The organism is Streptomyces sp. NPDC033216, from assembly GCF_055577115.1.
Map to the genome: position 1 here is coordinate 57,672 of NZ_JBVIQK010000013.1, position 57,671 is coordinate 115,342.

Sequence of the window (57,671 nt, forward strand, 5' to 3'; positions counted from 1 at the left end):
GCAGCACGAGGTCGATGGCCTGGGTGCCGATCGATCCGGTGGACCCGAGGACCACCACGTCCTTGGGGCCGTCGCCCACCACGGGGTCGTACACGAGATGCGGGTCGGCCAGGGCGGGGGTCGGGAGCGCCGTCGTCCGCCCGGCGGGCGGGCCCTGCGGCGTCAGATGCGTGCTCTCGGCGTGCCGGGTGTCGGCCCTCGTACCGGGCGCACTCGGGCCGGCGCCCGGTGCGGCGAGAGTGCGTGCGTGGCGTCGCGGGGCGGACGGGGCTTCCGACCCGTGCCCTGAGGGGGTTGGACTGTCGCTCATCCCCCCATTGTTGCCGCAACGCACATGGGTGCGGACAGGGTGTCCCCCCGCGGCCCCCCTCACGGGGAACTCCTGGGGAGACAGCCCTGGCCAGGTGTCCACGGTGTCACCCGATCGGGCGGTGGACGTTCTCGTGTTCGGACGGCCCCGGAGTGGTGTCGGCGATCCAGGGACCCTCGCCCGAGGGGTCGACGATGCCCTGCTCCAGCCATTCGTAGGTGCCCGCGAGGACGCCCTTGACGACCTTGTGGTCGAGGTCGTCGGTGTTGGACCACAGGCGGTTGAAGAGTTCCTCGACCCGGATGCGGGACTGGCGGCAGAACACGTCGGCGAGCTGGTAGGCCTCGCGCCCGTGCTCGCCGCGGGAGCGCAGCAGCTCCGCGCGCACGCAGGCAGCGCTCATCGCGAACAGTTCGGCGCCGATGTCGACGATCCGGCCGAGGAAGTTCTGCTTGGTCTCCATGCGGCCCTGCCAGCGGGACATGGCGTAGAAGGTGGAGCGGGCCAACTTGCGGGCGTGCCGCTCGACGTGACGCAGGTGCGGGGAGAGGTCGACCTCGTGCTTGAACTCGCTGAAGGAGTTCGGGAGTTGACCGGGACCCGCGACGAGTTTCGGCAGCCACTTGGCGTAGAAGACGCCCGCGTTGGCGCCCGCCCTGGCCTTTTCCTGGAGGGACTTGTCGGGGTCGATGAGGTCGCCGGCGACCGAGAGGTGGGCGTCGACGGCCTCGCGGGCGATCAGCAGGTGCATGATCTCCGTCGAGCCCTCGAAGATGCGGTTGATGCGCAGGTCTCGCAGGACCTGTTCGGCGGGGACCGCCCGCTCGCCGCGGGCGGCGAGGGAGTCGGCGGTCTCGAAGCCGCGGCCGCCCCGGATCTGGACCAGTTCGTCGGCCATCCGCCAGCCCATCTCGGAGGCGAAGAGCTTGGCCAGGGCGCCCTCGATGCGGATGTCGTTGCGGTCCTCGTCGGCCATCTGCGAGGACAGGTCGAGCACGGCCTCCAGGGCGAAGGTCGTCGCCGCGATGAAGGAGATCTTCGCCCCGACCGCCTCGTGGCCGGCGATCGGCTTGCCCCACTGTTCACGGGCCGCCGACCACTCACGGGCGATCTTCAGACTCCACTTGCCTGCCGCCACGCAGGAGGCGGGCAGCGAGAGCCGGCCGGTGTTGAGGGTGGTCAGCGCGATCTTCAGGCCCGCGCCCTCGGGGCCGACGCGGTTCGCGGCGGGCACCCGGACCTGATGGAAGCGGGTGACGCCGTTCTCGATGCCGCGCAGACCCATGAAGGCGTTGCGGTTCTCCACGGTGATGCCGGGTGAGTCGGCCTCCACGACGAAGGCGGTGATGCCGCCCTTGTGGCCCTCGCTCCTCGGCACCCGGGCCATCACGACCAGCAGGTCGGCGACCACGCCGTTGGTGGTCCACAGCTTCACCCCGTCCAGGACGTAGTCGTCCCCGTCCGGTACGGCGCTGGTGGCGAGGCGGGCCGGGTCGGAGCCGACATCCGGCTCGGTGAGGAGGAAGGCGCTGATGTCGGTGCGGGCGCAGCGCGGCAGGAACCGCTGCTTCTGCTCGTCGGTGCCGAACAGCTTCAGCGGCTGCGGCACGCCGATCGACTGGTGTGCCGAGAGCAGGACGCCGACCGCCGGGCTGGCCGAGCCCACCAGGGCCAGCGCCTTGTTGTAGTACACCTGGGTGAGACCGAGACCGCCGTACTTGGGGTCGATCTTCATGCCGAGGGCGCCGAGTTCCTTGAGGCCGGCCACGACCTCGTCGGGGATGCGGGCCTCGCGCTCGATGAGGGCGCCGTCGATGCGGGTCTCGCAGAACTCACGGAGCTTGGCCAGGAACTGCTCGCCGCGCCGTACGGCCTCGTCGGTGGGCAGGGGGTGGGGGTGGATGAGGTCGAGGTCGAAACGGCCCAGGAACAGTTCCTTGGCGAAGCTGGGCTTCCGCCAGTCCTGTTCCCGGGCGGCCTCCGCCACCTGACGGGCCTCACGTTCGGTGACGACGGGCTTCTTGAGGGGTGGTGCGGACATGAGGCTCACCTCGCCGCGAATCGGGATCTCGGGCCACATTGGTTACCGATGGGTGCTACCCGATCGTTGGTACCCGATCCCGGGCGAGCCCACCACCCCTCGCGCGCCCGATCGGCCGACGGTGACCGAGGACGACCTGCCGTCCGGGTGGCCCGTTCCCTTGAGGACCTCGGTGCCGGACTCGATTCCGCAGACGGCTTGTCGTCGGTGAGGAGCTTGCGCCGGTCGAGTGTCAGGGTGAAGGCTCCGAGGTCGGGGGGAGCCTGGGTGGTGTCGGAGCGGCGGACGGACGAGCGGGCGTTCCGGCCGACGCCCCGGTGCAGGTCCCGCGGGCACCGTCCAGGCTGGCGCTGCCGCGCCTGGTGCCCGGCGGCCCGCGCCCTGACGGTCAGGCCGGATCACGGTCTCGTGGCTGGGCCGGCCCTGCCCAACGCGTCGGGGCTCCCTCCGACCGGTCCTGCCCAATGCGTCGGGGCTCCCTCCGACCGGCCCTGCCCGTTGCGTCGGGGCTCCTTCCGGGGGACCGTTCCGGTACACCCGTTCGGTTGCGGTCGCGGGCGCAAGAGGTCGCCAAGGTCGCGGAATCGGTCCGCGGAACCGTCCCGGCGCAACGCCCGAGAAACCGCGTCGAAGCGCTTCGACAACCTATGGACACCCACTCTCGCTAGAGCTACTGTCAAAGCACCCTCACCCGCCCCTGTTCCCCCCGCGCACTGTCGAAGCGCTTCACACATTTTGGAGAGCTGGATGGTCACCCTCGCCGAGGTCGCCCAGCACGCCGGAGTCTCGGCGAGCACGGTGAGCTATGTCCTCAGCGGCAAGCGGTCCATCTCCGCGACCACCCGGGAGCGGGTGGAACAGAGCATCCGCCAGCTCGGCTACCACCCGAACGCGGGCGCGCGAGCCCTGGCCAGCAGCCGGTCGAACATCATCGCGCTGATGATCCCGCTGCGCACCGACATGTACGTGCCGGTGATGATGGAGATCGCCATCGCGGTCGCCACCACGGCCCGTACGCACGGCTACGACGTCCTTCTCCTCACCGGCGAGGAGGGCCCCGACGCCGTGCGCCGCGTCACCGGCAGCGGACTCGCCGACGCGATGATCCTCATGGACGTCCAGCTCGACGACGAGCGGCTGCCGCTGCTGCGCGGTGGGGGCGCCCCCGGTCGGGCGAAGTCGAGAGTCGGGGACGACCAGCCGTCGGTTCTGATCGGGCTGCCCGCCGACACCACCGGGCTGACCTGTGTGGACCTGGACTGGAGCGCGACCGGCGCACTGTGCGTGGAGCACCTGGCGACGTTCGGCCACCGCGACATCGCTGTGATCGGCGAGGCACCCGCGGTGTACGAGCGGCACACCGGTTTCGCCGAGCGCACCCTCGACGGACTCCGGTCCCGGGCGAAGGAGCTGGGGCTGCGGGTACTGCACCGCCCCTGCGAGAACGGATACGACGCGATGGCGGTGACGCTGGCGCGGATCCTCGACGAGCGGCCCGGCACCACCGGCTTCGTCGTGCAGAACGAGTCGGCGGTCGAGCCGCTGCTCGCGCTGCTGAGGCAGCAGGGGCGGGCCGTCCCCGAGGACGTGTCGGTGGTCGCCATCTGTCCCGACCAGGTCGCCGTGCAGGCGTCGGTGCGGCTGACGTCGGTCGCCATCCCCGCGCAGGAGATGGGGCGGCGGGCGGTGGAGCACCTGGTCGCCAAGCTCGCTGGCCGGGGCGTCGACGACGTGGTGCTGCTCCCCCCCGAGCTGACGGTCCGCGCGAGTTCGGGCCCCGCTCCGGCCGCTTCCTGACGGTCCGGCCCGCGGGTTCCGCCCGACCCGCGGAATCCGCAGGACCGTACGTCGTCCACGTCCCCGAGCCTCGCCGGTGCCACGCCCGTGGCACCCCCTTGCCCGCACCGCCCCCTCCTCGCTTCCTCCCCTCCTCGCTTCCTCGCCCTCCTCTCCGCCTCCCCCTTGTCCCTTCCTCCTCCATGTCTCACTCCTCCAGGAGCACAGGAGCACGCCACGTGAATCAGCCTGCCGAAAACCAGCCTCAGGTCAGCCTGGCGCAGTCGTCTCCCACCGTCGGTACCTTCCGTGAGCGCGACGGTGCGCTGGAGTGGAGCGGCCGTCAGGAAACCGTCCGGCTCGAGCCATGGGGTCCGGACGGGGTCCGGGTCCGTGCGCGGTTGGGTGGTCCCGTCCTCGACGGCCTGCCCGGCGCGTTGCTCGCGGAGGCGCCGCCTGCCTCGTCCACGGTCAAGATCGAGCACGGTCGGGGGCGGCTGACCGTCGGCGCGCTGACCGTCGAGGTGGACGCGGAGGGCCTGATCCGGTTCCTGGACACCTCCGACGACCGGGAGCTGCTGGCCGAGGAGCGCGCCCACTTCTGGTGGCCCGGCTCACGGCTCTACACGGCCGTCGGCAACGGCCACCACCGCCTGGAGCAGCGGTTCGCCGCCTACGACGACGAGAAGCTGTACGGCCTGGGCCAGCACCAGCACGGGCGTCTCGACCAGAAGGGCCTGGTGCTCGACCTGGTCCAGCGCAACGCCGAGGTCGGCATCCCGGTGCTCACCTCCAGCCGCGGCTACACCCTGCTGTGGAACAACCCGGCGATCGGCCGCGTGGAGCTGGCGCACAACGGCACCCGCTGGGTGGCCGACTCGGCACGGCAGATCGACTACTGGGTCACCGCGGGCGGCCCCGCCGACGCCCAGCGACGCTACAGCGCGGTGACGGGCCGCACGCCGATGCTGCCGGAGTGGGCGGCGGGCTTCTGGCAGTGCAAGCTGCGCTACCGCACCCAGGACGAACTCCTCGCGGTGGCCCGGGAGTACGGACGGCGTGGGCTGCCCCTGGACGTCATCGTGTGCGACTTCTTCCACTGGACGCACCTGGGCGAGTGGAAGTTCGACCTGAAGGAGTGGCCGGACCCGGCCGCGATGGTCCGAGAACTGGACGAGCTGGGCGTCAAGCTGGTGGTGAGCGTCTGGCCGTCGGTGTCCCCGCTGTCGGAGAACCACCAGCTGATGGAGCAGCGCGGGTACTTCATCGGGACCCAGTACGGCCCGATGGCGCACGCCGACTGGCCGGACAAGGAGGTCGCCTCCACGGTCCAGGTCGCCTTCTACGACGCCACCAACCCCGATGCCCGTGAGTTCGTGTGGTCGCGGATCCGCGACAACTACCTGTCCCCGTACGGGATCACGGCGTTCTGGCTGGACGCCTGCGAGCCGGAACTGAAGCCGGGATTCCCGGAGAACCTGCGGTACTGGGCCGGTCCTGGCCTGGAGGTCGGCAACATGTACCCGGCCGAGAACGCCCGCACCTTCTACGAGGGCCTGCGCGCGTCCGGCTGCGGCGACGACGAGATCATCACCCTCAACCGCTCGGCGTGGGCGGGCAGTCAGCGCTATGGTGCCGCCCTGTGGTCGGGTGACATCGGCACCGACTTCGCGACCCTGCGCCGCCAGATCACGGCCGGTCTCAACACCTCCCTGTCGGGCATCCCCTGGTGGAACACCGACATCGGCGGCTTCCACGGCGGCGACCCGGACGACCCGGAGTACCGCGAGGTGATGGTCCGCTGGTTCCAGTTCGGCGCGCTGTCCCCGCTGATGCGCCTGCACGGCTTCCGCGACCCGGGCATGCCGCTGGGCCCGGAGATGACCGGCGGCCCCAACGAGGTGTGGTCGTACGGCGAGGAGGCCGGCGCGGTCCTGGAGAAGTACCTGCGGCTGCGCGAGCGGCTGAAGCCGTACGTGCTCCAGGTCATGCGGGAGGCGCACGAGGAGGGGCTGCCGGTGATGCGGCCGCTGTTCCTGGAGTTCCCGGAGGACCAGGCGGCCTGGTCCGTCGACGACTCCTATCTCTTCGGCCGGGATCTGCTGGTCGCCCCCGTCCTCACCGCGGGCGCGACGGCCCGTACGGCCTACCTCCCGGCGGGCGCGCGGTGGACGGACGCGTGGACGGGTGAGACGTACGAGGGCGGCAGAGCCGTGACGGTCGACGCCCCGCTGGACCGGATCCCGCTGTTCCTGCGGGACGGGGCGCGGCTGCCGGTGGCCGAGTAGCCACGACGGGCGCACGGACGCGGCCGGTCCCCCCCCCCAGGGGGAGGGACCGGCCGCGTCCTTTCGGTGTGTGCCGGCGGCACCGAGGGCCGGGAGCGGACGAGGGCGCGGGTGCGCAGGGCGCCGCGGTGCTGCTCGTGGCGGACCTGGCCGACACCAGGGCGAGCGCCGACACCGGGGCGAGCCGCGGGCCGTAGGCCGCGGTCGTGCGCTCGACGGTGGCGGGGCGCTCGGGGGGAGCCCGGCGACGGGGTGCCGTGCGGAGGAGGGGGCGCCGCGGGTGCCGCCGTCGCGGGGCCCGGTGTGGCGGGCGGCGCGGCGGCGGCGATCGGTGCCGTGCGGAGGGGGGTGGGGTGCGGATGGGATCCGCGGGACCCCACCCCGCTCGGTCAACTGCTGCTGACGGTGAGGCTGTTGGTCTGGAAGTTCAGGCCGCCGGAGGACGAGGTGATCTCGAAGCCGAACTGGACGTCGCCGATCGTCTCGTTGCCCATCCAGTGCTTGGTGTCCTTGATCCACTTGAGGATCGGGAGGATGCTCACGGTCCCCGACGAGGAGTTCGAGGTGCGGATGAAGGAGAACACCTCGTTGGCGCCGTTGTTGCCCTTGTAGACGGTCCAGGTGTGGCCGCCCAGCGTCACGTTGCCCTGCGAGGTGCCGAGGGGCCCGACGGCTCCGGTCTTGTTGACCCAGAGCATGATCTCGTAGTCGTAGTCGGTGTCCCAGATGTCGTACGAGGAGTTGTAGGCGCCGGACGACGGGACGGTGACGTTGTAGCTGCTGTTGAGGGAGCCCAGCGAGGTGATCGTCTTGTTGATCACCTTCTTGGCGTTCGGGTAGGACTTGATGCCGCCGGTGTTGGGGTGGTTGGCCCAGACGCCCCAGTTGGTACCGGAGTTGGCCCAGAAGCACTGGCTGCCGGCGCCGGAGCCCCAGATGTTGTTGTAGAGGGTGTAGCCGTTGAGGCTGGTGTTGCCCCACTGGTCGCAGGAGTTCCAGACGGCTGCCTGGGCGGGGGCCGCGGCGAGGCCGATGGTGGCGCCGAGCGCCAGGGCGGGGGCGAGCAGGGCCTTGGTGACCCTGCCGAAGGTGCGAGATGCCATGGTGTCCCTTCCATGGGTGGGGGGAAATGCTGGGATTGTGGGGATCTACCACGTCCCCAGGGTGAGGACGTGGTCTTCTCCGGCGACGAGGTCGAGTGGCTCCGTGCCGGAGGAAGTCCACACTTCGATGCGGTGCGTGCGGTGCGGCCTGAGGACGGCTCGGGCTCCGCTGGGGCCCCAGGCGAGGTCGAGTTCGGCGCCGAACCGAGTCCGTACGCCGCGGAGTTCGCCCGCCGGGAGGGCGGGGCCGAGGGCGGGCAGGAGGACCAGCCGGTCGGGAGTCGACTGGACGAGCGCCTCGATGAGCACGGCGGGCAGGGTGTGGGCGGCGTCCGCGTTGTAGACGTCGCGGTGGGGGTAGTGGGCGCTCATCAGGGAGGCGTGGAAGAAGTCGCCCTCCAGCACCCGGGCGAGGGCCTCGGTGACGCGCCGGCCGTCGCGCAACCGGGCCGCGACCAGCGCGTGGTGGAGGTGACCGTGCGCGGAGTCGTTCTCGGAGCCGCGCAGTTCGAGCGCGCGGTGGGCGGCGGCGGCGAGCCGGGGCGTGTCGTAGGGGTTGATCTCGTCGAGGGGCCAGACGGCGTAGAGGTGGCTGAGGTGGCGGTGGTCGTAGGTGTCGTCGAGGCCGGGCCAGGCCCATTCGGCGAGGGCGCCGTCGGCGTTGATCCGGTGCGGCGGGAGGCGGTCGGCGAGGGCCCGTCGGCGGGCCGCCTGGTCCGGGTGGTAGGTGGCGGCGGTGTGGAGCGCGTGCCGCGCGGCGGACAGGTCCATGGCCGCGTTGATCGCGCCCCAGCCGGCGCCTGCGGGTCGGTTCTCCGGTGAGTAGGACGGGACGACGACGAGGTGCCCTTCGGCGTCGGTACGGGTCAGGAAGTCCTCGTAGAAGTCCGCGACTTCGGCGAGCGTGGCGGCGGTGCGGGGATCGCGTCCGCCGCGGGTCTCGTCGTGATCGACGAGCGGCTTGAGCAGCCAGTCGGCGCCGGCCGTCCACAGCTGGTGCGGGTACTCCCGCTGGAAGTGGTACGTGTGGCCGGACTCGCCGTCGGTGTGCGTGGGGGCGACGACGCCCCGCGCGCCGAAGATCGCACGGGCGTTGTCTCGCCAGTGCGGCAGCTGCCCGTCGATCAGTGCGGCGAGGGCGCGGGTGACTTCGGGGAGGGCGGCTGCGGCGGCGGACGCCGTCTGGAGGTTGAGGTTGGCGTTGGTGGTGAACGCGCCGGCCCAGGCGGTGTCCCAGTCGCCGGTCCACAGGCCGGTGAGGCGGGGCGGGAAGAGGCCGCTGGCGCTGAGGAGGTGGTAGCGGCCGGCCGCGAAGAGTCGCTCCAGCAGTGCCGTGCCGCCGGGCCGCTCGAGCAGCCTCGAGCCGGGCAGGGCGCGTTCGCCGGGGTCGGCCCCGAGGTCGAGGCTGACGCGTTCGTAGGCGGTGCGGTGGAGTGCCGTGTGCCGGTCGAGGAGATCCTCGTACGACCGTCCGGCGAGGACGGCGCGCAGGGCGCGGGTCTCCTCGGTGACGTCGAGGTCGCCGGTGTGACGGCGGACGCGGGTGAGGAGCAGGACGGAGTCGGCTCCCTCGACGCGGGCGCCCGGAGCCGCGAGGGAGATTCGGCCGCCGGTCAGCGCGACCAGGGTGACGCCGGTGTACGCGCGGTCGCTGTCCGGGTAGCGGGCGCGGAGGCTGAGGACGGCGCCGTCCGGGGTGAGCAGCGCGCCGTTGCCCACGCGCAGGCGCGCGGGCACGTTGGGGAGCCGGTGGTCCAGGGTGATGTCGAGGGTGGGTCCCGGCGCGGTGACGTGCTGGACGATCACGTCGTCCGCGCGGGAGACGAACGCGCGGCTGGTCCAGCAGCCGGCGGCGGCGGTGATCTCACCGGTGGCGAAGTCGACCCCGCGGCGGTAGTCGCGGGCGGCGGCGTCCGTTCTCCGGAGTCGGACCTGGAAGGCGGGGTGGAAGGGCTGCACCCATTGCAGGGGCCGTCCGTCGGTGAAGTCCTCGGCCGCCGTGAGGTCTCCGGCGAGCAACCGGTCCTGGAGGGCCGGCAGTTCCTCGGCGAGCCGCGGGGGCTCGGCGTGCTCGGCGCCGTTGGGGCGGACGAGGGTGTGATGGGTCACGACGACACGGTCGTCGTCCGGGTCGCCGAACGCGAGGGCGCCGTGGTGGCCGTTGCCGCTGAGGAAGCCGTCCTCCCAGCGCGCGGCCGGGCGTGGCTCCCAGGTGCCGTGGACGGGACCGGCGGTCATGACGCCAGCACCGCGACGCCGTAACGGCCGAGGGTGATCCCGTCCGTGACGTCGGAGTCCGTCAGGAGGTCCCGGTGGGTCCCCGGCACCTCGACGGTCACGGACTCGCGCCCGTGGTTGAGCAGGAACAACAGGTCCGCGCGGCGGACGGCCTCGACCTGGGCGGGCAGGCCGTCGAGCACCGGGGGCGCTCCCGCGCCGGCCGCGATCCGGGCGAGCAGCTCGCGCAGGGACTCGGGTTCGGGGAGCGTGGAGACGTACCAGGCGCGGTCCTTGTGGAGCACGGCGGGCAGGCCGTCCAGTTCTCCGCCCTTGTACGAGACCTCCGCCACGGCGTCCTCGGTCTTCTCGATCTCCTCCGACCACAGGGTGCCGCGGAAGCCGTCGCACTCGGCGTGCTCCCCCGGGTCCAGCGGCCACCACTCGTGCAGGGTGCGGATGCCGAACAGCTCACGCAGCCGGGCGTCCATGCCGCCGGGGCGGACCCGGTCGTCCTCGTCTGCGACGCCGGTCAGGAAGCCGCTGACCAGGGTGCCGCCGCCGCGGACGTAGCCGAGGAGGTTGTCGATGGCGGCGTCGGTGAGGAGGTAGAGCTGCGGGACGACGACCAGCTTGTAGCCGCTGAGGTCGTGTTCGGGATGGGCGAAGTCGGTGGTGAGGTGGGACTCCCACAGGGCGCGGTGCCAGGCGTGCAGGACGGCTGGGTGGTCGACGTGCACGGAGGGCCGGCCCTCCTGCGAACCCGCCCACCAGGCGTGCCAGTCGTGCAGGACCGCGATGTCGTTCACGGTATGACGTCCCGTCACTCGGCGCGAGATGCGGGCCAGTTCGGCGCCCAGCTGTCTCACCTCCTGGTAGGTACGGCCCTCCTCCCCCGCATGGCTGACCATGCCCGAGTGGAACTTCTCCGCGCCCTGGCGGGACTGGCGCCACTGGAAGTAGCAGACGGCGTCGGCGCCGCGGGCCACGGCCTGGAGGGACCAGAGGCGGTTGAGGCCGCGGGGCTTGGGGTGGTTCACCCCGCGCCAGTTGACCGGGCCGGCCGCCTGCTCCATCAGCATCCAGGGGCCGCGGGCCTGCGAGCGGGTCATGTCCTGGACGAGGGCACCGTGCTGGGCACCCATCGGGTCGCGCGGGTCGGGGTAGAGGTCGACGGATACGACGTCCTCCTCACCGGCCCAGCGCCAGGCGTCCTGACCGGCCCACAGGGGCATGAAATTGCTGGTCACCGGGATGTGCGGGGTGGCCCGGCGGACGATGTCCCGCTCGGCGGTGCAGCACTCCAGGAGCATGTCGGAGGTGAACCGCTTGAAGTCCAGCACCTGGGTGGGGTTCTTCAGGTAGTGGGCGTGGCGGGGCGTGTGGATCTCGGCCCAGTCGCCGTAGCCCTGGCTCCAGAAGGCGGTGCCCCAGGCCTCGTTGAGGCCGTCCAGGGTGCCGTACCGGGCCTGGAGCCAGCGGCGGAAACGGGCGGCGGCCTCGTCGCTCCAGTCGTAGGTGCAGTACTCGTTGTTGATGTGCCACATCGTGAGGGCCGGGTGGCCGCCGTAGCGGGCGGCGAGGCTCTCGGTGATGGCGGCCGCGTAGCGGCGGTAGGTGGCGCTGGAGTGCGAGAAGTGCTGGCGTCCGCCCCACCACTCGGTGCGGCCGTCCTGGTCGACGGGCAGCGTGTCCGGGTGGAGGTGGCCCATCCAGGGCGGCGGTGAGGCGGTGGGGGTGGCCAGGACCACCCCGATGTCGTGGTCGCACATCAGGTCCATGAGCCGGTCCAGCCAGCCGAACTCCCGCGCCCCTGGGCGAGGTTCGATCTTCGCCCAGGAGAAGACGCCGAGGGTGACGGAGTTGACGCCGGCGGCCCTCATCAGCCGCACGTCCTCGTGCCAGGTCTCCTCGGGCCACTGCTCGGGGTTGTAGTCCCCGCCGTAGAGGATGCGGCCGTTCGTCACCGTGCTCAGGGCGGGCATCAGACGGGCTCCCCGTACTGGATGCCGCGCCCGTTGGTGGCGAGGTAGACGCGGCCGTGGATGCGCGGGTCGCCGGTGATGGCCTCCCCGGTCCAGCCCCACTGATGGCGGTCGTCATTGATCCGCACCCAGGTCTTCGCCCCGTCGTCCGAGCGGTGGACGGCGGTGCTGCTCCCGACGGAGCCGACCTGGTAGATCGCGGGATAGTCGGCCCCGGCGGCGGCCTTGCCGAAGCCGAGGACGTAGGAGGCGCGGCAACTGTCGACCTTCGCGAAGCCGGCGCCGCCGTCGGTCGACCGGTACAGGCCGTTCCACTTGGCGCTCAGCCACAGGTCACCGGCGCGTCCCGGTGCCGCCGCCACCTTGAACTGGATGTCCCCGGAGGGCAGTCCGGTGGCCCGCGCGGCGAAGGTCACGCCGCCGTCGGAGCTGGCGAGCAGCGTTCCGGAGTCGGTGTCGTAGGCGTAGAAGACCGCCGGGTCGACCGGGTCGGCGACCGGTGTGGCGCCCTTGGGGAAGGAGGGGACCTCGGTCCAGGTCGCGCCGTTGTCCGCCGAGCGGTGCGCCGAGTACCGGGTGCCGTCCCAGTGCGCGAAGGACCACAGCAGGACGCTGCCGTCGGCGTTGGCGGCGATCGGTCCCGGCGCGTCCTTGGCGATGGCGGGCTGGGCCGCGAAGGGCGCCCAGTTCCGGCCGCCGTCCCGCGAGAAGGCACCGTTGCCGTGGTCGCCCCAGCCCGCGCGGACCACGTACGACGGCCTGCGCGCGGCCTGAGCGAGTCCGGTCGCCGAGCCGAAGACGGGGTTGGTGGCCATGCCGCGTGAGGGGGAGGCGGTGAGCCGCTCGTGGTACATCACGCCGATGTCGCCGAGCCCGCTGATCAGGTGCGCCTCGCCGGTCGGCGGCGAGATCAGCTGACGCACGGCGGTCTCCTCGAGGCCGCGGATCTGGGGGGCCCAGTGCCTGAGGTCGCGCGTGCCGTAGAGGGTGGCGCCGGTGCCGTACACGACGTGTTCGGCGTCGTACGGGTCGACGGCCACCGCCTGGATCCACCAGCCGAACTTGGGGCGGTCCTCGCCCCACGTGAGGTAGGGCGTCTCACAGACGTCGAGGACCGCGGTGTCCTTGAGGGAGGTCCAGGTGCGGCCGCCGTCGGTGGTGCGGTACAGCGTGTCGACCGCCGCCCAGCGGTTGTTGGTGGAGACCACGACGGTGCCGGGGCGGCGGGCGTCGACGGCGGCCCCGCCGTAGCCGAAGGCGTCGGCCGAACCTTCGCCGCCGGGCTTGACCGGGGTGACCTCCGTCCAACCACCGGTCGCCGTCGCCAGCTTGTGCACACTGCCGTCGGACTGGCCGTTGGGGCCGGGGGTGTTGGCGTACGTCACGTACAGCTCACGTGCGTGCCGGTCGTACGCGGCGCGGATCGGGACCCTCGCGGCGGTGCCGGAGGGCTGTCCGGGGACGGGCTCCCAGGTGGTGCCGTCGGCCGTCCGGAAGAAGTTGGGCCCCGTGCCGTCCGAGTCGCCCCAGCCGGCGTAGAGGGTGCGGCCGGCCGCCACGAGGAGGGTGACGCCCTGGCCGGTGGGGCTCGGGGTGGCCGGGAAGGTGTCCGCGGCCTTCCACGTGGCGCCCCTGTCCGTGGAGGTGAGGAGTCCGTCGTGGCGGGTCCCCAGCCAGAGGGTGTCGCTGTCGCGCGGGTCCACGAGGAGGCGCTCGCCGGTGCCGCGGCCGTCCTCGTTGGCGCCGAGCCTCACGGTCAGGTCGGTGCGCGTCCAGGTGGCGCCGCGGTCCTCGGAGCGCAGGATCGCGCCGTTGCCGGCCCAGGACTGGGCGTAGGCGCCGAGGGCGAGGTAGACACGGTCGGGGTGCGCGGGGTCGACGGCGAGGGCCTCCACGCCGAGGAGGTTCCAGTCGTCCCAGCCGAGGTGGTCGGTGAGGGGGGTCCAGCGGGCGGTGCGGTCGTCCCATCGGTACGCGCCGCCGATGTCCGTGCGGGCGTAGGCGAGACCGCGGACGGTGGGGTGGAAGAGGACGCCGGTCACGAAGCCGGTGCCGCCGATGACGGCGGTGCGCCATCGGTAGGCGGGGGTGGCCGGTCGCTGCTCCGCGGCGTGCGTACGGGTCTGGAGGGCGGGGGTGCCGGAGAGGGCCGCGGCGGCTGCCGTCCCGGCGAGGACGGTGCGGCGGGAGAGGGGGGAGGTGGACATGGGTGACCTCGCAGGGGGCTTGGGGAGAGGGCCGGGGCGCGTGGTGCGGGTGGGCCGGGCCGGGAGGGGTGGGTCGTACGACCGGGCGTTGCGGGGGTGCCGCCCGCGCCCACCCGTGCCGTGCGGGCGACCGGGGTGCGTGGGACGTACCGCAGGAGCGCGGGCGAGCGCGCGGCCGGCCACCGACGGGCCGCGGCCGACGCGCCACCCGCGGTCCCGCCCGCACCGCCGGGGGCGGTTACCCCTTCACCGCCCCCGTCAGCATCCCCTTCTTGAAGTGTTTCTGGACGAACGGAGACAGCACCGCCACCGGCAGCAAGGCCATCACCATGACCGCCATCTGAACGGCCAGCGCCGACAGTTGACCCGTCTTGATGGCCTGCCCCATGCCCACCGGCGCCTCCTGCTTCTGCACCAGTTGGATCATGACGTTCTGTAGCGGCATCATGTCCTGGTCGTTGAGGTACAGCGAGGCGTTGAACCAGGCGCTCCAGTAGCCGACGGCGTAGAACAGCGTGATCACCGCGAGGACGGCGCGCGACAGCGGCATCACGATCTGCCACAGGATGCGGAAGTCGCCCGCCCCGTCGATCCGCGCGCTGTCGATGAGTTCCTGTGAGATCCCCATGAAGAAGCCGCGCAGAACCAGGATGTTGAAGACACTGATCGCGCTCGGGAGGATCAGCGCGAGGTAGGTGTCCGTCAGGCCGAGGGACTGCACGAGCAGGTAGGTCGGGATCAGTCCCGCGCTGAAGAACATCGTCGCCAGCAGGGTCATGAGGATCCAGCGGTGCGCGAGCGATCCCGAGCGGGAGAGCCCGTAGGCGCACAGCACGGACACCGTCATCGAGAACGCCGTACCGACGACGGTGATCAGGACGCTGATGACCGCGGCCCGGGTGACCTGGCCACCGCTGAGCAGTTCCCGGTAGGCGATGAAGTTGATCTCTTCGGGGATCATCACCAGGCCGCCGGCCTCGTCGATGGTCTTCCGCGAGGAGAGGCTGGTGACGAGGACGATCCACAACGGGAAGACGATCGCGAGGCAGGCGAAGCCCAGGGCGATGCCCTTGCCGGCGAGGCCCGCCCTGCTGGGCTCCTCTTCCCACACGGGCCGCGGCGGAGCGGCCCACCGGCCCGGCGTGCGCACGGGTTCGTCGGTCACGGTGCTCACTTCTTGTACACCCCCTGCTCGCCCATGAGATGGGCCACCTTGTTCGCGATGAGCACGAGGCCGAGGCTGATCACGCCCTTGATCAGACCCGCGGCGGCCGCGTAGCCGAAGTCCTGGTTGCGGACGCCGTTCCACCACACGAAGGTGTCGAGGACCTCCGACGCCCCTGGTCCCACCGCGTCGCGTTGCAACAGGATCTGTTCGAACCCGACGGTGAGGGCGTCGCCGACGCGGAGCACCAGCAGCAGGGCGATGACCGGCCGCAGGGCGGGGAGGGTGACGTGCCACATACGGCGCCACCGGTTGGCGCCGTCCATCGCTGCCGCCTCGTACAGGTCCGGGTTCACCGAGGCCAGGGCGGCGAGGAAGACGATGATGCCCCAGCCGGCGTCCTTCCAGACGCTCTGCGCGGTGATGAGGAACTTGAAGGTCTCCGGGTCGGTCATGATGTCGATGCCGTCGTACCCGTGTTGTCGCAGCACTTGCGAGAGGATTCCCGCGCCGCCGAACAGCTGCTGGAACACGGCGATGACCAGCACCCAGGAGAAGAAGTGCGGCAGGTAGAGGATCGCCTGGGACACCGCCCGCACCCGTGGCCTGACGACGCTGTTGATGAGCAGCGCCAGCATGATCGGGATCGGGAAGTAGAGCACCAGCTGGAGGAAGAACAGCACGAGGGTGTTTCGGACCGCCTCCCAGAACGCCGAGTCCTCGAACAGCCGCCGGAAGTTCTCCAGACCCACCCACGGGCTGTTCAGGATGGAGACGACCCCGTTGTCACTGACGTAGGGGTCGTAGTCCTGGAAGGCGACCACGTTGCCGAGGATCGGCACGTAGTTGAAGAGCAGGATCAGCGCCACCGCGGGCAGCGTCATCAACAGCAGGACGCGGTCGCGCCGGAACCTGGTCCGCAGGCTCAGTCTGCCCGAGGGCCGTCTCCCCCCGGAACCGGTGGCTCCGCCGGGCGTCGCCGGAGTCTTGTCCGTCTCGTCGGCCTCGGGCCTGCTCCGAGGCACCGTGCTGTGGGCCACGGCCGTTCTCCTTGCCTCGGTTCCGGGTCAGCCCGCCGCCGTACCGTTCTCGTCGAGCAGCTTCTGGTACCAGTCGCGGAGCTGGTCGCCGCCCTTCTTCTTCCAGTCGGAGACAGCCGCCTGCATGTCGCTGATCTTCTTGCGGCCGCGGACGATGTCGTCCTCCAGCTGCTCGAAGTCGTTGGACAGGTTGGTCCAGCGGCTGGGCTCGGTGATCTGCATGCCGTAGAAGGCCGGCTTCTTGGTGAAGGCGCCCATCCGCTGCTGCCACTCGACCTGGCCCTTGGCGATGTCCGGGAAGTCGGGGTGGGCGATGGTCGACGCCGGGCTCGCGATCATCACGAAGGCGTTGCTGACCTCCTGGTTGCCCTTGTCGTTCTTGACGGGCACCCCGTCCTTGACGGCGTAGTGCGTGCCCTCCACGCCGTAGTTGGTGAGCATGTACTCCTTGGTGCCGTACGGGGCGGCGGTGACGTTGGCGACGGCCAGCACGTCACGGATGACCGACTCGGAGGCCTTCCTGTTGACGAAGGAGAAGATGTTGGCCGGCTGGGTGGCGTAGATGACCGGGTCGCCGCCGCCGTGGCCGAAGATGTCCATGCCCCATATCCGGAAGTCGGGGTTCTGGGTGGCCTGCGAGGCCTGCTGCCCGTACCAGCTGGAGATGTCGTTGTTGTAGATGAGGAACTCACCGGCGGCGAACTTGGTGCTCGGGTCGACGGCCTGGCTCTTGCCCAGCTTGAAGTCGGGGTGGACGTACCCGGCGGCGAACAGCTTGCGGGACCACTCCAGCGCCTCGAGGTAGGAGTCCAGCTCGATGCGGTTGACCAGCTTGCCGTCCTGGACGATCCAGCCGAGCGGCTTCTCCGCGCCGGACGGCACGCCGAAGCTGTTGAACGCCGTCCACTTCATGTCGCCGCAGGCCCACACCCTGGCCTTGGCGTTGGTGATCTCCTTGGCCAGGGCCACGAACTCGTCCGTCGTCCTCGGGACCTCGTAGCCCTCCTTGTCGAAGAGGTCCTTGCGGTAGAAGGGGACGATGTTCGCCACGTACGACGACGGCATCGGCAGGCCGCGCAGCTTGCCGCCGAAGATGGACCGCTGCCACGCGTCGGTCGGGATGGCCGCGAGGTTCGGGTACTCCTTGATCGCGTCCCCGGACAGGTACGGGCCCAGGTCGGCGAACTTGCTGAGGATGGCGCTGGGTATCTTGCCGCCCATGTTCCAGCCGGGGACGACCACCACATCGGGCACGTCGCTGGAGGCCAGCACGGCTCCGAGCTTCTGGTCGTAGGTGTTGCCGTCCTGGTTCTGCCAGACGACGTCCACGCCGGTGAGGGCGTTCATCGCCGTGTAATAGGGGTTGCCGCCCTTCGGCGGCGACCCCCAGAACGGCGACATCACGGTCACCTTGCCGCCCTTGCCGAGCTTCTCCGGTACCGACGTCTTCAGGCCATCGAGGTCGAGCTTGCCGGTGAAGCCGACTGAGGAACCGTTCCTGGAGGGGATGTCGGGCGTCACCACACTGCCGGCGACGAAGGTCGGCAGGATCTTCTTGGCGTCCTTGCCCGAGGTGGTGCCGTCGCGCGAGCCACTGTCCGAACCGCCGCAGGCGGCGAGCAACGGCATCCCTCCCGCCACCGCTGCGGTGGCGACCGCCGTGGAGGCGAGGAAGCTTCTCCGGCTGGGCCCGGAGGAGGCGGAAGCGGCGTTCGGCGTCATTGCGTCAACCCTTCATGGCGCACCAGGACACCCGGCGGTGGCCGTCGGCTGCGGTGTCTCGAGTGGAACTGGCCGAGCTGAAGCGTCCCGGTCCCTGATCGTCGGAGATCTGCCTGCCTGAAGGTGGCGGCTCCATACTGACCGGGGATCGTCGAAGCGCTTCGATGTTGCTGCGAGGTTAAGTGAAGGCCTGGGGGCGCACAAGGGTCGCTCCCAAGATTCCTCCGAGGCATCCGGGTTTCCCGCACACTCCTGTAGGGCTTGCCAAGGCACCCGCGAGTCACAGTTGTTGCCGTGGGGTCTCTTGACACCCGCCCCAGGATCGAATGAGCATCGAAGCGCTTCGAAAGCGTCTCCCGGCTCCACCACAAAGGGAACCCCACGTGACCGCACCCACGCCGCCCACCCCGCCCTTCCGCGATCCGCAGCTGCCGTTCGCGAAGCGCATCGACGATCTGCTGTCGCGACTGACCCTCCAGGAGAAGATCTCCTTCCTGCACCAGTTCGCGCCCGCCGTGGAACGGCTCGGCGTCGGGGCGTTCCGCACCGGCCAGGAGGCGCTGCACGGAGTGGCGTGGATGGGCCCGGCGACCGTGTTCCCGCAGGCCGTGGGGCTGGGCTCGACCTGGAACCCGGAGTTGGTGCGGCGGGTCGGCGAGGCGGTGTCCAGGGAGGTCCGCGCGATGCGGGCCCGCGACGAGCGGGTCGGCCTCAACGTCTGGTCGCCCACGGTCAACCTGTTGCGCCACCCCCTGTGGGGCCGCAACGAGGAGGGCTACTCCGAGGACCCGAGGCTCACCTCCGCCATCGCCACCGCCTACACGCACGGTCTGCGCGGCGAGCATCCGACCTACTGGCGCACGGCTCCGGTGCTCAAGCACTGGCTGGCCCACAACAACGAGACGGGCCGGGACGTCACCTCGGCCTCGGTCCGGCCGCGTGTGCTGCACGAGTACGACCTGCGTGCCTTCCGCGAGACGGTCGAGGCGGGCGCGGTGGCCGGGGTGATGCCCGCGTACAACCTGGTCAACGGACGCCCCAACCATGTGTCGCCGTATCTGCGCGAGCAGCTGCGGGCCTGGACGCAGCAGGAGCTGCTGGTCTGCTCGGACGCGGGCGCGCCCTCCAACCTGGTCGACTCCGAGCACTACTACGACACCCACGAGGAGGCGACGGCGGCCTCGCTGACCGCCGGGGTGGACAGCTTCACCGATCACGGCACGGACGGATCGAAGATCGTCGAACGGGTCTCGGGGGCGTACGAGCAGGGGCTGCTGACCGAGGCGGACATCGACGCCGCAGTCCGTCGTCAGCTCTCGGTGCGGTTCCGGCTGGGCGAGTTCGACCCGCACTACGACCCCTACGCGGGCACCGGCGACTTCGACACGCCGGCCCACCGGGCCCTCGCACGGGAGGCGGCCGAGCAGGCGGTGGTGCTGCTGCGCAACGACGGTGTGCTGCCACTGGCCGCGGACGCCCGGATCGCCGTGGTGGGCCTGCTGGCCGACGAGTGCAAGCTCGACTGGTACAGCGGCACCCTGATCCACCGCTCCACTCCGCTGGAGGGGCTGTACGAGCGGTTCGGCGCGGAGCGCGTGGAGTTCGCGGAGGGCGTGGACCGGGTCCTGCTCAGGACCGCTGCCGGCACGTTCCTCACGGTGCCGGCCGCCCCCGAGTCCACCGATGAGGTGCGCGGCGCCGCGGGCGCCCTGGACCCGGCGCTGCTCGCGGGCCGCACCGACCTCCCCCCGCTCACCGCCGGCCCCGTCGGCACCGAGTTCTCCCTGGTCGACTGGGGTGACGATGTGCTCACCCTGCGCGCCCCCGACGGCCGCTACCTCTCGGTCGCCGAGGACGGTTTCCTGCGCGCCTCCGCCGACGAGCCCGGCGGCTGGGTGGTGCAGGAGACGTTCCGCCTCGAAGCCCACGGCGACGGTCACCTCCTGCGGCATCTCGGCACGGGTCGCCACGTCTGTGTCGCCGCCGACGGCGTGAAGGTTGCCGAGGAAGAACCCGAGGTGTTCGGCCTCGTCGTCACCGAGCGCGGTGAGCAGGCGGTGGCGCGGGCGGCGGCCGGGGCGGACGTGGTCGTGGTGGTGGCGGGCAACGACCCGCACATCAACGGCCGCGAGACCGAGGACCGTACGACGCTGCGGCTGCCCGGCCACCAGGAGCGGCTGCTGGCGGCCGCGCGGTCCGCGAACCCCCGCACGGTGCTGGCGCTGGTGTCGGCCTACCCGTACGCGATCGAGCCGGAGCACCTGTCCGCGGTGCTGTGGACGGCGCACGGCGGACAGGCCGCGGGGGCCGCCCTGGCGCGCGTCCTGGCCGGTGACGTCTCCCCGGCGGGCCGGCTCCCGCAGACCTGGTACGCCGACGACGCCGACCTGCCCGACCTGCTGGACTACGACGTGATCGGCGCCCGCCAGACGTATCTCTACTTCGAGGGCACTCCCCTGTTCCCGTTCGGGCACGGCCTGTCGTACACCTCCTTCGCGTACGACGACCTGGCGGTGCGGGTCGGGGAGGGTTCCGTGCGGGTCTCCTTCACGGTGACCAACACCGGGGAGGTGACCGCGGACGAGGTCGCGCAGCTCTACGCGCGGGCGGTGGACCCGTCGGTCACCCGTCCCCGGCGCGAACTGCTGGCCCACCACCGGGTCACGCTGGCCCCCGGCGCCCGGACGGCCCTGTCCTTCGAGATCCCGCTGTCCGCCTTCGCGTTCTGGGACGTGGCGCGGGGCGACTGGCGCCGCGAGCCGGGGCCGTACGACCTGCTGGTCGGCGCGTCCAGCGAGGACGTGCGGCTGCGGACGACGGTGACGCTGGACGGCGAGCCGGCCGCTCCGCGTCCCGTCCTGCGCGACGGACTGACCGCCGTCGACTTCGACGAGCAGAGCGGCACGGAGATCGTGGACCGGACGAAGGTGTCCGGCGACGCGGTGACGCCTGCGGCGGGCGGCACGGCCGAACTGCTCTACCGCGCCTGCGACTTCGGCGCCGGCGTCACGGGCGTACGGGTGGCGGTGGCGGGCGGGGGCACGGTGGAGGTCTCCCTGGCCGACGGGCCGCCGCGGGCGACGCTGACCCTGGGTACGCCCACGGCGGGGCCCTACGCCTACACCACTCTCGACGCCCCCTTCACCGCCGAGGGTGTCCACGATCTGCGCCTCAGGCTGCGCGGCCCGCTACGGCTCGCGCTCGTCGGCTTCTCCGGTTGAGGGTCCGGAGACGGCCGACGCGACGAAGGGGCCCGGCACCGTTGGGCATCGGTGCCGGGCCCCTTCGTCGGACGCGTCAGAGAGCGAGACCGGTCAGGACCAGCACGCGCTCGTAGGTGTAGTCGTCCATCGCGTACCTCACGCCCTCGCGGCCCACACCGGACTGCTTGGCGCCGCCGTACGGCATCTGGTCGGCGCGGTAGGAGGGCACGTCGCCGATGATCACGCCGCCGACCTCCAGCGCCCGGTGGGCACGGAAGGCGGCCTGGAGGTCGTGGGTGAACACGCCCGCCTGGAGGCCGTACTTGGAGTCGTTGACCGCGGCGAAGGCCTCGGCCTCGCCGTCCACCCTGCGCACGGTGAGGACCGGCCCGAAGACCTCCTCGCAGGAGATCGTGGCGCTCGCCGGTACGTCGGTGAGGACGGTCGGCGCGTAGGAGGCGCCGTCGCGCTTGCCGCCGGTGAGGAGGGTGGCGCCCGCCGAGACCGCCTCGTCGACCCACGACTCGACGCGTCGGGCCGCGTCCTCGCTGACCAGCGGGCCCACGTCGGTCTTGTCGTCGGACGGGTCGCCGGTGACCTGGGCCTCGACGGCCGCGACGATGCGCGGCAGCAGCCGGTCGTGGACGGAGGCGTCGGCGATGACCCGCTGCACGGAGATGCAGGACTGGCCGCCCTGGTAGTTGGAGAAGGTCGCGATGCGGGTCGCGGCCCAGTCGAGGTCGGCGTCGCTCGCGAAGTCGCCGAGGACGACCGCCGCGCCGTTGCCGCCCAACTCCAGGGTGCAGTGCTTGCGGGGCACCGAGTCCATGATCGCGTAGCCGACCTTCTCGGAGCCGGTGAAGGAGATCACCGGCAGCCGCTCGTCCTGGACGAGGTCGGGCATGCGGTCGTTGGAGACCGGCAGGATGCTCCACGAGCCGGCGGGCAGCTCCGTCTCGGCGAGAAGTTCGCCGATGACCAGGCCGGAGAGCGGGGTGGCCGGGGCCGGCTTCAGGATGATCGGCGCACCGGCCGCGATCGCCGGGGCGACCTTGTGGGCGCACAGGTTCAGCGGGAAGTTGAACGGCGCGATGCCCAGCACGACGCCCTTCGGGAAGCGCCGGGTGAGGGCCAGACGGCCCTGGCCGCCGGCGTCGGTGTCGAGCCGCTGGGCCTCGCCGCCGTTGAAGCGGCGGGCCTCCTCGGCGGCGAACCGGAACACGGACACGGCCCGGCCGACCTCGCCCCGCGCCCACTTGATCGGCTTGCCGTTCTCGGCGGAGATCAGCCGCGCGATCTCCTCGGTGCGTTCGGCGAGCCGCTTGCTGACGTGGTCGAGGGCGGCGGCCCGGACGTGCGCCGGGGTGGCGGCGAACTCGTCCCGCACGGCGTACGCGGCCGCCACGGCCTCCTCGACCTGCGCGTCGGTCGGCACGCTGACCTTGCCGACGAGACGGCCGTCCCACGGGGAGGTGACGTCGAAGCTGTCCTCGCCGCCGGCCTGGCGGCCGGCGAGCCAGAAGGCGTGGGTGGCCCCCACAGTGTTTTCCTGGGGCATATGAGAGTCCCGGCCCTTCCGCGAAGTGGGGTGTGCTGGCTTTTTCCTGCACCACGGTAGGCGTGCGGCGGCGAAGGAGCGCTTGTCCGAGTCGTAGTGGTGGGGCTGAGGCGTACGCCGGTTCGGCGGGGTCGGCCACCGCCCCACCGCCCTACCGCGCCGACGGGTCGCCGGGCGACCGGGCCGCCAGGGCTCCAGGCCGTCTGACCCCCGCGCCACCACGCCGCCGCGTCACCGCCACAGTGCTGCCGGCCGCCCGGATTCGGCGGTCGGCATGGTGCCTACCGCGCGATCCGCCGCAGGAACAGCCACAGCGCGCCCAGCAGCATCGCGCCCAGGCACCAGCTCGCGACGACGTCCAGTGGCCAGTGGTAGCCCCGCCGCACCAGGCCGAAGGAGACGGCCGAGACCAGCACGACGGCCGTGGCTGCCGCCGTCCGGCGGGCAAGCGCGGAGCCGAGCCAGGGCAGCAGGACGAGCGCCGCCGCGCCGTAGGCCACGGCCGCCGTCGCGGTGTGGCCGGACGGGTAGTACCCGGTCGCCGGCGGCACGGCGGGCGTGCCCGGCCGGTCCGTCCACTCCTTCAGGGGTACGACGATCAGGGGTACCAGCACCATCAGCGCGAACCCGGCGAGGGACGGCAGCCACCAGCGCGGTACGCCCGCCGACCGCGCCCGCCGGGCCGCGTACCCGGCGACCAGCACCAGCACGGGCACCGCCACCTGCACATTGCCCAGGTCGGACAGCAGTTCGGCGGCCCGGTCGGGATGGAGGAGGGCCCGGCTCAACCGCTCGTCCAGGGACAGGAGAGGCCCCGCGACGGCGACCTGCCAGGTGAACAGGGTGAGCAGGAGCGCGGACGGGCCGAGCAGGAGCGCGCCCCGGACGGGGCGTCCGGGGGCCGGTGGCGCCGGGGCGCTCTCGGCCTCCGGGTGGGAGCGGGTCGACATGGACCCAGCTTGTCAGGAACGGGTGTGCTCCAGGATCGCGGCGGCCGGCGGGGCGTGCACCGCGGGCGGCAGGGCGTGTCCCATGCCGGGGATCTCCACAAGGCGGGCGCCCCTGATCACCTGGACGAGGTGCTGCGGGTGCGGCGGCGGGAAGACCGGCTCGGCCGGCGCCGCGACGACGAGGGTGGGCACCTCGGTGCGGGCGAGCTGCCGGGTGCGGTCCATGCCGGAGGCGTCGGCACGGCCGTGCGCCGTACGGGTGCGGTGGTGCCCGGTGTGCTCGACGATCCCGCGCTCGAAGTCGCGGATGTACGCGGCGTCGAAGGGCAGCGCGTCACCGCTGAGCAGCCGCCAGTGCTCGACCCTGCGGTCCAGCTCGGCCTCCACGTCCAGATCGGGCGGGACGGGCCGGGACCACAGTTGCAGCACCCGCGGGTCGATGCCGGGCAGCTCCTGCACAGGCACCGGCACGCCGTCCGGCCGGACGTACGGCGCGGAGCTGAGCGCCTGGGTGCCCAGCACGGTCGCGGTGCGCAGCCGGTCGGGATGGTCGGCGAGCAGCAGTTGGACGAGCATCCCGCCCAGGGACATGCCGACGACATGGGCGCGGTCGACGTCGAGGGCGTCGAGGACCGTCACGGCGTCTTCCGCGAGCGTGGTGATCGGGTAAGGGTGCTCGTCGAACGCCCAGGTGGATCGGCCGGTGTCGCGGTGGTCGTAGCGGTCGACGCGGTGACGGGTGGCGAGCAGGTCGACGAACGGGTCGGGCCAGCCGGCTCCGGGGGCTTGTGCGCCCATGATCAGCAGGAGCGGGGGCGCGTCGGCGGGGCCACGCTCCTGCACCCAGAGGCGGATGCCGGGGGCGGCGTCGACGTAGCGGTGCATGGAGGCCTCCGGGGCGGCGGTCGGGTGGCTGTCCAATGACGAGACGATACGTATCGTATTGCTCTGCTCCAAAAAAGAGGACCCCGGTGCGTGAACCGGGGTCCGCCCTCAGTGGCCTGTGTCCGACAACTGCCGCTGCGAGAAGGAGGTCGGCCACCCCGGAACAGGGGGGTGGTTCCGAGGTGGCCGACCGGATCGGAATGCCGCGCGCCCCGGGGGGTTTGGGGCGGGCGGCCGTCCGATCGGTGAGGAGATCCGAAGCCGGAGGCTCCATCGTGTGCGCGAGGCACGACCAGGTCGAAGCTGGGGAGGCCCCGGCCTGGGGTCGCCCACAGTCCCCTGTGGGCGGGGTGTATCTCTCATCTGGGGAGAACCTACGGCAGCGACCGGCGGGACGACAGGCGGATCCCCCTCCCGCCATCCACCCCGCACACCTTCTTCACACGCTCTGCCCGGTCCGGGAATCCGTGGCTCCCGGACCGGACGCCCAGGACCGGCTCAGACCCCGGCGAAAGCCTGCTCGATGATGTCGAGGCCCTCGTTGAGCAGGTCGTCGCCGATGACCAGCGGCGGCAGGAAGCGCAGCACGTTGCCGTAGGTGCCACAGGTCAGGACCAGCAGGCCCTCCTGGTGGCAGGCCTTGGCGAGCGCGGCGGTCGCCTCGGGGTTCGGCTCCTTGGTCGTACGGTCCTTGACCAGCTCGATGGCGATCATCGCGCCGCGCCCACGCACGTCACCGATGATGTCGAACTTCTCCTGCATGGCGGTCAGCCGGGCCTTCATCGTGGCCTCGATCGCCTTCGCCTTGGCGTTGAGGTCCAGCTCCTTCATCGTCTCGATGGAGCCCAGCGCGCCGGCGCAGGCCACCGGGTTGCCGCCGTAGGTGCCACCGAGGCCGCCCGCGTGCGCGGCGTCCATGATCTCCGCGCGGCCGGTGACGGCGGCGAGCGGCAGGCCGCCCGCGATGCCCTTGGCGGTGGTGATCAGGTCCGGGACGATGCCCTCGTCCTCACAGGCGAACCACTGGCCGGTACGGCAGAAACCGGACTGGATCTCGTCGGCGACGAAGACGATGCCGTTGTCGGCGGCGAACTTGCTGATGGCCGGCAGGAAGCCCTTGGCCGGCTCGATGAAGCCGCCCTCGCCCAGCACCGGCTCGATGATGATCGCGGCCACGTTGTCCGCGCCGACCTGCTTGGAGATCTGGTCGATGGCCTGCGCGGCGGCCTCCGGGCCGGCGTTCTCGGCACCGGTCGGCCAGCGGTAGCCGTAGGCCACCGGCACCCGGTAGACCTCGGGCGCGAACGGGCCGAAGCCGTTCTTGTACGGCATGTTCTTCGACGTCAGCGCCATCGTCAGGTTCGTGCGGCCGTGGTAGCCGTGGTCGAAGACGACGACCGCCTGGCGCTTGGTGTAGGCGCGGGCGATCTTGACGGCGTTCTCGACGGCCTCGGCACCGCTGTTGAACAGCGCGGACTTCTTGGCGTGGTCGCCCGGGGTCAGCTCGGCGAGGGCCTCGGCGACCTCGACGTAGCCCTCGTACGGGGTGACCATGAAACAGGTGTGGGTGAAGTCGGCGAGCTGCGCGGAGGCCCGGCGCACGACGGCCTCGGCGGAGGCGCCGACGCTGGTCACCGCGATTCCGGAGCCGAAGTCGATCAGACGGTTGCCGTCGACGTCCTCGATGATGCCGCCGCCCGCGCGCGCCGTGAACACCGGCAGCACAGAGCCCACGCCCTGCGCGACCGCGGCGACGCGGCGGGCCTGAAGCTCCTGCGACTTCGGGCCCGGGATGGCGGTGACGACGCGGCGCTCCTGCGGAAGTGCGGTCATGGGGGGCTCCCTGATGATCTTGCGTACCGGGCGTACCGGGCGTACCGGGGTGCGTTCGTGCGGACGCACAGCTTCTTTTCTCGCAGGTTAGGACGGGGAAGGGGGTGCGGTCATGCTCCATGTGGGCGTTGTCGGCGGCGCCGGTTGTCCGTCGTGGACATTGCGGCTCCGGGGGCCGCGGCCAGGACCCGGCCGCGTAAGCGGTGAACTCCCCTTGCCGGGGCGTTAGATTGACTCGGCGATGGTGGACGGAGCGGCTGGTCAGGGGGCAGGAGCGATGGACAGCGACGGGACGCAGGACGCGCGGGGTACGCATGCGAATCCTGTGCCGCACCCGGCGGTGCCGCCGGAGCGCCCCACGACGCCTCCCGGTGTGCCGCCCCGGCCGGGCACCGCGCCGCCACTGCCGCCCGGCACTCCGCCCGGGCATGCGAGTACTCCGTCCGCGCCTGCCGGTGCTCCGTCCGCGTCTGCCGGGAAGCCGTCGGTGCCGCACGCCGGCGGGCCGGGCGCCCCGGCCCCCTCGGCTGTCGCCGCGTGGCTGAACGAGCCTCGTGCGGTCGCCGGGCCGGGCATCTGGCGGTTCGGGTACCGGCTGCCGAAGGCCGCGCGGGCGACGGAGCGGCTCGCGCCGGTCACCGTCGTCGGCCTGCTCATCCCCCTGGTGGTGGCGCTGGTGCTGTGGTCGCTGTGGCGCCGGGGCGGCCTGCCGTACCAGTTCGCGCCGCTGCGGCTGTTCACGCCGGACGACTGGTGGTGGGGCGGCACGATCGCCTCCCCGAAGAACATGGAAGGCGCCGAGGCCAGGGTGGTCTACGACGGCGTCTTCTTCGCCGTCCTGGTGTACGCGATGGGTCGGCTGGGCGGCTGGCCCGACGCCGTACGCCACTTCGTCGGTCGCCGGCCGCAGCCGGCGCGGGCGCTGCTCGCGCTGCTGGGCGCCCTCGTCGCCCTGAGCTTCGTGTTCCCGAGCGCCTTCCCGGGCGTGGGCTGGGACGCCCTGCCCGTCGTGGACCCCCTGTTCTCCCTCATCGCCCTGATCGCCGGCGGCTACGAACTCTTCGCCTCCCCGCTGTTGACCAACTCGCTGTACGCGGTGATCACCCTGCTCGTGGTGTGGCCGTTCGCGCTGGTCGGCCGCTGGTGGCCGTACCTGAGGGAACGACTCGCCGCCCGGCGTGCCGCCACCGGTCCCCGGACGCCGGCTCCGGTCGAGCGCCCGCGCGCCGAGTGGCCCGAGCTGCGCGACGCCGGGCAGCACGAGGCGGCCGACGTGCTGACGGCCGAGGTCGCGGCCGGGAGGATGAACGACGTGGACTGCGCGCGCGTCACGCGCGCGTGGACGACCGGCCGCCCGGACTTCCGGGACACCGTGATCCGGCAGGGCGGGGCCGCCTGGACCCACCCCTCGGGCTCCCGCGACCTGCCCCGGCGCAGCGGGCGCCACGACCTGCTCGCGCGCCAGGTCCGCATCGGACGGTGGGTGGCCGGCGAACGTGCCCCGGCCGCCTATCACGACGCGGGCGCCGCGCTCGGCCCGGACGTGCTGGGCACCTCGCTGCTCGCCGTCGGGCCGTCCGGCTCGGGCAAGACACGCACCCTGGTGGAGCCGGTCACCGAGGCGCTGGCCCTCGAGGCACTCACCGGGGCGTGCGCGCTCGTCGCCGTCTCGTCGCCCGGGAGCCCGCTCGTCTCCGACTCCGCCTTCGACGTCATCGTCCGGATCGGCGATCCCTCGTCGGTGCACGACCTCGATCCGTACGCGGAGTCCGACGACCCCGACGAGGCGGCCGCCGTCCTCGCCGAGGCCCTGGTGGGCGACCTCGACACGGTGGACGCCCAGGGCGCGGCCACCGCCCTGGCCCAGCTCCTCGGCCCTTACCGAGCGGTGCACGGCCGCTTCCCCGCGCTGCCGGCGCTGCGCGAACTGCTGGAGGGCGAACCGGCGGCGCTGTCCGCGCTGCGCGAGGCGGTGGCCGACGACGAGATCATGCGCCGCGAGCTGGACGCGCGCGTCCGGCAGGCGGGCGTGCCCGGCGATCCGGGCCGGGTCCTCGCGGACCGGCTGGCGCTGCTGAACCGGCCGGTCTTCGCCGACTTCTTCGGCGGGAACGGCAGGGCGGCGAGCGGTGCGCACCGGGTGTTCTCCCTGCGGGCACTCGCCCACCATCCGCTCCGGGTCCGCGTGGACCTGCCCGAGCGCGGCCACGAGGAGGCCGGCCGGCTGATCACCCGGCTGGTCCTCGCCCAGTTCCACGCGGTCGTACGGGAGGCGGCGGGGCGCGCGCACTTCGCCGCCCTGGTCCTGGACGACGCGACGGGCGCGGTCACCGCCGGGTCGGTGCGCCGCATCCAGCGGCTGCGCTCGCAGAACGCGGGCGTCGTGCTGTCGCTGCGCTCGATGGGCGACGTACCGGAGGCCCTGCACGGTCCGCTGTACGGGGCCGTCGGCTGCCGGATGGCGTTCTCCGGGATCACCACCTGGGACGGCAGCCGGTTCGCGCAGACCTGGGGCACCGAGTGGGTGGAGACGACGGAGGTCGCCAAGCACACCGTCTTCGCCGACCAGCCGATGACCCGCGCGCTGCACGCCCTGCGCAAGCTGGTGACCGGCAAGGCCGTGACCACGGACGCGGTGACCGTCCGCCAGGTGGAGCGGGAGCGGTGGTCGGCGTCCCAGTTGGCGCACGAGGTGCCGCCGGGGCACGCGGTACTGTCCCTGACCACGGTCCGGGGTGAGCACGCGCCACCGCTGCTGGTGGATCTGCGCGGCTGAGACGAGGCGCGGGGCATCCCTACGGTGAGGCAGAATCGGCACAGGACCTTCATACGAAGCGTCCAAAAGATCACCCGGTAGACCGCCCCCGCGTCCGCCTCAGTCCTGAAGGTCCCATGCCCCCCACGCTCGCCTCGCTCGTCCACCACTCCGCGCTGAAGCTGACCGTGCGGGCGGGCGGGGACCGTCTGGACGTGCCGGTGCGCTGGGCGCACGTCAGCGAACTCGCCGACCCCGTGCCGTACATGGAGGGCGGGGAACTGCTCCTGATCACCGCGCTGAAGCTGGACGCGGAGGATCCGGAGGCGATGCGGCGCTATGTGAGGCGGTTGGCCGGGGCGGGGGTGGTCGGGCTCGGTTTCGCCGTCGGCGTCAACTACGAGGAGATCCCGAAGGCCCTCGTGGACGCGGCCGAGGAGGAGTGCCTGCCGCTGCTGGAAGTGCCCCGCCGCACGCCGTTCCTCGCCATCAGCAAGGAGGTGTCCGCGGCGATCGCGGCCGACCAGTACCGGGCGGTGACGGCGGGTTTCGCGGCCCAGCGGGAGCTGACCAGGCAGGCGCTGACGGACGGCCCGGAGGGCCTGCTCGCGGCGCTCGCCTCGCAGGTCGACGGCTGGGCCGCGCTCTACGACGCCTCGGGCGCCGTCGTCGCGACGGCGCCCGAGTGGGCGGGGCGGCGGGCCGCGCGGCTCACGGCGGACGTGGAGCGGCTGCGGGAGCGTCCGGCGCCGGCCTCGGCGGTGGTGGGCGGGCCCGAGGACTGCGACCACGACGACCGGGTCGAGCTGCACTCCCTGGGCACCGGCCGCCGCCCGCGGGCGGCCCTCGCGGTCGGCACGGCGTCCGCCCTGGGCACGGCGGAGCGCTATGCCGTGCACTCGGCGATCGCCCTGCTGACCCTGACCACGGAACGCTCCCGCTCGTTCCAGGCGGCGGAACAGCGGATCGGGGTGGCGGTGCTGCGCATGCTGCTGGCGGGCGAGCCGGACCACGCGCGGGCCGTCGCCGGTGAGCTGTACGGCGGTCTGCTGGACGCTCCGTTCCGGGTGCTGGTGGCGGAGCCGGCGTCCGCGCGGGGCCACGCCGACTCGTCCTCGCACGCGCGCGTGTCCGGCTCCGCCGACCAGGCCGGGGACCCGCTGGGCCGGCTCGCCGAGGTCGTGGAGTCGGCGGCCGCCAGGTCGGGGGAGACCGTGCTGGTGGTGCCGGAGGGCGAGCGGCTGGTGGCGCTGGCCGCCGACGAGGGCGCGGCGGCCGCGGCCGTCGCCTCCTACGCGACGGCGCTGGAGGACGCGCGTGCGTCCTCGCCGGAGGGCGAGGAGGACGGACTGGTCGTCGGCCTGTCCGGGCCGGCCGGTCCGATCGCCGCGGCGGCCGCGTACCGGCAGGCCGAGCAGGCGCTGTCGGTGGCGCGGCGCCGGGGGCGGGTCCTGGTGGAGCACGAGCAGCTCGCGGCGGGCTCGGTCCTGCCGCTCCTCGCGGACGACGCGGTGAAGGCCTTCGCGGACGGTCTGCTGCGGGCCCTGCACGAGCATGACGCGACGGGCCGGGGCGACTTGGTGGCTTCCCTGCGCGCATGGCTCTCCCGGCACGGCCAGTGGGACGCCGCGGCGTCCGACCTGGGCGTCCACCGCCACACCCTTCGCTACCGCATGCGCCGCGTGGAGGAGATCCTGGGCCGCTCCCTGGACGACCCGGACGCGCGGATGGAGCTGTGGCTGGCGCTGAAGGCGACGGCACCGCAGTAGCCACCGGACAGGGGTGAGCGCCGCGTCGGCCGCACGACGGCCGGCGCCGATGACGGATCGCCTCCCGGCACGGGTCCTGCACCCGGCCGGGCCGGTGAGGGGGCGGAGCGGGCGGGTCAGCCGTCGTCTCCCCCGGCGCGGCCGGCCGCCGCCTCGTGCATGGCCAGTTCGAGGAGGGCCGGGTCGGTCAGGGTGCCGGAGCCGTCGGGTGGGACCAGCCAGCGGACGACGCCGGTCGCGCGGCCCGGATACGGCACGACGATCCAGGTGCCCGGCCCGGCCGTGCGGATGCCGGTGCCGACCCAGCGGGCGGCCGTGCCCGGTGGCACGAGGAAGCCCGTCCGGTGGTCCCTCGCGTCGGCCAGCACGGGTCCGGGCCGGTCGAGGATGCGGGCGAGGACGTCGAGCGTGGGGCGGCCGAGTGCGCCCGGCAGGATGAGGACGTCCCAAACCCCGCCCGCGGGCAGGAGGGCGACCCCGAGGGGGTTGCGCTCCCATTCCCAGCGGCACAGCTCGGGATCCGGTGCGACGGATGCCAGCCACTCGACGGCCGTCTTCGCCCCAGCCATGAAGGACCTCCCTGTGTCTCGTCGACGCGTGCGCGTCACAGGGGAGAGGGAGGTTCCGCACGGGCATTACGCGGGTCGGGCGACCCCGTCGGAGTGAACCGGCTCACCCCGACGGATCGTCAGCTGTCGAAGCCGAGCCCGAGCCGGTCCATCGTCCGCAGCCACAGGTTGCGCCGGCCGCCGTGCGTGTCGGCCCGCGCCAGCGACCACTTGGTGAGGGCGATGCCGGTCCAGGCGAAGGGTTCGGGCGGGAACGGCAGCGGCTTCTTGCGGACCATCTCCAAAGAGGTCCGTTCGGTGGGCTCACCCGCCAGCAGGTCGAGCATCACCTCCGCGCCGAACCGGGTCGCTCCCACGCCGAGCCCCGTGTACCCGGCGGCGTACGACACCTTCCCCTGGTGGGCCGTGCCGAAGAACGCCGAGAAGCGCGAGCAGGTGTCGATCGCGCCGCCCCACGCGTGCGTGAAGCGGAGCCCTTCCAACTGCGGGAAGCAGGTGAAGAAGTGCTCGGCGAGCTTGGCGTACGTCTCCGGCCGGTCGTCGTACTCGGCGCGCACCCGGCCGCCGTACGGGTAGATCGCGTCGTAGCCGCCCCACAGGACGCGGTTGTCGGCGGAGAGCCGGAAGTAGTGGAACTGGTTGGCGCTGTCGCCGAGGCCCTGCCGGTTCTTCCAGCCGATCGCGTCGAGCTGCCCGGCGCTCAGGGGTTCCGTCATCAGCGCGTAGTCGTAGACGGGCACGGTGTAGGCGCGGACCCGTCTGACCAGGTTGGGGAAGACGTTCGTGCCGAGCGCGACCTGCCGCGCGCGGACCCGCCCGTACGGCGTGCGTACGGCCATCCCCGCGCCGTACGGCCTCAGCGTCAGCGCGGGTGTGTGCTCGTGGACGCGGACGCCGAGGCGGACGCACGCCCGCTTCAGGCCCCAGGCGAGCTTGGCCGGGTGGAGCATGGCCACTCCCCGGCGGTCGTACAGGCCCGCCTGGAAGGTGGGCGAGGCGACCTGCCCGCGGACCGCCTCGCCGTCGAGGAACTCGATGCCCTCGGCGAGGCCCTCGCCCTGGATCTCCTCGTACCAGTCGCGCAGTTCCCGCGCCTGGTACGGCTCGGTCGCCACGTCGATCTCACCGGTGCGTTCGAAGTCGCAGTCGATGCCGTACCGGGTGATCGCCGCCTCGATCTCGTCGAGGTTGCGCGCGCCCAGTTCCTCGAGCTTGTGGATCTCGTCCGGCCAGCGGGTCAGCCCGTTGGACAGACCGTGGGTGAGGGAGGCGGCGCAGAAGCCTCCGTTGCGGCCCGAGGCGGCCCAGCCCACCTCGCGTCCCTCCAGCAGCACCACGTCCCGCCGCGGGTCGCGCTCCTTGGCGATGAGCGCGGTCCACAGTCCGCTGTACCCGCCGCCGACGACCAGCAGATCGCAGGTCGTGGCGCCGGTGAGCGCGGGCTCGGGGTGCGGCCTGCCCGGATCCTCCAGCCAGTACGGGACAGGCCGCGCCTCCGAGAGCGACGTCGTCCAGTGATTGTCCCTGCCACGGCTCATGGCGCTCGGGGCCATGATTTCAACTCCCTACAGAGGGTTTCGGAGGGTGACGAAGGCGGAGGCTCAGGCCTTCCGCCTGTTGCGCCGGTTGGTGATGACCATGGAGGTCAGGACGAGCAGGACGGCGACGAGGAACATGGCCGTACCGATGACGTTGATCTGGACGGGTGTTCCGCGCTGCGCCGAGCCCCAGACGAACATGGGGAAGGTGACGGTCGAGCCCGCGTTGAAGTTGGTGATGATGAAATCGTCGAAGGAGAGGGCGAAGGCGAGCAGCGCGCCCGCGGCGATTCCCGGTGCGGCGATCGGCAGGGTGACCCGCAGGAAGGTCTGGAACGGGCCGGCGTACAGGTCCTGGGCCGCCTGTTCCAGTCTCGGGTCCATCGACATGACGCGGGCCTTGACGGCTGTCACGACGAAGCTGAGGCAGAACATGATGTGCGCGATGAGGATCGTCCAGAACCCCAGCTGCGCGCCCATGTTGAGGAACAGGGTGAGCAGTGAGGCCGCCATGACGACCTCGGGCATGGCCATGGGCAGGAAGATCAGCGAGTTGACGGCGCCCCGCGCGCGGAAGCGGTAGCGGACGAGCGCGAAGGCGATGGCCGTGCCGAGCGCCGTCGCGCCGAGCGTCGCCCAGAGGGCGATCTGGAGGCTGAGCGACAGCGATCCGCACAGCCCGGAGACCCCGCACGGGTCCTCCCAGGCGTCCGTGGAGAACTGCTGCCACGCGTAGTTGAAGCGCCCCTTCGGTCTGTTGAAGGAGAACACCGTGACGACCACGTTCGGCAGCAGGAGATAGGCGAGCGTCAGAAGGCTCGCGATGACGACGAGTTTCCTCTTGAACCAGTTGACGAAGGGCATTCAGACCAGATCCTCCGTCCCGGACCTGCGGATGTAGAAGGTGACCATGAAAAGGATCGCCGCCATGAGGATGAACGAGAGTGCCGCGGCCGTCGGATAGTCCAGCACCCGCAGGAACTGCGTCTGGATGACGTTGCCGATCATTCGGGTGTCGGTGGAGCCGAGGAGTTCGGCGTTGACGTAGTCGCCGGACGCCGGGATGAAGGTCAGCAGCGTGCCGGAGACCACGCCCGGCATCGACAACGGGAAGGTGACCTTGCGGAAGGTGGTGACGGGCCTGGCGTACAGGTCGCCGGCCGCCTCGTGCAGCCGTCCGTCGATGCGCTCCAGCGAGGTGTAGAGCGGCAGGATCATGAACGGCAGGAAGTTGTACGTCAGACCGCAGACCACGGCCAACGGCGTCGCCAGCACCCGGTCCCCGGAGGTCCAGCCGAGCCAGCTGGTCACGTCCAGCACGTGCAGCGCGTCGAGGGCGCCGACGACGGGCCCGCCGTCCGAGAGGATCGTCTTCCAGGCGAGGGTGCGGATGAGGAAGCTGGTGAAGAACGGTGCGATCACCAGCACCATGATCAGGTTGCGCCAGCGGCCCGCGCGGAAGGCGATCAGGTAGGCCAGCGGGTAGCCCAGCACCAGACACAGGATCGTGGCGGCGGCGGCGTAGAGGACCGAGCGCAGGAACTGCGGCCAGTAGTCGCTCAGCGCGTCCCAGTAGGTCGCGAAGTGCCAGGTGACCTTGTAGCCCTCTTCGAGGGAGCCGGTCTGCACGGACGTGGAGGCCTGGTAGATCATCGGCAGCGCGAAGAAGACCAGGAGCCACAGCATGCCGGGCAGCAGCAGCCAGTACGGCGTCCAGCGGCCCCGTCTGCGGGGTGGCCCGGTCTCCGGGGCTGTCGGGGAGAGAGGCGGCGGCGCCTCCGTGAGCGTCGCCATCAGAGCGCCGCCTCCTGTTCGAGACCCGCGGAGCCCGCTGTCCCGGCACGCGGCGACTGGGCGGCGTCGAGGCCGAAGGTGTGGGCGGGGCTCCAGTGCAGGACCACCTCGGCGCCGGGGGCCAGCCGGGTGTCGCGGTCGACGTTCTGGACGTAGACCTCGAGCTCGGGGCAGACGGCGCTGTCGACGACGTACTGCGTGGAGACGCCGATGAACGACGTGGCGGCGATCGTGCCGGTGACGCGGTTGCGGCCCTCCGGGATGCCGCCCGCGTCGTCGGCGAGGGTGAGGGAGATCTTCTCCGGGCGGATGCCGACCAGCACCTTGCCGCCGGTCGTCGTCGGCGCGGCGCAGCGGGCCTCGGGCAGCACGAGCTTGCCGCCTCCCACCTTCAGCACGATGTACTCGCCGCTCCTGGAGTCGACCTCGGCCTCGATGAGGTTGGAGGTACCGAGGAAGTTGGCGACGAACGTGCTGCGCGGGTTCTCGTACAGGTCGGCGGGCGAGCCGAGCTGCTCGACGCGGCCCGCGTTCATCACGGCGACCGTGTCGGCCATGGTCATGGCCTCCTCCTGGTCGTGGGTGACGTGCACGAAGGTGATGCCGACCTCGGTCTGGATGCGCTTCAGCTCCAGCTGCATCCGGCGGCGCAGCTTGAGGTCGAGGGCGCCGAGGGGTTCGTCGAGGAGGAGCACCTTGGGGTGGTTGATCAGGGCGCGGGCCACGGCGACGCGCTGCTGCTGGCCGCCGGAGAGCTGGTGCGGCTTCTTACGGGCCTGCTCTCCGAGCTGGACCAGCTCCAGCATCTCCTCGACCTGCTTCTTCACGCTCTTGATGCCGCGCCGGCGCAGACCGAAGGCGACGTTCTCGAAGATGTCGAGGTGCGGGAAGAGGGCGTAGGACTGGAATACGGTGTTCACGGGCCGCTTGTAGGGCGGCAAGGCCGTGACGTCGTGGTCGCCGAGGTGGACGGTCCCGGACGTGGGCTCCTCCAGGCCGGCGATCATGCGCAGGGTGGTGGTCTTGCCGCAGCCGGAGGCGCCGAGCAGGGCGAAGAAGGAACCCTGGGGGACGGTCAGGTCGAGCGGGTGGACGGCGGTGAAGGAGCCGTAGGTCTTGCTGATCCCGGACAGGCGGACGTCGCCGCCGGCGTTGGTCGTCGTCTTCATCTCGTCACGCCCCAGTGAGCTTCGCGAACTGCGCTTCATATGCCGTCTCTTCCTTCGCGCTCAGTGAGCGGAAGGCGTGGGACTTGGCCTGCATGGCCTTGTCAGGGATGATCAGCGGATTGTTCGCCGCGTCCTCGTCGATCTTGGCCAGCTCGTCCTTCACGCCGTCGACGGGACAGACGTAGTTGATGTAGGCGGCGAGTTCGGCGGCCGGCCGCGGCTCGTAGTAGTAGTCGATGAGCCGCTCGGCGTTCGTCTTGTGACGCGCCTTGTTGGGAATCAGCATGTTGTCGCTGGACGTCATGTAGCCGCTGTCCGGAATCAGGAAGTCGATGTCCGGGCTGTCGGCCTTGAGCTGGACGACGTCGCCGGCCCAGGCGATGCAGGCGGCGAAGTCGCCACTGGTGATGTCCGACGTGTAGTCGTTGCCGGTGAAGCGGCGGATCTGGCCGCTGTCGACGCCCTTCTGGAGCCGGGCGATGGCCGCCGCGTAGTCGTCGTCGGTGAACCTGCCCGGGTCCTTGCCCATGTCCAGCAGGGTCATGCCGATGCTGTCGCGCATCTCGGTGAGGAACCCGACGCGGCCTTTGAGCTTGGGGTTGTCGAGCAGGTCGGAGACCGACCTCACCTCGACGCCGTCGAGCGCCTTCTTGTTGTAGGCGATGACCGTGGAGATGCCCTGCCAGGGGTAGGAGTACGCCCGTCCGGGGTCCCAGTCGGGGCTGCGGAACTGGCTCGACAGGTTGGCGTAGGCGTGCGGCAGGTTGGACGGGTCCAGCTTCTGGACCCACCCGAGGCGGATGAGGCGCGCGGCGAGCCAGTCGGTGAGGACGACGATGTCGCGGCCGGTGTCCTGGCCCGCGGCGAGCTGCGGCTTGATCTTGCCGAAGAACTCGTTGTTGTCGTTGATGTCCTCGGTGTACTTGACCTTGATGCCGGTCCGCTTCGTGAACGCGTCGAGGGTCGGGTGGTGCTTGCCCGCCTCGTCGGTGTCCATGTACTCGGTCCAGTTGGAGAAGCTGACGGTCTTCTCCTTCGCCGAGTGGTCCTCGGCGGACGTGCCGCCCTCGGTCCTGCCGGCCGCGGGAATCCCGCAGGCGCTCAGCGCCCCGAGACCGCCCAGGGCCAGCGAGCCGCCCGCCGAGGCGCGCAGCAGCGACCTGCGGGTCATGGCCGCCCTGCCGTCGCGGAGACTGCGCCGCATGGCGGCCGCTCGGGGCGGGGTCAGACGGTCTGGCTCGTACTGCTCCATGCGCGTGGTGCCCTTTCGGGAGGATTCGGCCTGGTCGGCGGCCGGACTCGTGACTATCGGTCCCCGAAGACGGTGCGGTGCCACTCCTTGCGGACCACCGCGGTGTTGTCGAACATGACGTGCTTGATCTGGGTGTACTCCTCGAACGAGTACGCGGACATGTCCTTGCCGTACCCCGACGCCTTGTAGCCGCCGTGGGGCATCTCGCTGATGATCGGGATGTGGTCGTTGACCCACACGCATCCGGCCTTGATCTCGCGCGTCGCCCGGTTCGCCCGGTAGACGTCCCTGCTCCACGCCGACGCGGCCAGCCCGTACGGCGTGTCGTTGGCGAGCGCGATCCCTTCGTCGTCGCTGTCGAAGGGGAGGACGACGAGGACCGGTCCGAAGATCTCGGACTGGACGATCTCGCTGTCCTGCGCGGCGTCCGCGACCAGGGTGGGGAGATAGTACGCGCCGTTCTCGAGATCCCCCCGAGGAGCCTCGCCGCCGGTCACCACGCGCGCGTAGGCACGCGCCCGGTCGACGAAGGCGGCGACCCGGTCGCGGTGGACGTGGGAGACCAGCGGCCCGAGGTCGGTGCCCGCCCCGAAGGGATCCCCGAGCCGGACGGTCTCCATGAGGGCGGCCGTCTTCTCGACGAACGCCTCGTAGAGCGGCCGTTGCACGTAGGCGCGCGTAGCGGCCGTGCAGTCCTGCCCGGTGTTGATGAGCGAGCCCGCGACCGCGCCGTGTACGGCGGCGTCCAGGTCGGCGTCGTCGAAGACCACGAAGGGCGCCTTGCCGCCCAGTTCGAGGTGCAGCCGCTTCACGGTGGCGGTGGCGATCTCGGCGACCCGCCTGCCGACGGCGGTGGAGCCGGTGAAGGAGGTCATGGCCACGTCGGGGTGGCCGACGAGGCGCTCACCCGCCTCCCTCCCGGTCCCGGTGACGATGTTGATCACGCCGTCGGGGATACCCGCCTCGGTGGCCGCCTGGGCGAAGAGGAGCGAGGTGAGCGGGGTGAGTTCGGCGGGCTTGAGCACGATCGTGTTGCCCGCGGCGATCGCCGGGAGGATCTTCCAGGCGGCCATCTGGAGGGGGTAGTTCCAGGGTGCGACGGAGCCGACGACGCCGATGGGCTCGCGCCGTACGTACGAGGTGTGGTCGCCGGAGTACTCCCCGGCCGACTGGCCCTGGAGGTGCCTGGCGGCCCCCGCGAAGAAGACGGTGTTGTCGATGGTGCCGGGGACGTCGAACTCGCGGGTCAGTTTCAGCGGCTTGCCGCACTGGAGGGACTCGGCGCGGGCGAGGTCCTCGGCGTGTTCGGCGAGGACGGCGGCGAAGCGGTGCAGTGCGTCGGAGCGCTCGCCGGGGGTGGCGGCCGCCCAGGCCGGGAAGGCGGCCCCGGCGGCGGCGACCGCCGCGTCGACGTCGTCCGCCCCCGCGAGTTCGTAGGTGAGGACCTCGTCCCCGGTGGCCGGGTCGACCACGGCGTGCGTATGCCCGGACGTGCCCTTGCGCAGACGGCCCCCGATGTACTGGGCGCCGTCCGCGAAACGTTGCTGTGCGGGAAACCGGCCAAGTCGGTCCGGGGTGGTGCTTCCCGGGTTCTGCATGTCGCTCTCCTCCGCCGTCGCCCCGCTGTTCAGAGGGTGGGTGGCGTAGCTCCAGCCTGATTTGAGTGCCGATCCTGGCAGAGCGAGAGACCTCCAACAAGTGATTCCGTTGTTGCCTTTTGGTTACGCAACGGAATCTGTCGACCAGGTGTCGAGTCGACCGGGAAAAGGAGAGACGTACTGTCAGTGGCGCGTGCCACAGTGGGATGCATGCAGGAGATCAATTCCCGGGAAACCCTGATCAGGGAGGTCCGGGCGGGGGCGAGAATCAGGTATCTGCACTTCTGGGGCCACCGTCCGCGCCACGACGGGCGAGTGGGCCCGAGCTGTCTGAGCCAGTGGTGGCCGTCCTCGTTCACCGTGGACGGCGTGGAGTACGCGACGGCCGAGCACTGGATGATGGCCGGCAAGGCACGCCTGTTCGGCGACGCGGAGGCGGAGCGGCGGGCACTGGCCGCCGGTCACCCCTCCGAGGCGAAGAAGGCCGGGCGTCTGGTGCGTGGCTTCGACGAGACGGTGTGGGAGCGGGAGCGGTTCCGGATCGTGGTGGAGGGCAGTGTCCACAAGTTCGGCGCGGATCCCGAGCTGCGGGGGTATCTGTTGGGCACGGGCGAGCGGGTGCTGGTGGAGGCGAGCCCGGTGGACCGCGTCTGGGGCATCGGCCTCACGGCCGACGACGCCGCGGCGACGGATCCGGAGCGCTGGAGAGGTCCCAACCTGCTGGGCTTCGCCCTGATGGAGGCGAGGCGGCTGCTGCGGGGGGCGTGAGGGCCGGGAAGGGGAGTCAGGGCGCCACGAAGAGCAGTACGGCCAGACCCACCCCGAGGACCAGTCCGACGGCCCCGCAGATGAGGCCGGCCAGGGCCTGGCCGGGGTTCGTGGCCTCGCCGCGGTTGGCCTTGCCTCGACCGATCAGTCCGAAGACGAGCGCGAGGATGCCCACGATGATCGCGACCGGCCACATGCAGAAGCCCACGGCGGCGACGATGCCGAGGACCATCGCCGTGATCCCCATCCCGTTGCTCGGGCTCGGCTGCGGGGCGGCCCACCCGTAGTACCCGGGGGCGCCGCCGAGGCCGGGGCTGCCAGGACGGCCGTAGCCGCCGGGGTGGCCGTACGGCACCTGCCCGGGTCCGTCGGGGGAGATCGGCGGTGGGGGGACCGCTCCGTCGGCGGGCGGGGCGAAGGGGCTCGGGCCCGCCGCCCCGGACGACGCGGAGCCGGGGTGGGGCGGCGGGAAGGACGCGAACGGGGCGCCGGCCCCCGGCGGGCCGACCGTGGGCGTCGGCGTCACACCCGGCAGCGACGTCACCGTCGGCTGGTCGTGGACGGACGACGGCGCGGGGCCCTGCGCGGCGGGCACCTCGACCGAGGCGATGGTGACGCCCGGGCCGTGGTCCGGGGCGGGAGCGGGCGCGGGCCAGGGGTCGGCCGGGGGGACGCAGCCGCGTGCGGCCTGGGTGTTCTCGGGGGCGGAGTCGCCGGACGCGTCCGTGATCTCCGCGGCCGCGCTGCCCGACGCGCCCCTGCTGTCCGAAGGCACGCGGGCGTACTGCGGCCCTTCCGTTCCCTCGGGCACGGATCCGGGCGCGACCCACGGGTCGTGGGCCGGACCGGCGGTTAGGTCGTCGGACATGCGCGGGCCCCCCTCTGTCATGTGTCCCGCAATGCTACGGCCCCCGGCCCGGCCGGCGGAGAGGCGTCCCGCACCGGTGGACGCCGCCGCGCATCCCCTCGCTCCTCCCCCGCCCCGTCCGCCTACGATGACCCCGTCCCACCGATCAGCCGATCACCCGCACCCTGCCGGCCCCCTCGGCCGGAGGTGCCGTCCCCGGGGAGGACCCCTTGACCCTGAACGCCTTCATCGCCGGCCTGCCCAAGGCCGAACTGCACGTGCATCACGTCGGATCGGCCTCCCCGCGGATCGTCTCCGAGCTCGCCGCCCGCCACCCCGACTCCAAGGTGCCCACCGACCCCGAGGCGCTGGCGGACTACTTCACGTTCACCGACTTCGCGCACTTCATCGACGTCTACCTCTCGGTGGTGGATCTGATCCGCACCCCGGAGGACGTCCGGCTGCTGACCTACGAGGTGGCGCGAGACCTGGCCCGGCAGCAGGTGCGCTACGCCGAGCTGACCATCACCCCCTTCTCCTCCACCCGTCGCGGCATCGACGAACGCGCCTTCATGGACGCGATCGAGGACGCCCGCAAGGCGGCCGAGGCGGAGTTCGGCACGATCCTGCGCTGGTGCTTCGACATCCCCGGCGAGGCGGGCCTGGAGGCCGCCGAGGAGACGACGAGACTCGCCACCGACGACAGGCTGCGCCCCGAGGGACTGGTCTCCTTCGGCCTCGGCGGACCCGAGATCGGCGTGCCGCGCCCGCAGTTCGAGCCGTACTTCGACCGGGCGATCGCCGCCGGACTGCGGTCCGTGCCGCACGCCGGCGAGACCACCGGGCCGGAGACGGTGTGGGACGCCCTGACCCATCTGCGCGCCGAGCGCATCGGGCACGGCACCAGCTCCGCACGGGACGGGAAGCTCCTCGCCCACCTCGCCGAGCACCGCATCGCGCTCGAGGTGTGCCCGACCTCCAACATCGCCACCCGCGCGGTGCGCACGCTGGAGGAGCACCCGCTGCGGGAGTTCGTCGCGGCGGGTGTCCTGGTGACGATCAACTCCGACGACCCGCCCATGTTCGGCACCGATCTGAACAGCGAGTACGGCGTCGCCGCCCGCCTGCTGGACCTGGACGAGCGCGGGCTGGCCGCCCTGGCGAAGAACGCCGTGGAGGCGTCCTTCCTCGACGGGCCCGGCAAGGCCAGGATCGCCACCGAGATCGACGCCTACACCACGCGGTGGCTCACGCCCTGAGAGCCACCGCGCTCCTCGGCTGCCACCACAATGGGCCCATGCAGACCGTGACTGCCGTGGGCCACCGCGGCGACCCCTACCGCTTCCGTGAGAACACCCTCGCCTCGCTGCGTTCCGCGCTCGACCAGGGCGCGGACGCCGTCGAGATCGACGTACGGCTCACCCGGGACGGTGTGCCCGTGCTGCTGCACGACGAGACGCTGAAGCGGCTGTGGAAGCGGGACCGGCCCCTGCGGTCGCTGTCGGCGGCCGAGGTGCGCGCGCTGACCGGGGGCGGGGTGCCGACGCTGGCGCAGGCGCTGGCGGCGACCGCCGGCAGCCGGGTCATGCTCGACCTGCCGGGCACCCGGGAGGTGTCGACGGCCCGCCGGGTGGTGGACGCCGTCCACGAGGCGGGGGCGGCGGAACGCGTCCACTACTGCGCCGGCGCCGCCGCGATGCTCGCCGTCCGCGCCGCCGACCCGTCCGCCGAGATCGCCCTGACGTGCACGAGTTCGGCACCGCCGCGACCCGCCCTGCTGGCGGCGGTCCGACCCCGCTGGCTCAACTACCGCTTCTCCCTCGCCGATCGCGACCTGGTCGCCCGGGTCCACCGGGACGGTCTGCTGCTGTCCGTGTGGACCCCGGACACCCGCCGCTCCATGCGCCGCCTCATCGGCCTGGGCGTCGATTCCATCACCACCAACCGCATCGACGTCCTCCGCGCCCTCCGCGACGGTCGCTAGCCGGCCGGCGGCGCCGCCGGCCGGCACGTCGTCGTCGAGGGGCTGGGTCGTGCGCGGCGGGCCCGGTCGCGGACCTCGCATGGTGGTCGCCACCAGCCGGGAACGGGAGCTGTCGTGGTCGCGCGGGGAGCCGAGGTGGCCGACGGCACGCAGCCTTTCCTCCCGGACGACATCGTCGACGCCGACGTGGCCGTTCAGGGCGCGGTCGACGTCGTCGTGGACGAGTGGCCGCCGGTCCGCGACCAGCTCGTCGGCGCCTGCCGGTCACGAGCCTGCGCGGCGGCGATCGTGCGCCGGTGCCACCCGACTCGGTCGTCCGCGCACGCGCTCCTGCGCGCACCCTGTCGGCAGGGGATGGTGCCTGGCGACGTCGGGGGCCACACTTGGAGACGGACGTCGGGCCGGCGCGACTACGGATTGCCGCGCCACGGGAGCGGCGGAGAGGGCCTCCGCCCGGGGTCCTTCGTCTGGAGCGGCTCGGAGCAGGGAGCGGCGTGCGGTGGCGGGCGGACTTCCTACGCCTTTCGGGCAGGGCGGGTGGATCGCGGGGCGGCGGATGGAGCCAGGAGGCAACCCCGGCGGCCGGCGGCAACGCGGCGGGGGCGTTGCCGGGCCCCGCGAGCCCGGCCTTGCCGAGACGGGAGCCCTTAGGGGGCGATCCCCGACAACACCCCTGACTGACAAGGCACTTGCTCCGGGACAGCCTGGGAGTCGGGCGCCCTCCCCAGTGACGATCCGCCCGGCGGCCGGAGGATGATCACGCATCCGACACCGCTCCCTCAGGAGCCTTCCCGTATGCACACTCGCCGCCGTAGCGTCGCCCTCGCCGCCTCACTGGGGCTCGCCCTGGGCGCGGGCCCCCTGGCCGTCCCCGCCTTCGCCACCCCCACCCCGGCCGACCCCACTGCGGACACGGCCGAGCCAGCCCCGGCGGCCTCGACGCACGGGCTCTGTGCGAGGCGGTCGCCGGCGAGGGCATGAACCCGGTGGCCGAGCGCATCGCCCGCGCCGCCCTCAAGCAGCGGACCGCGCCCACGGATTGGGGGCGCTGAGCGCCTCCAACCGCCTGATCTTCTGCCGGACGACATACAGCGGGATCACACCGAACACGCCGAACGACATGTCCAGCACGCTCCACCAGAAGGGGATGCCGCGGATCGGCCCGCAGATCAGGGCCAGCGGAATGATCCCGGCGCAGGCGATCATCGCGAACTCGACGACCCAGATGTTGCGGACCGGGTCGCGGTAGGGGCCGTAGAACGCGACCGCGATGACGAGGTGCGCGAAGGCCAGCCAGTCCGTGCCGTAGAGCATGAAGGGGTGTTCGGCGTCGACGGTGTCGAGTCCCTGCCGCACCCGCACGATCCAGTCCATGAGGGCGGGGAGGCGCTCCGGCGCGGACATGGCCCGCAACAGGTGCTCGGTCCAGCGCAGTTCGTGCACGAGCGGGAAGGCCGTGGCGCCGCTGAGCACCAGGCAGACGACGAAGAAGACAAGCCAGGCTCGGATGCCCTGGAGAAGGGCGGCTCTGTCGCTCATGCGGGCAGCGTACGCCCACCTATTGAACATGTTCAAAAACAGGTGCGCTCCGACCACGCCGACAACCCGCTCCTTCTTTTCTTGGTACCCCTGGGGGGTATATAGTGCTGTCCTGGATACCCCCAGCGGGTATCCAGGAGCAGGTGAACGGAAGAGACAAGTCGGGAGTCCGGTATGAACCCCCTGCACAAGATCGGCGCGTTCACGGCGGCACTGGCCGCGGCCTTCGGCGCCGCCTACGGGATCGGCGCCGCGTTCGGCCCGATCGACCATGAGACGACGGCCGCCGGACACACCGAGAGCCACAGCTCGGAGCCGGCCGGGAAGACGCCGGCCGGGAACCTCCTCCCGGCCGGCCTCCAGGTCTCCCAGGGGGGTTACACCCTGGACCTGGAGACCACCGCCGTCCCGGCCGGGACACGGAGCACCCTGCGCTTCGTCGTGCGGGACGCCGACGGTGAGCCCGTGACCCGGTACCAGGCCGCCCACGGCAAGCAGCTCCATCTGATCCTCGCCTCACGCGAGCTGACGACATACCGCCATCTGCATCCCGTCCGGGCCGCCGACGGCACCTGGACCACACCGGTGGACCTGCCGGCCGCGGGCGGCTACCGGGTCTTCGCGGACTTCGTGCCCGCCGGTGAGAGCGAGGGCCTCACCCTCGGCTCCGACCTGACGGTCACCGGGCCGTACCGGGCGAGTGAACCGCCCGCACCCGCGGCCACCGCCACCGTCGACGGATACACCGTCGCTCTCAAGGGCACCCTCGCCGCGGGCGGAGAGAGCGGCCTGACCTTCACCGTCCGCCGTGACGGACGGCCGGTCACCGACCTGGAGCCCTACCTCGGCGCCTACGGCCATCTCGTCGCCCTGCGCTCCGGCGACCTGGCCTACCTGCACGTCCACCCGCACGAGGAGGCGGAGGGCGACAGGACGTCCGGACCCGAGGTGGCCTTCACGGCCACCGCGCCCAGCGCCGGCAGCTACCGGCTGTTCCTGGACTTCAAGGTCGACGGGACCGTCCGCACGGCGGCGTTCACGGTACGGACCGGCTCCGACGCCGGCACTCACACGGAGGCGCCCCACGAGGAGACCTCGCACGGCCACTGAGTCCACCTCAGCACGGTTCCTCCTCCAGCGGCTCACACGCCCGACCTCCGGCGGGTGTCCGTCCAGCCCCCGGCTCGAACCGGGACATGCCGACCCCGAATCCGCCCGCCGGACGGAGCCGGCGGCCCGGCGCCCGACAGTTCGGCGGCCCAGCGGCCCGGCAGCCCGGCCGGGGTGGCGCGCGGAGCGGCCGGGCCGTCCCCGGGGAGGCCGCACAGCCGTACGGTGGCGCGGGCGTCGCCGGTGGCCGGGCGGCGCCGCCCGGTCCGGACGGGCGACGGTGAGCAAGCACCCGAACGCACCGGTTTCGCAGCAGCCCCTTCCCGGCCCAAGGCCTCCCGACGGGGAACCTCTGCCCGGCAGCACCCCCTGGCTGAAGTGGCGCACGGGTGTGCGATCCTTCCGGGCGTGGGTGTTTTGCGGCGTCTTCACGCACTGGACTGGGTGTCGATCGGTCTCCTCGTGACCGGGCTCGGCTGCGTGGCCACGGGGCTGCTCCCCACCGCCTCGGCCTCCGACGCGATGACCCGCGTCGCCCCGCTGCTCGCGTTCCTCGGCACGGTGATCGTGCTCGCCGACCTCACCAGTCGCGCGGAGGTCTTCGACGTGGTCGCGGCCCAGGTCGCCCGCGCCGGGAGGGGCAGATACCCGCTCCTCTTCCTGCTCTGCGTGGCGTTCGCCTCCGTCACCACCATCGCCCTGAACCTGGACACCACGGCGGTCCTCCTCACCCCGGTGATGCTGGCACTGGCCACCCGGCTCGGCATCGCGGCGGTCCCCCTGGCGATGACCACGGTCTGGCTGGCCAACACGGCCAGCCTCCTGCTGCCGGTCTCCAACCTGACGAACCTGCTGGCGGCCGACCGGGTCGCACTGTCCCCGCTGGGCCTGGCCGGCCGTATGTGGGCCCCGCAACTCGCGGCGATCGCGGTGACGACGGCCTGCCTGTGGGGGTTCTACTGGCGGCGGGGACGGCGTGGTGCGGCGGGACCGGCCGAGACGACCCCGGGTGCGGGGCCGGGCGCGGCGCGCGTGGAGGACGTACAGGCGGAGGCCGTTCCCGCGATGCGGAGTGTGGACACGGCGGAGGGTGCGCAGACGGCGGGGAGCGCGGACCGTTATGTGCCGCCCGGTCCGCACCGGCCCGCCGACCCGGTGCTGTTCCGCGCCTGCGCGCTGGCTTGCGGCGGGTTCCTGCTGGCGATCCTGGTGGCGGACGTGGAGCTGTGGGTGGCGTCCGCGGCGGCCGCCGCGGTCGTCGTGGCGGCGTTCGCGGCACGCGACCGCGCGGGGCTGCGGCTGTCGCTCATCCCGTGGCGGCTGCTGGTGATGGTCCCCGGCATGTTCCTGGTGGTGGAGACCGTCGACGCCAACGGCCTGCACGGTTTGCTCGCCTCCGCGGTCGGCCACGACGGCGGCATCGCGGGCATGTTCCGCGCGGCGGCGGTCGGCGCGGGCCTGTCCAACGCCCTGAACAACCTCCCCGTCTACCTGGCCGGCGAGGCGGCCGTCCCCCTCACCCACCACGACCAACTCCTCGCCCTGCTGGTCGGCACCAACGTCGGCCCGGTGATCACCCCCTGGGCGTCACTGGCGACCCTCCTCTGGTACGAACGCTGCCACGCGTACGGCGTACGGGTTCCGCTGGCCCGCCTGATGGGAACGGGCGCGGTCCTCGCGGTGGCGGCGGTGACGGCGTCGGTGGGGGTGCTGGCGATCACCGGCTGAGGCGTGGCATTACGCCCAGCCGGCCTGCGGCAGTCTCGAGGGGGGCCTGCGTCGGCGTCGGGGGCCGTGCCTCCGCCCGCCCCCTTCCACCAGCCTGCTTCCGGACGGCTGCCGCGGCGTCCCGCGGGTCAGGGACTCACCCTGCCCCGAGGGTGAGTCCCGGAGGAGGAGCGAGGACCGTCCGCGGCCGCGGTCCACGAAGGGGCCTCAACGGCGCGCACCGGCCGCCGAGGGCGCGATCGAGGGCGTACTGCGCGCGGCGGACGGCGACGGAGACGGGGCGATCGTCCGCCGAACCTCGGTGCGCTCCGGGCTCGGTACGGGGGCGGCGCCGCGGTGGCGGGAGTCCTCCGGTGCGGTGGGGCCGCTGCTCGTGGGGACGTCCCGGTGAACGGGTTGGCGCGAGCGGAACGACGGTGTCGGCACGGCGGAGGGGCTGCTCGCGGGCGGCGGGGCCATCGGGGCCGTCGGGGCGGCTGGCTCGTCCGGCCCGCCGAGGCGCAACGGCAGCACGACGAGCGTGACGACCGCGCAGGTCACGCTCACTCCCACCGCGGTTCGCACCAGCCGGCGGCAGAGGGCGCCTCGACGGACCGCCTCGAAGTGGCCGGGCGGCGGGGCGAGGTGGCGGGAGGGGGGCCGCAGGATGACGGTCAGCGGGTCGTCCGCGACGCGGGTGCCGTCGTCGGCGTCGTCGTCAGCGTGCGTGATCAAGGCTTCTCCCCAGGTGTGCGCGGAGCAGTTCGCGGGCCGCGTGCAGATCGGCCTTGACGGTCCCTTCCTTGCGCCCGGTGAGCACGGACACCTCCCGGATCGGCATGTCAGCGTAGTAGTGCAGGAGGATGGGCACGCGCAGCCGGTCCGGCAGCGACTGCACGAGCAGCCGGACCGACGGGTCGGCGGGCTGGGCGGGCGGATTCACCGCCGCCTCCACGGTCGCCCGGCGCACGGCCCGGCGTTCGCGTTCGAGCTTGCGCCAGTGGTCGCGAACCAGATTGGCTGCGGTGACGTAGAGGAACCCCTGCGGTTCGGCGACCGCCGTCCAGCGCGCCCAGAGCCGGGTGAACGCCTCCGAGGCGATCTCGTGGGCGGTCTCGTCGTCGTCGACGAGCCGACGGCACCAGCCGGCCAGGCGCGGGTAGAGGGCGGCGAACAGTTCGGCCGCCGCCCGCTCACGAGAGCGTTTCACCGTTCTCCAGCGGAGGTCAGGACCGCGAACACGATCAGGTTGTCGCGGTACCCGTCACCGGTCAGCGGCCCCCCGCAGGTGATGAGACGAAGCTCCGGCCGGTCCACGTTCCCGTAGACGTCGGCCGTGGGAAACCCGGCCTTGTCGACGGTCCGTACGGCGGTGACGGCGAAGTCCGCTGTCGCGCCGTTCTCCAGGCGCGCCGTGATCCCGTCGCCCGGCCGCAGCCGGTCGAGGTGGCGGAAGACACCGTCCCCGTACCTGCCGACCGTGACATGGCCGAGGATCACCGACGGCCCGGTCTGGCCGGGCGTCGGCGAATACCGGTACCAGCCGGCCCGGTCGTCGGCGGTGACGGCGGGCACCTCCACACTGCCGTCGGCCTGAAGACCCAGCCGCACGACCGGGGTGTCGACCCCGATGGCCGGAATGCGCAGGACGACGGGCGCGGAACGGCCGAGCGGACGTGTCTCCCGCGCCGGGGGAACCGGCACGGGAGGCGGTGTGCTCGCGGCCCGCTCGGCCGGGTGGCCGCCCGAGCAGCCCACGAGCAGGCCGGCGCCGGCCGCGGTGAGGAAGGCGCGCCTGGAGTACGGGCTCATGCGCCGGTCGTCCTCCGGCGACGCAGGACGTACACCCCGGCCCCGCCCGCGGCGAAGGCCGCCGCGACGCCACCGCCGATCAGTGTGCCGTTGCCCGGCGACTGCGCGGGCGTCGTGGCCTCACCGGTGTCGGCCGCGCCGCGGGGGATGAGGGGGACCTGGCTCCGCATGCCGGACGGCACCGCGGTGGGCGCGGACCGCGGGGTCCCCCCGGGCGGAGCCGGGGCGGGGGCAGCGGTGGGGGCCGTCGCGGGGGTGGACGCGGCGGGTGTCGGCGTCCCCCGGTCGGCGAACGCGGGCCCCGCCCCGATCAGCAGGACGGTGCCCGCAACCACCAGGGCGTTGAGGCCGGTTCCGCTTGTGAATCCCATGAGTCGCTCTCCTTCGTCGGTCCGCACGGGTCGCGTGACGGATCGAGCGGAGAGACGAGACAGCGGGGACACAGGTTGTAAAGAGATGGCAAAGCCGCAATCGTGGGCGGACACCGAACGGCCCTGCCACGGACGGGAGACCTCCGTCCGGGGCAGCGCCGCGGGACGTCCGTCCCCCGCGCACCGGCGCGGTCGAACCGCCGTAGGCCTACGCGTCCAGCGACGTCATCCGGCCGAACCGCCGTCGCCCTACGCGTCCAGCGACGTCATGACGTGCTTGATCCGCGTGTAGTCCTCGAAGCCGTACCCGGACAGGTCCTTGCCGTAGCCGGACTTCTTGAAGCCGCCGTGGGGCATCTCGGCGACCAGGGGGATGTGGGTGTTGATCCACACGCAGCCGAAGTCGAGCTTCTTGGACATACGCATCGCGCGGCCGTGGTCCTTGGTCCACACCGAGGAGGCGAGGGCGTACTCCACACCGTTGGCGTACTCGACGGCCTGCTCCTCGTCCGTGAAGGTCTGGACGGTGATGACCGGGCCGAAGACCTCGTTCTGGACGATCTCGTCGTCCTGCTTCAGGCCACTGACGACGGTCGGGGCGTAGAAGTAGCCCTTGTCGCCGACCCGGTGGCCGCCCGCCTCGACCCTGGCGTGGGCCGGGAGTCGCTCGATGAAGCCGGTGACCTGCTGGAGCTGGTTGGGGTTGTTGAGCGGACCGAACAACACGTCCTCGTCGTCCGGCTGCCCGGTCTTCGTCTCGGACGCGGCCTTGGCCAGGGCCGCCACGAACTCGTCGTGGATGGCCTCCTGGACGAGGACGCGGGTGGCGGCCGTACAGTCCTGGCCGGCGTTGAAGAAGCCCGCCACCGAGATGTCCTCGACGGCCTTGGCGATGTCGGTGTCCTCGAACACCACCACCGGCGCCTTGCCGCCCAGCTCCAGGTGGACGCGCTTGAGGTCCTTCGACGCGGACTCGGCGACCGACATGCCGGCGCGTACGGAGCCGGTGATGGACGCCATCGCGGGGATCGGGTGCTCGACCATCAGACGGCCGGTGTCGCGGTCGCCGGTGACGACGTTGAAGACGCCCTTGGGCAGGATCGAGCCGACGATCTCGGCGATCAGGACGGTGGAGGCCGGGGTGGTGTCCGACGGCTTGAGGACGACCGTGTTGCCGGCCGCGATCGCCGGGGCGAACTTCCACACCGCCATCATCATCGGGTAGTTCCAGGGCGCGACCTGCGCGCAGACGCCGACCGGCTCGCGCCGGACGATCGAGGTCATGCCGTCCATGTACTCGCCGGCCGAGCGCCCCTCCAGCATCCGCGCCGCGCCCGCGAAGAAGCGGATCTGGTCCACCATGGGCGGGATCTCCTCGGACCGCGTGAGCCCGATCGGCTTGCCGGTGTTCTCCACCTCGGCGGCGATCAGCTCCTCGGCGCGCTCCTCGAAGGCGTCCGCGATCTTCAGCAGGGCCTTCTGCCGCTCGGCCGGAGTGGTGTCGCGCCACGCCGGGAACGCGTCCGCGGCGGCCTTCATGGCGGCGTCCACGTCCGCCGGGCCGGACAGCGGGGCGGTCGCGTACGCCTCGCCCGTTGCGGGGTTGACCACCTCGGTGGTCCGCCCGTCGGCGGCGTCCCGGAACTCACCGTCGATGTAGTTGCGCAGACGACGCAGTTCGGTGCTCACTGCCGGCCTCCTGTGTCAGGGTCGAACTGTCCAATCACTGAGACACCCACCCTAATCGGCCGACCGACGTTTTCAACACCCCCGATTGCGCCACTACTGCGAAATCCGCAAGTCTCAGTCACGTAAACAACGAATTTCATCGCCTTAGCCTTGCGCAACTGTCGAGACGTCGTGCAGAGTGACGTCGTGGCCAGTCGAAGCGCAGAGCACCGGGACTCCCGCGAGTCCAAGAACGGCACCCCTCACCTGGATGCCGTCAGCCTCGGCATCATCGAGCAGCTCCAGGAGGACGGCCGCCGGCCCTACGCCGCGATCGGCAAGGCCGTCGGCCTCTCGGAGGCGGCCGTGCGCCAGCGCGTCCAGAAGCTGCTCGACCAGGGCGTGATGCAGATCGTCGCCGTCACGGACCCGCTCACCGTGGGCTTCCGCCGGCAGGCGATGGTCGGGATCAACGTCGAGGGCGACACCGAGGCGATCGCCGACGCGCTCACCGACATGGCGGAGGTCGAGTACGTGGTGATGACCGCGGGCTCGTTCGACGTCCTCGCCGAGATCGTCTGCGAGGACGACGACCACCTGCTCGACGTCATCAACAAACGCATCCGTGCCCTGCCCGGCGTGCGCTCCACCGAGAGCTTCGTCTACCTGAAGCTCAAGAAGCAGACCTACATGTGGGGAACCCGATAACCGTGAGGACCCGATAACCGTGAGCACCAAGGACCTCAGCCGCACCGCGTACGACCACCTGTGGATGCACTTCACCCGCATGTCCTCGTACGAGAACGCTCCCGTCCCGACGATCGTCCGGGGCGAGGGCACCTACATCTACGACGACAAGGGCAGGCGCTACCTCGACGGTCTCGCGGGCCTGTTCGTGGTGCAGGCCGGCCACGGCCGCACGGAACTGGCCGAGACCGCCTTCAAGCAGGCGCAGGAGCTGGCGTTCTTCCCGGTGTGGTCCTACGCCCACCCCAAGGCCGTGGAGCTGGCGGAACGCCTCGCCCACCACGCGCCCGGCGACCTGAACAAGGTCTTCTTCACCACCGGCGGCGGCGAGGCCGTCGAGACCGCCTGGAAGCTCGCCAAGCAGTACTTCAAGCTGACCGGCAAGCCCACCAAGTACAAGGTCATCTCGCGCGCGGTCGCCTACCACGGCACCCCGCAGGGCGCCCTGTCCATCACCGGCCTGCCGGCCCTCAAGGCCCCCTTCGAGCCGCTCGTCCCGGGCGCGCACAAGGTCCCGAACACCAACATCTACCGCGCCCCCCTCTTCGGCGACGACCCGGAGGCCTTCGGCCGCTGGGCCGCCGACCAGATCGAGCAGCAGATCCTGTTCGAGGGCCCGGAGACGGTCGCCGCCGTCTTCCTGGAGCCGGTCCAGAACGCCGGCGGCTGCTTCCCGCCCCCGCCCGGCTACTTCCAGCGGGTCCGCGAGATCTGCGACCAGTACGACGTGCTGCTCGTGTCGGACGAGGTCATCTGCGCCTTCGGCCGCCTCGGCACGATGTTCGCCTGCGACAAGTTCGACTACGTCCCGGACATGATCACCTGCGCCAAGGGAATGACCTCGGGCTACTCCCCGATCGGCGCCTGCATCATCTCCGACCGCCTGGCCGAGCCGTTCTACAAGGGCGACAACACCTTCCTGCACGGCTACACCTTCGGCGGCCACCCGGTCTCCGCGGCCGTGGGCCTCGCCAACCTCGACCTGTTCGAGCGCGAGAACCTCAACCAGCACGTCCTCGACAACGAGGGCGCCTTCCGCGCCACCCTGGAGAAGCTGCACGACCTGCCGATCGTCGGCGACGTCCGCGGCAACGGCTTCTTCTACGGCATCGAGCTGGTCAAGGACAAGGTGACCAAGGAGTCCTTCAGCGACGAGGAGACCGAGCGCGTCCTGTACGGCTTCCTGTCCAAGGCCCTCTTCGACAACGGCCTGTACTGCCGTGCCGACGACCGCGGCGATCCGGTCATCCAGCTCGCCCCGCCGCTGATCTCCGACCAGGAGACCTTCGACGAGATCGAACAGATCCTGCGCGCCACGCTGACGGAGGCGTGGACGAAGCTCTGACGCCCTTCGGCGATCCTCCACCCCGTCTTTGGGATCTTCCTTTCAGGTGATCAACACCGGCCCCGGTGCCGTCCGTTCGAGTGAGAAACGGCGGCCCGGGGCCGTGTGCTGTCCGGATGCCCGACCCGGCCTGCCTAGCGTGCCAGTGACCGATCGGCCCGGCCTTCGTTCCCCCGGACGGGGGAACGACACGGGAACTACGGATCTGAACGAAGGTGTACGCCCATGGAGGCCCCGCCGGACAACGACGTGCTGTGGGCACGCTCCCTGCACTACACGCACCCCGACGGCTCACCCGCGCTGAGCGGCGTGTCGCTCGGTGTGCGGGAGGGCGAGATCCTCGCCGTCACCGGCCCGCGAGGCAGCGGCAAGACGACCCTGCTGCACTGCCTGTCCGGGCTGGCCCGCGGTCAGCGCGGCGAGGTCTGGTTCAACAGCCTCCCCGTGCACACCATGGGTTCGACGGCCCGCGACCGGCTCCGCCGCGACCGCTTCGGCTGGATCGACCCGGCCCCGGTGCTCGTCCCCGAACTGAACGTCTGGGAGAACGCGGCCCTCCCCCTGATGCTGCGCGGCACCAGTCGCCGCCGGGCCAAGGCCGCCGCCCTGGAGTGGCTGGAACGCCTCGACGTCGGTGACAAGTCCCGCCTGAGACCCCACGAACTGACCCAGGCGGAACGTCAGCGCGTCTGCATCACGCGCGCCCTCGCGCCGGCCCCGTCGGTCCTCTTCGCGGACGAGCCGACGGCTCCCCTGCACCGCGCGGACCGCGGCCACGTGCTGCGCACCCTGACCACGGCGGCCCGCTCGCACGGCATCACCGTCGTCCTGGCCACCCACGACACCGAGACCGCGGCCCTCGCCGACCGCACGGTCTCGCTGCTGGACGGACGCCGGGTGCGCACCGTCCATCTGCCGCCGGTCACCGAATCGGAAGGCCGGGCGACGTGCTCGCTCTCCGCCTGACCCGCGGCGCCCATCCGGCCGTCCAGCTGCGTCGTCTCCTCCTCGCGACGGCCTCGGCGGGCACGGGCTTCCTCCTGCTGTGCACCCTCGGCCACGCCCTGAGCCACCCCGACACCCCGGCGGGCTCCGCGCTCCGGTTGGCCTGGTGCGCCGTCCCGCTCGCCGCCACCGTCCACTTCGCCCTCGCGGTCGCCCGTACCGACCCCGGCACCCGCCCCCGCCCCGGCCTGGCGGCGATCGGCCTGGGCCCCGCCCGCCTGATGGCGATCTCGGCGACCACGACGGCCCTGTCCACCACCCTCGGGTCGATGCTGGCCCTGCTCCTCTTCCTCCACCTCCGCGGCGACCTCACGGGCATGCCCTTCGACGGCGCGGCGGCATCGTTCCTGGCAGCGGACATCCCCCTGCCCCTCCCCGCCGCCCTCACCCTGCTGGCCCTGACCCCCGCGGCCTCCTCCCTCGCCGTAGGCCTCACCCTCCGCCCCCGCGACACCCGCCTCGCGGTGAACTCCCCGGGCACCGGCCTCGCCCTGCGCCGCTTCGCCACCTCCACGAAGCTCCAGGAGACGTTCGGCGCCTACGGCAGATTCGGCGCGAGACAAGCCCGGAGAACCGCGGCCACCCCGGCCGTGGACGGCGACGCCCAGCCACTCCGTCGAGCCGCGGGAACGCGAGCCGCCCGGGGCGCCACGGGTGGGCGAGGAGGGTCCCCCCGCTGGAACGAGGCCGGGAGCGGGGAAGGCGACCCACAGGCGCCGGGCGGCACCACCCGCTCGCCCTCCCGGGCCGACGGCACCTCTGGAACCCCGGCTCAGGCAACCGGCCCCACCCCGGCCGACGCCCCGCTCGACCCACCCCGTCCCAACCCCACCACCCTCCCCTGGGGCGCGGCCCTCCTCGCCGCCGGCCTCGCCGTGGAGGCCTACGCCGGCCGTACCCCCGGCCACCACCTGAGCCTCCCCGGCGGCCCCACCGGCCCCGCCGCCGTCCTCGTCGGCTGGACCCTCACCGCGATCGGCCTCGCCGTGGCCGGCCCCAGCCTCACCCACCTCTGCGGCCGCCTCCTCCAGGCCGCCCGCCCCGGCGCCCTCCGCCTCCTCGCGGGCCGCGGCCTGATGGAAGAGGCCTCCCGCATCGGCGCCCCCCTCGGCGTCCTGTGCGCGGTGGCCTCCGGCGCGTACATGATGGCCGTCCTGTACGACCCCGCGGACCCGTCCTTCGGCCCGCTCACCGCCCTCGGCGCGACCCTGGTCGCCGGCTGCGCCCTCGCCACGCTCCTCACGGCCGCGGTCGAGGCCCGCCAGGCCCGCGCCGACACGACAGCCGCCCTGCTCCGCCTCGGCGCCCCGTCCACGGTGCTGCGCAGCGCGGCGGCGCTCCGGGCCGGCGCCCTCGCCGCACTGTTCGTCCCACTCACCCTGACCGTGGCAGCCCTCGCGGCCCTCCCGCTGACCTCCTGAGGCCGTGCCCGGAACCGCACGAGAATCCGCGCGAGAAAAGCCTCGGCCACCGATGACTTCCGCGCACCCCCCGGGTCTACCCCACCGAAGAACACGCGCGACACCACGCACACGCGCCGCGCACGAGCCGTACGACTCGATGGGAGACACCCCGATGAGCACCCCGGCCTACCAGCAGATGGTCTTCGTCAACCTGCCCGTGAACGACCTGGACGCTTCCAAGAAGTTCTTCACGGAGCTGGGCTACTCGATCAACCCTCAGTTCAGCGACGAGAACGCGGTTTCCGTGGTGATCAGCGACACGATCATCGCGATGCTGCTCACCAAGCCGTTCTACGCGACCTTCACGAAGAAGGAGATCGCGGACGCCACCAAGACCAGCCAGGTCATGATCGCGCTGAGCGCCGAGAGCCGGGAGAAGGTCGACGAGCTGGTCGACCGCGCCCTGGCCGCGGGCGGCGCGCCGGCCAACGAGACGCAGGACCACGGCTTCATGTACGGCCGTTCCTTCGACGACCTCGACGGCCACACCTGGGAGGTCGTCTGGATGGATCCCTCGGCGATCCAGGGCTGATCCGCGAGCGACGACCGCACGCCTAGCATGGGCGGGTGCATCCGACACCCGCCCAGCCGTTCGACGGCACCCACGACCGTGAGATCGAGTCCCTCGCCGAGTTCGACGAGGTGGTCTCCAGCCGGGGCACCCTGTCCCACTTCCGCGTCCAGTCGGTCGACCTGACGGACCGTACCGAGGTCCTGCTCACCCTGGACACCGCGGGCGCCGTCTTCCTCGGCTGCCCGATGGACCCGGCCGCGGCGACGAAGGCGCGCACCTCCGGCGCCCTGGTCTTCCCGCCGATACCCGGTCTCTCCTTCGACCCGTACCGCGGGCTCGTCTACACGCCCGACGAGTTGTTCGCCTCACTCGACGAGGGCTACGAGTCGACCCCGGACGCCCGGACCTACCGCTGGTTCCAGCAGACGAAGGCCGACGGCGACATATTCGCCTCCATGCTCCGCTCGATCCATGACGACGCCGTCTCCGACGCGCTCGACGAACTCCTCGTCGGACACCGGGTGGTAGGGGTCATGGGCGGCCACGCCATGGCCCGCGGGACGGACGCGTACGCCGGTGCCGCGCGCCTCGGCCGCGTACTCGCCCGCTCCGGACTGACGGTGGCCACCGGTGGCGGTCCGGGCGCGATGGAGGCGGCGAACCTCGGCGCCTACGCGGCCCCGTTCCCCGACGGCATGCTCCCCGAGTCGCTGGAACTTCTCGCGAAGGCGCCGAAGTTCACGCCCTCGGTCACCGACTGGGCGTCGGCCGCCTTCGACGTCCGCGCCCGCTGGCCGCAGGGCGGCACCTCAGTGGGAATCCCCACCTGGTTCTACGGCCACGAGCCGCCGAACCCCTTCGCCGCGCACATCGCCAAGTACTTCTCCAACGCCAGCCGCGAGGACGGCCTGCTGGCCCGCTGCAACGCCGGTGTCGTGTTCCTGCCCGGCGCCGCCGGGACCGTACAGGAGATCTTCGACAACGCGACGCCCAACTACTACGAGTCGCGCGGCGAGCCCACGCCGATGGTGCTGGTGAACCGGGAGCACTGGACGGAGCGGCTGCCTGCCTGGCCGCTGCTGCGGAAGCTGGCCGAGAAGCGGTCGATGGGCGACCGTATCGCCCTGGTGGACCGGGTCGAGGAGGCTCCTGAGGCGTTGAAACGTCTCGGCGGTTCATGAGCGGGCAAAGCCGAGCGGCTGGAAGCATCGACGCATTGACACTTCTTATGGAACGCTTATAGACCTGAGGGACCCCTGGGGAGGCTGTCGCCGCCGCATCGGGGGCGGCATCTCCCCCTCCGCCCCCCGCAGTTGCACATCACGTAAAGGACAAACGTGCCCCCATCCCGCCGTACCGCCGCTCGTTCGGTGCGCATGTTCGGTCTCGTCGGCGCCTCGGCCGCCCTTGTCCTCGGCGCCTCCGGCTCCGCGCTGGCCACCGACCCCGTCGGCGTCGGGCAGTTCTCCGCGGCAGCCTCCTGCGACGGCTCGAAGGGTGTCATCACCGTCACCGACACGGACGCGACGGCCACCCCCGCGGTCGTCACGGTCTTCCTCCAGAACAACAACGCCGACCTGAAGCGGATCGGCAAGCCCACGCCGGTCAAGGGTTCGGCCGAGGGCGTCACGGCCGTCTTCGCCGAGCAGTGGCAACCGAACGCCGAGTACCGGGTGCACGTCAAGGCCGGCACGTTCGAGGCCGACATCACGCCCAACCTGACCACGCCCGCCAAGGCCTGCGCCGCCGACGACGCCCCCACCGCCTCGCCGACCCCCTCCACCCCGGCGTCGACCCCCTCCGACACCGCCACCTCGCGGGCCGAGTCGGTCACGCCGACCCCGTCGGCCTCCGAGAGCGACAGCGCCGCGTCGGCGGACACCGCGAGCAACGCGCCGTCGCCCGCGGCCCAGGAGGCCAACCTCGCCGAGACCGGCGCCAGTTCGCGCACGGGCCTGATCGTCGGCATCGCGGCCGCCCTGGTCGTCGTCGGCGGCGGAGCGGTCTTCCTCGGCATGCGCCGCAAGGGGACCGGAAACCGCTGATCCGACCGCGTGGCCCGCC

44 protein-coding genes (1 of these 44 only partly in view) are annotated in these 57,671 nt (G+C 72.0%); 17 read left to right on the top strand and 27 right to left on the bottom strand.

Going from position 1 to position 57,671, the window contains the following annotated elements:
• Together dxr and ACZ5Y0_RS23345 are read right to left on the bottom strand one after the other, a co-directional pair.
• Nucleotides 1–58 carry the start of a 1-deoxy-D-xylulose-5-phosphate reductoisomerase gene (gene dxr / locus ACZ5Y0_RS23340; RefSeq protein ID WP_469130729.1) on the bottom strand. 1,124 nt of this gene lie to the left of the window's left edge, so only the first 58 of its 1,182 coding nucleotides appear in the window; the start codon lies at nt 56–58; its stop codon lies off the left edge, out of view.
• A 358-nt stretch (nt 59–416) separates the two neighbouring features.
• Nucleotides 417–2,351, bottom strand: a complete 1,935-nt coding sequence (locus ACZ5Y0_RS23345) for an acyl-CoA dehydrogenase family protein (protein ID WP_469130622.1) — start codon at nt 2,349–2,351, stop codon at nt 417–419.
• A 747-nt stretch (nt 2,352–3,098) separates the two neighbouring features.
• On the opposite strand from ACZ5Y0_RS23345, the gene ACZ5Y0_RS23350 reads away from it, so the two are divergent.
• Together ACZ5Y0_RS23350 and ACZ5Y0_RS23355 are read left to right on the top strand one after the other, a co-directional pair.
• Nucleotides 3,099–4,148, top strand: a complete 1,050-nt coding sequence (locus ACZ5Y0_RS23350; protein ID WP_469130623.1) for a LacI family DNA-binding transcriptional regulator — start codon at nt 3,099–3,101, stop codon at nt 4,146–4,148.
• Nucleotides 4,149–4,366: 218 nt separating this feature from the next.
• Nucleotides 4,367–6,415, top strand: coding sequence for a glycoside hydrolase family 31 protein (locus tag ACZ5Y0_RS23355; RefSeq protein ID WP_469130624.1), 2,049 nt, complete (start codon nt 4,367–4,369; stop codon nt 6,413–6,415).
• A 389-nt stretch (nt 6,416–6,804) separates the two neighbouring features.
• Here the strand turns inward: ACZ5Y0_RS23355 and ACZ5Y0_RS23360 are convergent, their stop codons facing one another.
• From ACZ5Y0_RS23360 to ACZ5Y0_RS23390, 7 genes are all read right to left on the bottom strand, one after another.
• Nucleotides 6,805–7,518 (bottom strand): glycoside hydrolase family 12 protein, encoded by a 714-nt coding sequence (locus tag ACZ5Y0_RS23360; RefSeq protein ID WP_469130625.1) that lies wholly within the window; start codon nt 7,516–7,518, stop codon nt 6,805–6,807.
• A 45-nt stretch (nt 7,519–7,563) separates the two neighbouring features.
• Nucleotides 7,564–9,756 (bottom strand): glycosyl hydrolase family 95 catalytic domain-containing protein, encoded by a 2,193-nt coding sequence (locus tag ACZ5Y0_RS23365; RefSeq protein ID WP_469130626.1) that lies wholly within the window; start codon nt 9,754–9,756, stop codon nt 7,564–7,566.
• Nucleotides 9,753–11,720: a beta-galactosidase gene (locus ACZ5Y0_RS23370; protein ID WP_469130627.1), complete on the bottom strand. Its 1,968-nt coding sequence runs from the start codon at nt 11,718–11,720 to the stop codon at nt 9,753–9,755. The genes ACZ5Y0_RS23365 and ACZ5Y0_RS23370 overlap by 4 nt, the downstream gene beginning before the upstream one ends.
• Entirely contained in the window at nt 11,720–13,927 is a 2,208-nt protein-coding gene (locus ACZ5Y0_RS23375) for a WD40/YVTN/BNR-like repeat-containing protein (protein WP_469130628.1), read from the bottom strand. The genes ACZ5Y0_RS23370 and ACZ5Y0_RS23375 overlap by 1 nt, the downstream gene beginning before the upstream one ends.
• A gap of 238 nt (nt 13,928–14,165) precedes the next feature.
• The gene (locus ACZ5Y0_RS23380) at nt 14,166–15,101 is read right to left on the bottom strand and encodes a carbohydrate ABC transporter permease (RefSeq protein WP_469130629.1); all 936 of its coding nucleotides are present in this window, start codon (nt 15,099–15,101) and stop codon (nt 14,166–14,168) included.
• Nucleotides 15,098–16,132 carry an ABC transporter permease gene (locus ACZ5Y0_RS23385; protein ID WP_469130630.1) on the bottom strand — a complete coding sequence of 345 codons (1,035 nt, stop codon included), beginning with the start codon at nt 16,130–16,132 and terminating at the stop codon, nt 15,098–15,100. The genes ACZ5Y0_RS23380 and ACZ5Y0_RS23385 overlap by 4 nt, the downstream gene beginning before the upstream one ends.
• Before the next feature lie 27 nt (nt 16,133–16,159).
• A complete protein-coding gene (locus ACZ5Y0_RS23390; RefSeq protein WP_469130631.1) occupies nt 16,160–17,854 on the bottom strand; it encodes an extracellular solute-binding protein in 1,695 nt (564 codons plus the stop codon).
• A 383-nt stretch (nt 17,855–18,237) separates the two neighbouring features.
• Between ACZ5Y0_RS23390 and ACZ5Y0_RS23395 the strand changes: the two genes are divergently transcribed.
• Nucleotides 18,238–21,075, top strand: coding sequence for a glycoside hydrolase family 3 C-terminal domain-containing protein (locus tag ACZ5Y0_RS23395; RefSeq protein ID WP_469130632.1), 2,838 nt, complete (start codon nt 18,238–18,240; stop codon nt 21,073–21,075).
• Between the two features lie 76 nt (nt 21,076–21,151).
• Here ACZ5Y0_RS23395 and ACZ5Y0_RS23400 read toward each other — a convergent pair whose 3' ends face one another.
• The 4 genes from ACZ5Y0_RS23400 to gabT form a co-directional block, all read right to left on the bottom strand.
• Nucleotides 21,152–22,597, bottom strand: coding sequence for an aldehyde dehydrogenase family protein (locus ACZ5Y0_RS23400; protein WP_469130633.1), 1,446 nt, complete (start codon nt 22,595–22,597; stop codon nt 21,152–21,154).
• Between the two features lie 299 nt (nt 22,598–22,896).
• Nucleotides 22,897–23,565, bottom strand: coding sequence for a phosphatase PAP2 family protein (locus ACZ5Y0_RS23405; protein ID WP_469130634.1), 669 nt, complete (start codon nt 23,563–23,565; stop codon nt 22,897–22,899).
• Nucleotides 23,566–23,577: 12 nt separating this feature from the next.
• Nucleotides 23,578–24,450: an alpha/beta fold hydrolase gene (locus ACZ5Y0_RS23410; protein ID WP_469130730.1), complete on the bottom strand. Its 873-nt coding sequence runs from the start codon at nt 24,448–24,450 to the stop codon at nt 23,578–23,580.
• Nucleotides 24,451–24,948: 498 nt separating this feature from the next.
• Nucleotides 24,949–26,283 carry a 4-aminobutyrate--2-oxoglutarate transaminase gene (gabT, locus tag ACZ5Y0_RS23415; protein ID WP_467518679.1) on the bottom strand — a complete coding sequence of 445 codons (1,335 nt, stop codon included), beginning with the start codon at nt 26,281–26,283 and terminating at the stop codon, nt 24,949–24,951.
• A 277-nt stretch (nt 26,284–26,560) separates the two neighbouring features.
• Here gabT and ACZ5Y0_RS23420 point away from each other — a divergent pair, with 277 nt between their 5' ends.
• Together ACZ5Y0_RS23420 and ACZ5Y0_RS23425 are read left to right on the top strand one after the other, a co-directional pair.
• A complete protein-coding gene (locus ACZ5Y0_RS23420; RefSeq protein WP_469130635.1) occupies nt 26,561–29,059 on the top strand; it encodes an ATP/GTP-binding protein in 2,499 nt (832 codons plus the stop codon).
• Nucleotides 29,060–29,175: 116 nt separating this feature from the next.
• On the top strand, nt 29,176–30,807 hold the full coding sequence (locus tag ACZ5Y0_RS23425) for a PucR family transcriptional regulator (RefSeq protein WP_469130636.1): 1,632 nt from the start codon (nt 29,176–29,178) through the stop codon (nt 30,805–30,807).
• A gap of 116 nt (nt 30,808–30,923) precedes the next feature.
• On the opposite strand, the gene ACZ5Y0_RS23430 is transcribed toward ACZ5Y0_RS23425, so the two are convergent.
• The 7 genes from ACZ5Y0_RS23430 to ACZ5Y0_RS23460 all read right to left on the bottom strand — a co-directional run bounded on the left by ACZ5Y0_RS23430 (nt 30,924) and on the right by ACZ5Y0_RS23460 (nt 38,727).
• Nucleotides 30,924–31,376 carry a bifunctional DNA primase/polymerase gene (locus ACZ5Y0_RS23430; protein ID WP_469130637.1) on the bottom strand — a complete coding sequence of 151 codons (453 nt, stop codon included), beginning with the start codon at nt 31,374–31,376 and terminating at the stop codon, nt 30,924–30,926.
• A 119-nt stretch (nt 31,377–31,495) separates the two neighbouring features.
• Complete coding sequence (locus ACZ5Y0_RS23435; protein WP_469130638.1) at nt 31,496–32,929, bottom strand: NAD(P)/FAD-dependent oxidoreductase; 1,434 nt, start codon at nt 32,927–32,929, stop codon at nt 31,496–31,498.
• Nucleotides 32,930–32,977: 48 nt separating this feature from the next.
• A complete protein-coding gene (locus tag ACZ5Y0_RS23440) occupies nt 32,978–33,778 on the bottom strand; it encodes an ABC transporter permease (protein WP_469130639.1) in 801 nt (266 codons plus the stop codon).
• Nucleotides 33,779–34,708: an ABC transporter permease gene (locus ACZ5Y0_RS23445; protein WP_469130640.1), complete on the bottom strand. Its 930-nt coding sequence runs from the start codon at nt 34,706–34,708 to the stop codon at nt 33,779–33,781.
• Nucleotides 34,708–35,916: an ABC transporter ATP-binding protein gene (locus ACZ5Y0_RS23450; RefSeq protein ID WP_469130641.1), complete on the bottom strand. Its 1,209-nt coding sequence runs from the start codon at nt 35,914–35,916 to the stop codon at nt 34,708–34,710. The genes ACZ5Y0_RS23445 and ACZ5Y0_RS23450 overlap by 1 nt, the downstream gene beginning before the upstream one ends.
• Nucleotides 35,882–37,129, bottom strand: coding sequence for a polyamine ABC transporter substrate-binding protein (locus ACZ5Y0_RS23455; RefSeq protein ID WP_469130642.1), 1,248 nt, complete (start codon nt 37,127–37,129; stop codon nt 35,882–35,884). Before ACZ5Y0_RS23455 ends, ACZ5Y0_RS23450 begins: the two co-directional genes overlap by 35 nt.
• Nucleotides 37,130–37,182: 53 nt before the next feature.
• Entirely contained in the window at nt 37,183–38,727 is a 1,545-nt protein-coding gene (locus tag ACZ5Y0_RS23460) for a gamma-aminobutyraldehyde dehydrogenase (RefSeq protein WP_469130643.1), read from the bottom strand.
• Nucleotides 38,728–38,937: 210 nt separating this feature from the next.
• Here ACZ5Y0_RS23460 and ACZ5Y0_RS23465 point away from each other — a divergent pair, with 210 nt between their 5' ends.
• On the top strand, nt 38,938–39,495 hold the full coding sequence (locus ACZ5Y0_RS23465; protein ID WP_469130644.1) for an NADAR family protein: 558 nt from the start codon (nt 38,938–38,940) through the stop codon (nt 39,493–39,495).
• A 16-nt stretch (nt 39,496–39,511) separates the two neighbouring features.
• Here the strand turns inward: ACZ5Y0_RS23465 and ACZ5Y0_RS23470 are convergent, their stop codons facing one another.
• On the bottom strand, nt 39,512–40,363 hold the full coding sequence (locus tag ACZ5Y0_RS23470) for a DUF4190 domain-containing protein (protein WP_469130645.1): 852 nt from the start codon (nt 40,361–40,363) through the stop codon (nt 39,512–39,514).
• A 164-nt stretch (nt 40,364–40,527) separates the two neighbouring features.
• On the opposite strand from ACZ5Y0_RS23470, the gene ACZ5Y0_RS23475 reads away from it, so the two are divergent.
• Entirely contained in the window at nt 40,528–41,601 is a 1,074-nt protein-coding gene (locus ACZ5Y0_RS23475; RefSeq protein ID WP_469130731.1) for an adenosine deaminase, read from the top strand.
• Between the two features lie 38 nt (nt 41,602–41,639).
• On the top strand, nt 41,640–42,326 hold the full coding sequence (locus ACZ5Y0_RS23480) for a glycerophosphodiester phosphodiesterase (protein WP_469130646.1): 687 nt from the start codon (nt 41,640–41,642) through the stop codon (nt 42,324–42,326).
• 1,014 nt (nt 42,327–43,340) lie between these two features.
• Here ACZ5Y0_RS23480 and ACZ5Y0_RS23485 read toward each other — a convergent pair.
• Entirely contained in the window at nt 43,341–43,865 is a 525-nt protein-coding gene (locus ACZ5Y0_RS23485) for a hypothetical protein (protein WP_469130647.1), read from the bottom strand.
• A gap of 174 nt (nt 43,866–44,039) precedes the next feature.
• On the opposite strand from ACZ5Y0_RS23485, the gene ACZ5Y0_RS23490 reads away from it, so the two are divergent.
• On the top strand, nt 44,040–44,975 hold the full coding sequence (locus ACZ5Y0_RS23490) for a hypothetical protein (RefSeq protein ID WP_469130648.1): 936 nt from the start codon (nt 44,040–44,042) through the stop codon (nt 44,973–44,975).
• Nucleotides 44,976–45,383: 408 nt separating this feature from the next.
• Nucleotides 45,384–46,703: an SLC13 family permease gene (locus tag ACZ5Y0_RS23495; protein WP_469130649.1), complete on the top strand. Its 1,320-nt coding sequence runs from the start codon at nt 45,384–45,386 to the stop codon at nt 46,701–46,703.
• 207 nt (nt 46,704–46,910) lie between these two features.
• On the opposite strand, the gene ACZ5Y0_RS23500 is transcribed toward ACZ5Y0_RS23495, so the two are convergent.
• From ACZ5Y0_RS23500 to ACZ5Y0_RS23520, 5 genes are all read right to left on the bottom strand, one after another.
• Nucleotides 46,911–47,417 (bottom strand): hypothetical protein, encoded by a 507-nt coding sequence (locus ACZ5Y0_RS23500; RefSeq protein ID WP_469130650.1) that lies wholly within the window; start codon nt 47,415–47,417, stop codon nt 46,911–46,913.
• On the bottom strand, nt 47,401–47,892 hold the full coding sequence (locus ACZ5Y0_RS23505) for an RNA polymerase sigma factor (protein WP_150472971.1): 492 nt from the start codon (nt 47,890–47,892) through the stop codon (nt 47,401–47,403). Before ACZ5Y0_RS23505 ends, ACZ5Y0_RS23500 begins: the two co-directional genes overlap by 17 nt.
• The gene (locus ACZ5Y0_RS23510) at nt 47,889–48,494 is read right to left on the bottom strand and encodes a class F sortase (protein ID WP_469130651.1); all 606 of its coding nucleotides are present in this window, start codon (nt 48,492–48,494) and stop codon (nt 47,889–47,891) included. Before ACZ5Y0_RS23510 ends, ACZ5Y0_RS23505 begins: the two co-directional genes overlap by 4 nt.
• The gene (locus tag ACZ5Y0_RS23515) at nt 48,491–48,865 is read right to left on the bottom strand and encodes a sortase-dependent protein (protein ID WP_469130652.1); all 375 of its coding nucleotides are present in this window, start codon (nt 48,863–48,865) and stop codon (nt 48,491–48,493) included. The genes ACZ5Y0_RS23510 and ACZ5Y0_RS23515 overlap by 4 nt, the downstream gene beginning before the upstream one ends.
• Before the next feature lie 249 nt (nt 48,866–49,114).
• On the bottom strand, nt 49,115–50,554 hold the full coding sequence (locus tag ACZ5Y0_RS23520; protein WP_469130653.1) for a gamma-aminobutyraldehyde dehydrogenase: 1,440 nt from the start codon (nt 50,552–50,554) through the stop codon (nt 49,115–49,117).
• 171 nt (nt 50,555–50,725) lie between these two features.
• Here ACZ5Y0_RS23520 and ACZ5Y0_RS23525 point away from each other — a divergent pair, with 171 nt between their 5' ends.
• From ACZ5Y0_RS23525 to ACZ5Y0_RS23555, 7 genes are all read left to right on the top strand, one after another.
• Complete coding sequence (locus tag ACZ5Y0_RS23525) at nt 50,726–51,241, top strand: Lrp/AsnC family transcriptional regulator (RefSeq protein WP_383238205.1); 516 nt, start codon at nt 50,726–50,728, stop codon at nt 51,239–51,241.
• 19 nt (nt 51,242–51,260) lie between these two features.
• Nucleotides 51,261–52,625 (top strand): aspartate aminotransferase family protein, encoded by a 1,365-nt coding sequence (locus ACZ5Y0_RS23530; protein WP_469130654.1) that lies wholly within the window; start codon nt 51,261–51,263, stop codon nt 52,623–52,625.
• A 225-nt stretch (nt 52,626–52,850) separates the two neighbouring features.
• Nucleotides 52,851–53,591 carry an ABC transporter ATP-binding protein gene (locus ACZ5Y0_RS23535; RefSeq protein WP_469130655.1) on the top strand — a complete coding sequence of 247 codons (741 nt, stop codon included), beginning with the start codon at nt 52,851–52,853 and terminating at the stop codon, nt 53,589–53,591.
• Entirely contained in the window at nt 53,573–55,051 is a 1,479-nt protein-coding gene (locus ACZ5Y0_RS23540) for a hypothetical protein (RefSeq protein WP_469130656.1), read from the top strand. The genes ACZ5Y0_RS23535 and ACZ5Y0_RS23540 overlap by 19 nt, the downstream gene beginning before the upstream one ends.
• Before the next feature lie 154 nt (nt 55,052–55,205).
• Nucleotides 55,206–55,625, top strand: a complete 420-nt coding sequence (locus ACZ5Y0_RS23545; RefSeq protein ID WP_469130657.1) for a VOC family protein — start codon at nt 55,206–55,208, stop codon at nt 55,623–55,625.
• Between the two features lie 35 nt (nt 55,626–55,660).
• Nucleotides 55,661–56,788: an LOG family protein gene (locus ACZ5Y0_RS23550; protein WP_469130658.1), complete on the top strand. Its 1,128-nt coding sequence runs from the start codon at nt 55,661–55,663 to the stop codon at nt 56,786–56,788.
• A gap of 156 nt (nt 56,789–56,944) precedes the next feature.
• A complete protein-coding gene (locus ACZ5Y0_RS23555; protein ID WP_469130659.1) occupies nt 56,945–57,652 on the top strand; it encodes an LAETG motif-containing sortase-dependent surface protein in 708 nt (235 codons plus the stop codon).
• Nucleotides 57,653–57,671: the final 19 nt, after the last annotated feature.

What these genes read in the sequence shown, in the direction of transcription:
- ACZ5Y0_RS23350 (WP_469130623.1), top strand. Translation starts at nt 3,099, where the DNA reads ATGGTCACCCTCGCCGAGGTCGCCCAGCACGCCGGAGTCTCGGCGAGC.
- ACZ5Y0_RS23365 (WP_469130626.1), bottom strand. Translation starts at nt 9,756, where the DNA reads ATGACCGCCGGTCCCGTCCACGGCACCTGGGAGCCACGCCCGGCCGCG.
- gabT (WP_467518679.1), bottom strand. Translation starts at nt 26,283, where the DNA reads ATGACCGCACTTCCGCAGGAGCGCCGCGTCGTCACCGCCATCCCGGGC.
- ACZ5Y0_RS23420 (WP_469130635.1), top strand. Translation starts at nt 26,561, where the DNA reads ATGGACAGCGACGGGACGCAGGACGCGCGGGGTACGCATGCGAATCCT.
- ACZ5Y0_RS23425 (WP_469130636.1), top strand. Translation starts at nt 29,176, where the DNA reads ATGCCCCCCACGCTCGCCTCGCTCGTCCACCACTCCGCGCTGAAGCTG.
- ACZ5Y0_RS23465 (WP_469130644.1), top strand. Translation starts at nt 38,938, where the DNA reads ATGCAGGAGATCAATTCCCGGGAAACCCTGATCAGGGAGGTCCGGGCG.
- ACZ5Y0_RS23455 (WP_469130642.1), bottom strand. Translation starts at nt 37,129, where the DNA reads ATGGAGCAGTACGAGCCAGACCGTCTGACCCCGCCCCGAGCGGCCGCC.
- ACZ5Y0_RS23490 (WP_469130648.1), top strand. Translation starts at nt 44,040, where the DNA reads ATGAACCCCCTGCACAAGATCGGCGCGTTCACGGCGGCACTGGCCGCG.
- ACZ5Y0_RS23545 (WP_469130657.1), top strand. Translation starts at nt 55,206, where the DNA reads ATGAGCACCCCGGCCTACCAGCAGATGGTCTTCGTCAACCTGCCCGTG.
- ACZ5Y0_RS23515 (WP_469130652.1), bottom strand. Translation starts at nt 48,865, where the DNA reads ATGGGATTCACAAGCGGAACCGGCCTCAACGCCCTGGTGGTTGCGGGC.
- ACZ5Y0_RS23480 (WP_469130646.1), top strand. Translation starts at nt 41,640, where the DNA reads ATGCAGACCGTGACTGCCGTGGGCCACCGCGGCGACCCCTACCGCTTC.
- ACZ5Y0_RS23450 (WP_469130641.1), bottom strand. Translation starts at nt 35,916, where the DNA reads ATGAAGCGCAGTTCGCGAAGCTCACTGGGGCGTGACGAGATGAAGACG.
- ACZ5Y0_RS23405 (WP_469130634.1), bottom strand. Translation starts at nt 23,565, where the DNA reads ATGTCGACCCGCTCCCACCCGGAGGCCGAGAGCGCCCCGGCGCCACCG.
- ACZ5Y0_RS23535 (WP_469130655.1), top strand. Translation starts at nt 52,851, where the DNA reads ATGGAGGCCCCGCCGGACAACGACGTGCTGTGGGCACGCTCCCTGCAC.
- ACZ5Y0_RS23440 (WP_469130639.1), bottom strand. Translation starts at nt 33,778, where the DNA reads ATGCCCTTCGTCAACTGGTTCAAGAGGAAACTCGTCGTCATCGCGAGC.
- ACZ5Y0_RS23370 (WP_469130627.1), bottom strand. Translation starts at nt 11,720, where the DNA reads ATGCCCGCCCTGAGCACGGTGACGAACGGCCGCATCCTCTACGGCGGG.
- ACZ5Y0_RS23485 (WP_469130647.1), bottom strand. Translation starts at nt 43,865, where the DNA reads ATGAGCGACAGAGCCGCCCTTCTCCAGGGCATCCGAGCCTGGCTTGTC.
- ACZ5Y0_RS23460 (WP_469130643.1), bottom strand. Translation starts at nt 38,727, where the DNA reads ATGCAGAACCCGGGAAGCACCACCCCGGACCGACTTGGCCGGTTTCCC.
- ACZ5Y0_RS23410 (WP_469130730.1), bottom strand. Translation starts at nt 24,450, where the DNA reads ATGCACCGCTACGTCGACGCCGCCCCCGGCATCCGCCTCTGGGTGCAG.
- ACZ5Y0_RS23430 (WP_469130637.1), bottom strand. Translation starts at nt 31,376, where the DNA reads ATGGCTGGGGCGAAGACGGCCGTCGAGTGGCTGGCATCCGTCGCACCG.
- ACZ5Y0_RS23510 (WP_469130651.1), bottom strand. Translation starts at nt 48,494, where the DNA reads ATGAGCCCGTACTCCAGGCGCGCCTTCCTCACCGCGGCCGGCGCCGGC.
- ACZ5Y0_RS23470 (WP_469130645.1), bottom strand. Translation starts at nt 40,363, where the DNA reads ATGTCCGACGACCTAACCGCCGGTCCGGCCCACGACCCGTGGGTCGCG.
- ACZ5Y0_RS23445 (WP_469130640.1), bottom strand. Translation starts at nt 34,708, where the DNA reads ATGGCGACGCTCACGGAGGCGCCGCCGCCTCTCTCCCCGACAGCCCCG.
- ACZ5Y0_RS23435 (WP_469130638.1), bottom strand. Translation starts at nt 32,929, where the DNA reads ATGGCCCCGAGCGCCATGAGCCGTGGCAGGGACAATCACTGGACGACG.
- ACZ5Y0_RS23360 (WP_469130625.1), bottom strand. Translation starts at nt 7,518, where the DNA reads ATGGCATCTCGCACCTTCGGCAGGGTCACCAAGGCCCTGCTCGCCCCC.
- ACZ5Y0_RS23390 (WP_469130631.1), bottom strand. Translation starts at nt 17,854, where the DNA reads ATGACGCCGAACGCCGCTTCCGCCTCCTCCGGGCCCAGCCGGAGAAGC.
- ACZ5Y0_RS23345 (WP_469130622.1), bottom strand. Translation starts at nt 2,351, where the DNA reads ATGTCCGCACCACCCCTCAAGAAGCCCGTCGTCACCGAACGTGAGGCC.
- ACZ5Y0_RS23375 (WP_469130628.1), bottom strand. Translation starts at nt 13,927, where the DNA reads ATGTCCACCTCCCCCCTCTCCCGCCGCACCGTCCTCGCCGGGACGGCA.